Here is a 57,117-nt window from a genome sequence, read left to right on the forward strand (position 1 = left end):
CCCGGGCCGGCGCTGGGGGGGGCGCGCCGGTTCGGGGGCCGCGGAACGGGCTCGCCGCGCGGTCTCACAGCGGCCTCACCTCGCGGTCACGAAGGGCGCCGGCGGCCGCGCGGACGTCGCCGATGAGCCGTTCGGCAAGGGCGGCAGCCTGCGGCAGGACGTACATGTGCGCGCCGGGGAACAGGCACGGCTCGGCCGGGGTGACGACGAGGTCGTTCCACTCGGCGAGGTGCCGGGGCGCGGTGAGCGCGTCGTCGTGCGCACCGTAGGTCGCCACGGCGATCGGCAGGGGCGGATGGTCGGCATGGCGGTACTGCAGGGCGAGGACGACGGCCGCGAGGATCGGCGTGAAGATCGGCACGAGGCGCGCCGGCTCGTCGTCGAACAGCTCCGGCGGCAGTTCGAACAGCTCGCAGATCGCGCGCCTGCCCTCGCTGAGGGTCCTGACCATGAGATGGGCGTGGTCGGCGCGGTGCGGGGCGGGGAATGCGGAGACGCCCAGCAGGAAGGGAGCGGCGCCGGCCCGCTCCAGGTGGCGGGTGGTCAGGTAGGCCAGGAGGGCGCCGACGCTGTGGCCGAAGACCGCGAACGGGCGGGGGTCGTCCTGGGCGAGGACGGCCGCGGCCATCTCCGCGCCCAGCCGCTCGCCGTCCGTGCGGAACGGTGCGTCGGCGAGGGGCCCCTGGCCGGGTATCTCCACCGCGCACAGCTCGATGTCGTCGGGCATGTGCTCGATCCACGGGAGGTAGAAGGCCGCGGCCCCCATCCCGGCGGGCGGGACGCAGTACAGGCGGACGGGCGCGTGCGGCCGGGCGGCGAGCAGCCGGATCCGGGGCCGCCGCGTCGGCGTCTCTGCTGTGGAGAGGCGGGTCATGACGGTGATCGTTCTCCTAGAGGGAGGTGGCGGACGGGGCGGCGGCGCCGACGGCGTCCGGCCGGGACTCGAGGTCGTTGCCCCGCGCCTGGGGCGGTACGGCGTCCGCCGGGACGGTCTCGTGCCCCAGCCGGACCAGGATCCGCTGGGCCAGCGCGGTAAGGTTGGGGATGCCGAGCACCTCCACCACCGCGATCTGGCAGCCGAGCTGGCGGTTGAGCAGGCTGGAGAAGTCGGCGCCCATCAGCGAGTCCAGGCCGAGCTGGTCGATGCGGCGGGTGCGGTCGATGCGGTCGGGGGTGGTCTGCAGGACCTGGGCCAGCAGGTCCGCGAGGGTGTCCTCGACCAGCTTCACGGCGTCGGTACCCGAGGTGGCGAGAGCGGTCTGGAGCTGGTCGGACCCTTCCCGCCGGCGCCGTGCGGGCACCAGGTGCGCGGTACGCGGCGCCGTGAGGGTGTGCACGATCAGGTGCACCTCCGCGAAGTCGAAGTGCCCGGTGGTGACGACGGGGATCTCCGGGCAGGTCATCGCCCGGTCCAGCTCGGCCATGGCCTGCTTCACGGGCAGCAGTTCGACGCCGCGGGTGAGGAACTCCTTGGTCGTCTCCTGCATGGTGCGGTGGACGTACCCAACGTCGTCGATGCCGCCCCACGCCACCGCCAGCGCGGCCGCCCCGGCGCGGCGCCGGTCGCGCACCATCGCCTCCAGCGCGAGGTTGGCCGCCAGGTAGGGGGCCTGGTTCGGATTGTTGACCAGCGAGGAGACGGAGGTGTAGGCGATGAAGAAGTCCAGGTCGTGCTCGCGCGTGAGCTCGTCCAGGATGAGGCCGCCGGTCATCTTCGGCGCCAGCACGCGCTCGATCTGGTCGGTGGTGAGGCTGGTGAACGGGGCGTCGTGCAGCACCATCGCGCTGTGCACGACCCCGCCCAGCGGGTGCGGCGAGGCGTCGATCTCGGCGACGATCCGCGCCATGGTGGCGGCGTCGGTGACGTCGACGGCGTGGGCGATGGCCTGGACGCCCTGGCCGGCCAGGTCGGCGAGCAGGCCGGGCGCCTCGGGGGCGGCGAGCCCGCGGCGGCCGAGCAGGGCCAGGTGGCGGGCGCCGCGGGCGGCCAGGTGCCGTGCGGTGGCCGCGCCCAGGCCGCTGAGCCCGCCGGTGATCAGATAGGTGCGGTCCGCGCGCAGTTCCGGAACGGCCTCGGCGTCCGTCCGGTGCAGCGGGACGGGCTCGCCGAAGGTCACGACGATCTTGCCGGCGTGCCGCGGCTGCTGGAGCCGGGCGAACGCCTGCTGGACGCGTGCGGCCGGGAAGGTCTGGAACGGCAGCGGCCGGTGGACGCCGCTCTCCAGGGCGTCGGCGACGTCCCGCAGGCCGCCGGCGTCCGCGGCGGTGAGGCGTTCCTGGAGGACGTCGACGGCGAAGAAGGAGCGGCCGGCGCCGAACCGCTCCAGCGGCAGCGCACCGTCCGCCGCCCCGTCATGCCCGCCGATCTCGACGAAGCGGCCCCGGGGCTTGAGGACCTCCAGGCCGCGGCGCCGCGCCTCCCCGGCCAGGCGGTTGAGGACGACGTCGACGCCATGGCCGCCGGTGAGGTCCATGACCTGGTCGGCGAAGTCCAGCGACCGCGAGTCCAGCACGGCGTGGACGCCGAGGGCGCGCAGCAGGTCCCGCTTGGCGGGAGTGCCCGCGGTGGCGATGACCCTGGCGCCGACGTGGCGGGCGTACTGCAGCGCGGCCAATCCGACGCCGCCGGCCGCGCCGTGCACCAGCAGCGTCTCGCCGGCGCGCAGCCGGGCCCGCTCGCGCAGGCACTCCTGGACGGTCAGGGACACCAGGGGCAGGGTCGCCGCCTCGGCGCTGGTCATGCCGTCGGGGATGGCGCAGGTGTTCCGGGCGGGCACGGCGACGTGCGAGGCCAGGCAGCCGGGGGCGATCCCGGCGACCCGGTCGCCGGGGGCGAGCGCGGTGACGCCGCCGCCGGTCGCGATGACGGTGCCGGCGAAGTCGAGGCCGAGGCCGCCCGCGTCCCCGCGCTCCAGGCCGAACGTCGCCGTCGTCCCCAGGGCGGCCCGCAGGTCGCGCTGGTTGAGCCCCACGGCCTCGATCTCGACGACCACCTCGCCGGGCCGCGGGGCGGGGATCGGAGCGGATCTCCAGGCCAGCCGGTAGCGGTTGCCCTGGTCCTGGAGGTCCAGGGCGTAGCCGCCGGCGTCGGACGGCCGGGTCTGCGCCGGCAGGTGGCGGGCCCGGTGGACGAACCGCCCGGGGCCGGTGAGGACGACCTCGTCCTCGGGCGAGGCGGACCGCATCTCGGCCAGCGTCTGCTCGGCCAGCCGCCGCACCGGGGCGGTGGCGGGGTCGGCGGGGGCGACGGCGATGCGCCTGACCTGGATGTCAGGGTGCTCGCTGGCCATGGTGCGGGCGGCTCCCCACGCGGCGGCGCGGGCGCCGGGCATCGCCGGCGGGTACCGGTAGTCGTCCGCGGTGGTGGTGCACACCAGCCAGACCCGCACCGCGGGCTCGTCGAGCCCCGCCTCCGGGCTCCCGCCGGGCAGCGGGCGTTCGGCGCGGGCGATCGCCTGGAGGGCGGTCATGTGGCCGAGCGCCTGCCGGGTCTGCTCGGCGGGCGGGTCGGCGGGGCGGCCGGTGCTGAGCAGCACCACGTCGACCGGTTCGCCGGCGCCGGCCAGCGCCCGCTCCCAGGCCGCGGACCACTCCTCGGGGGACGCGGCGGGCGGGACGGTCTCCGGCCGCCGGCCGTGATGGCCGGCGCCGGCGAGCACGTCGGTCAGTTCCCGCACGTACCGCCGCGCCCAGTCCGCCTCGTCCGGCGCGCCGCCGGGCGCGGCACCGGCGGAGGTCAGGTCCGCGACGACGATCCGGCCGGGGGCGCGCCCGGCCGGCGGCGGGGGCGGCGGCGCGGTCTCGCGTCCGCGCGGGGCCCGTGCGGTGAGCATGACCGACAGGTCGCGGCTCCAGGGCAGGCTGGGGTCTCCCGTCTGGACGGTGCCGGTGAAGTCGCAGTCGTGCAGGACCTCGGCCCAGTCCCCGTGCGGCAGCAGGGGGTGGTCGGGGCGCAGGCCGGTGTCGGTGGTGCCCCAGAACGAGGTCAGCAGGCCGTAGAAGGGCGCCAGCAGGGCCGGCTCGTGCGACTCCAGGACCAGCAGCTGGCCCCCGTCGGCCAGCAGGTGGGCGATCCGCCGCAGGGTGGCCTTCAGGTCGTCGGTCGCGTGCAGCATGTTGGCGGCGATGACCAGGTCGTAGGAGCCGGCGACGAAGTCCTGGTCGAGCGGGTTCCGGTTGAGGTCGAGGGGCCGGTAGTGCAGGAAGTCGTGGTCGGCGAACCGCTGGCGGGCCCGGGCGAAGAACGCGCTGGAGATGTCGGTGTAGGTGTAGTGGGTGCGTTCGGGCGGCAGGGCGTCCAGCAGCACGGCGGTGGTGCCGCCGGTGCCCGCGCCGACCTCCAGCACGCGCAGCGGGCGGTCGGCGGGGAACCGCTCGGCGATCTCGGCCACCAGCTCGCGCATGAGCCGGTTGTGGTACTGCGTGACGGGCAGCCCGTCGTAGTGGCGCTCGATCAGGGCGTCGGCCTCGGAGAACAGCAGCTCCACCGGGTCGCGGTCGCCGCGGAGCACGTCGGCCAGGTTGCGGCCGCAGACGGCCAGCGCCTGCCAGCTGATGCCCTCCGACGGGTACTCGATGACCGCGTCCTGGAGGATCGGCTCGGGGGCCGGCTCGGTGGTGAGGGTCCAGCGGCCGCCGTCCGAGGTCACGAGGCCGTGCTCGGCCGCCTCCCGGAGCATGAGCCGCAGCAGCTTGGCGTAGACGGGCTGGACGCCGGCGGCGACGAGGTCGTCGATGCCGAAGGACGTGCCCGGGGACGTGCCCGCCGGGCCGGCGGCGGGCCCGGCCAGGATCCGCTGGACGGCGGCCAGGGCGTAGTGCGCCGCCACCCTGCGTATCACCCAGCGCCCCTCCGCGTAGGAGTCCCTGTCCTGCCAGGTGTCCAGGAGCCGCCGCATCGGCTCGGCGCGGGCGGCCATCACGGCGGCCGGCGACGGCAGCGGGCTGGGCTCGGCGGGGCCGGGGAGCGGTGCCGCGCGGAGCACCTCGTCGAGCCGCTGCGGTTCGGGGAGCCGGGCGCTGCTGAAGCGTTCCAGCACCAGCCCGCACAGCTCCAGCGCCACGGCACCGCCGGCGTCCAGCATGGTCACGTCCAGCACCGCCTGCTGGGCGTTCACCTCGCGGACCCGCACATGCACCAGCCCCTGCGCCGGCACGTCGCTCCAGCAGCGGACGGTGGCGACGGCCTTGGGCAGGTAGGCGAGCGACCTTTCGGCGGCGCGCATCACCGCCGGCAGGCACGCCTGGATCGCCCCGTCCAGGACGGTCGGATGCGCCACGTGGCCCGGCTGGGGATCGACCGCCATCGTGTACTCGGCCAGGACCTCCCGGTCGTCGTGGCGCATGCCGGTGAGCGGCTGGAAGGCCGGGCCGTAGAACAGGCTCGTCCGTGCGCAGATGGCGTAGTGCTCGTCGACGGGCACCGATTCGGTCAGCCGCGCCCGCAGCGCCGGGACGTCGACCGCCGGCGGCCGCGGCCGCAGCAGCCGGCGGACCCGCCCGCGGACGTGGTCGGACCAGCCTGAGCCCGCGCCGGTGCGGGCGGCGGTGGTGAACGAGCCCGCCCGGTCGACGGCGGTGTGCAGCCGGACGTTCATGTCCGGGTCGTCGAACGGCAGGGTCAGCGCGCGCAGGATCGTCAGCCGGTCGATCTCCACCGGGCCGTCGTGGACCTGCCGCCCGGCGGCCAGCGCCATGTCGATGAACGCGGCGGCCGGCATGACCACCGCCTCGCCGACCTTGTGGTCCTGGAGGTAGGCCAGCGGAGCGTGCTCGATCCGGTGCGTCCAGACCGGCTCGGGGCCGGTGTCCCGCCGGCCCAGCAGCGGGTGCGGCGCCGGGCCGGTCTCCGCGGCGTCCTCGTCGCGGGACTCCTCCAGCCACCAGCTCGTGTCGCCGTTCCAGTGCCGGTCCCGCTGCCACGGGTAGGCGGGCAGGTCGACGACCCGCCGGGGGGCCGGGAACAGGCGGTCCCAGTCCAGCTCGGCCCCCGCCGCGATCACGGTGGCGGTCGCGGTGTCCAGCGCCGCCGCTCCCCGGCCGGTGCGCGAGAGGGTGCCGGTCACCGCCGCGGCCGTTCCGTCGTGGTCCGCGGTGGCCGAGACGGCGGTGAGGACGCGCCGCAGGTACGTCGACAGGACCGGATGCGGCCCGACCTCCACCAGGACGTCGCAGCCCAGCCCCTGGGGCTCCCCGCCCTGCTGCTCGGGGCCGCCGCCGGTGGCGGGCACCGCGGTCAGGAGCGCGACGGCCTCGGCGAACCGGACGGGCTCGCGGATGTTCCGCCACCAGTAGAGCGCGTCGAGCCGCGGGCCGTCCGCCGGCCGGCCGGTGACCGTCGAGACCAGCGGGATGCGGCCGGGAGCGGCGTCCAGGCCGTCCAGGGCGTCGAGCAGGTCGTCGCGGGCCGGGTCCATGGCCGGGCTGTGGAAGGCGTAGTCCAGACCCAGGTCGCGGAAGAAGACGCCCTCCTCCTTGAGGGCGTTGCCCAGGCCGGCCAGTGCCTCGGCGCTGCCGGCCAGGGTGACGTCCTGCGGGCTGTTGACGCCCGCGACGGTGAGCAGGTCCGACAGGCCCTCGGCGGCCAGGCGCCGTTCGGCGTCGGCGGGGGCGAGCCCGACGGCGGCCATCCGGCCGGCGCCCGCGGTGGTGGCCTGGGCCGCGCTGCGTTCGGCGATCACCCGGCAGGCCGCCGCGCGGTCCAGGATCCCGGCGCAGTAGGCGGCGGCGACCTCGCCGACGCTGTGCCCGGTGACCGCGGCGGGACGCACGCCCCGCGCGGCCAGCGCGGCCACCACGCCGGCCTGGACGGCGAACAGCATCGGCTGCGCGACCTCGGTACGGTCCCACCGCATCGGATCGGGGCCGGTCATCTCGGCCAGCACCGACCAGCCCAGCCGCGGCGCCAGCTCGGCGTCGACGGCGGCCACCTCGGCGGCGAACGCCGGGTCGGCGTCCAGCAGGTCGCGGCCCATCCCGGCCCACTGCGAGCCGTTGCCGCTGAACACGAAGCCGACCTTGCCGCGGCCGGCACCGGCCGCCGCCGCGCCGCCGTCGACCTCCTCACCCTGCGCCAGGGCCGACAGCTTCCGCGCCGCTTCCTGGGCGTCGCCGGCCAGCACCGCCATGCGATGCGGGTGGCGGCCGCGGCGGAGCGTGGCGGTGTACGCGGTGTCGTGGAACTCCTGATCGGGGGTCTGGGTCAGCCAGTCGGCCCACTCGCGGGCCGCGGCGGCCAGTGCCCGCGGCGACCGCGCCGACACCAGCACCGGCAGCGTCGCGGGCCGTTCGCCGTGCTCCCGCACCGCCGGTTCCCCGGCCTGGGGGTCGGGGACGGCCAGGACCACATGCCCGTTGGCGCCGCCGAAGCCGAACGAGTTGACCCCGGCGATCCGGCGGGCGTCAGCGGGCAGCGTCCGCGGCGCGGTGACCGGCTCCAGGCCGAGGCCGTCGAAGTCGATGGCGGGGTTGAGCCGGTCGGCGTGCAGCGTGGCGGGGATCTGCCCGTTGCGCAGCACCAGCAGGGCCTTCAGCACCCCGGCCATGCCCGCGCCCGCCTCCATGTGCCCGATGTTGGACTTGATCGAGCCGATCGGGAGCGGCGCCCCGGTCCGGCGGCGGCCCAGCGTCTCGCCGATGGCCCGGCACTCGATCGGGTCGCCGACCGGGGTGCCGGTCCCGTGCGCCTCGACGTAGCAGACGTCGTCGGCCTCGATCCCCGCCTCCGCGTAGACGCGTTCCAGCAGGGACGCCTGCGTGCGCGCCCCCGGAACGGTCAGGCTGCTGGTCCGGCCGTCGGCGTTGACGCCGCTGGCCAGCACGAGCCCGTGCACGCGGTCGCCGTCGCGCAGCGCCGCCGCGTACGGCTTGAGCACCAGCACGCCCGCGCCCTCGGCCCGGACGAACCCGTCGGCGTTCGCCGAGAACGGCTGGCAGCGGCCCGACGGCGACCCCATCGACGCCGCGGAGAAGGCGATGAACCCGAGCGGGCACGCCATGAGGTTGACGGCACCGGCCAGCGCCAGCGGGCTGCGCCCCGTCCGCAGCGCCTCGCACGCCTGGTGGATCGCCGTCAGCGACGACGAGCAGGCCGTGTCGAGGGCGAACGAGGGGCCGCTCACGTCGAGGAAGTAGGAGACCCGGTTCGCCGCGTTGCAGGCGAAGTTCCCCGACATGGTGTAGGCGCTGATCGTCCGCGGCCGCTGGTTCTGCAGCGTCTCGTAATCGTGGCCCGACAGACCCATGATCACCGCCGCGTCGCCGCCGGCCAGGGAGTCCATGTCGATCGCGGCGTCGTCCAGCGCCTCGACGGCGCACTCCAGCAGCAGCCGGTGCTGCGGGTCGAGCCGGGACGCCTCCTTGGGCGAGATCCCGAAGAAGTCCGCGTCGAACAGCGAGATGTCCTGGTCCAGGAACCCGCCGTCGTCGGTGTAGGCCTTGCCGGGACGGCCCTTCACGGGGTCGAGGATCGCGCCGCTGTCGAACCGGTCGGCGGGCACCTTCCCGACCAGGTCCCGGCCCTCGCGCAGGGCCTCCCACAGCCCGTCCAGCGTGGCGATCCCGCCGGGCAGCCGGAGCCCGACGCCCACCACCGCGATCGCGTCCATCGGCCATTCGCCCGCGCCCGCACCGTTCACTGCCATTGCGCTCCCTCTGTGGTCGTGTCCGCCCGTCGGCCGTGGCCGGCCCGCAAGCCGCCCAGAGCCCTCACGTAAAGTAGTCATCCGATTTCGCTCCGCGATATACCGTGGTAGGTAGATCGGCATGCCGTGCGGCGGGGGTGGCTCTGGCGGCCGAGAACTCGCGGCGGAGCGGTGCCGCTGCTACCTCCCCGGCGCCGATCTGGCCGTACGGCCAGACAAGGGTCGCCGCGGGTACTGGACGGCGTTCCGCCGGCCCGGCCGCCGAGAGTCGTGACCTTACGGTCGCCTCATATCCACTTCGGCAAGCAGAAAGGGCTACTGGATGCGCATCGGGATGGCGCTCAGTTACGCGGGCGATTCCAAGGAGACCCTGAACGAGCTGGCTGACTACGAGAGGGCCGGCCTCGACATCGTCTTCGTCGCGGAGACCTACAGCTTCGACGCGGTGAGCCATCTGGGCTACATCGCGGCCAAGACCGAGCGGCTGGAGATCGCCTCCGGCATCCTGCCGATCTACACGCGCACCCCCGCCCTGACGGCGATGACCGCGGCCGGGCTGGACTCGCTCTCCGAAGGCCGCTTCACCCTGGGGCTGGGCGCCTCCGGCCCGCAGGTCATCGAGGGCCTCCACGGCGTGCCGTTCGACGCTCCGCTCGGCCGTACCCGCGAGGTCATCGAGATCTGCCGCAAGATCTGGCGGCACGAGCGCCTCCAGTACCGGGGCCGCTACTACAACGCGCCGCTGCCCAAGGACCAGGGCACCGGGCTGGGCAAGCCCCTGAACATCGTCCGTCCCCCCGTACGGGCCAGCATCCCCGTCCTGGTGGCGGCGATCGGCCCCAAGAACGTCGAGATGACCGCCGAGATCGCCAACGGCTGGCAGCCGATCTTCTACATCCCCGAGAGGGCCGCCGACGTCTGGGGCGACGCCCTCGCCGCCGGCAAGGCCAGGCGCGACCCGGGCCTCGGCCCGCTGGACGTGGTGGCCCTGGCCCCGCTGGCCATCGGCGACGACGTGAAGGGCTACCTGGAGTTCGGCCGCCCGATGGCCGCCCTGTTCATCGGCGGCATGGGCGCCAAGGGCAAGAACTTCTACAACGACCTCGCCCGCCGGTACGGCTTCGAGAAGGAGGCCGAGGAGATCCAGGACCTCTACCTGAGCGGGAACACCAAGGAGGCCGCCGCCCGGATCCCGGCCGAGCTGCTGGAGAAGACCTCGCTGATCGGCTCCGAGGGCCACGTCCGCGAGCGGCTGGCCGCCATGAAGGAGTCCGGCATCACCACCGTCAACGTCTCCCCGATCGCCGGTGACCACAAGAGCCGCCTCGAACTGATCGAGAAGATCAAGAAGATGGCCGCGGACCTCTGACGCAGCGCCGCCCGCCCGCGCCGACCGATGGAGCCGGCGCGGGCGGGCGGTCCGCCGTCAGGCCCCGGAGAGGGCGTGCGCGGTGAGGACTCCGGCCAGCACGAGCACGGGGTGGAGGCTGGTCACGTTGAACACCGCCTGAGCGGTCGCGGGGTCCGGCCGGCGCACCAGCCGCAGCCCGGCGGCGACGAGGAGGCAGCCCGCGAGGACGGCGGCGCCCAGGCCGATCGCGCCGGTGACCGGGAACGCGACGGCCATCAGCGCGGCGCCGGCGGCCGCGGCCACCGCCAGCGCGGCGCAGGACCAGGCGGCGCAGGCGCTCCGGCCGTGCACGACCGCGACGGTGGCGATGCCGAGCCGGGCGTCCTCCTCGGTGTCGGCCAGATCGTTGGGCAGGTTGCGGCCGCCGATCTCCCAGGCCGCCAGCCACACGGCGAGCAGAGCCAGCCGGGGCGGGTCGATGTCCGCGCCGACCGCGAACCATCCCGTGCAGCCCCACAGGCTGACCGCCGCCCCGAGCAGCAGCGTCTTGTACGGGGTGACGGTGGCCAGCCGGGAGTACGCCGCGCCCAGCAGCAGCGCCGCGGCGAACAGCGCCGTGCAGACCCATCCGAGGGCCACCGACAGGACCAGGGCGGCCAGCCCGAGGCCCGCCGTCCACAGCACGCCCGACGCCAGCGGCAGCAGGCCCTGCGCCACCGGGTGGCGGGCGCCGGCCGTGTCGAGGTCGAAGCCCTCGTGCGACCGCAGATGCCGGAAGCGCGGCCGGTCGAGCCGGAGGTCGAGCAGGTCGTGGAACCCGAACCCGGCCGGCAGCGCGGTCACGGCGAACGCCATCAGCAGCCCGAGCCGTTCCGCCGATGGCTCCGGAAGGGCGACGAGCGCCGCGACCAGGGGCTGGGCGGTGCTCATCAGCGCCTGGGTGCCGCGGGAGAACCCGTACAGCGATCGGGCGGTGGCCGCGACGGCCGCCATCATGCGCGCCCCGTCCGCGCGAGGCCGGCCGGACGCGGGCGGGGCAGCGGCCGGGCCGGCGCCAGGCCGGAGGGGAGCGGCAGCGGCGGGGCGGCGTCGGGGTGCCGGCCCGAGCCGCCGTACTGGTGGGCGAAGGCGACCGCGCCGGGCGTGGGGCGTGCCAGGTCCTGCACGCGCCGCAGCTTCAGATCCAGCAGGAAGCGCTCGTCCCGCCCGCCCTCGGGCAGGTGCAGCAGGTGCAGCAGCCGGTCGGAGAAGTCCTGGACGCTCCACGCCTCGGCGAGGCGACGGGCGCCATAGCCGTCCACGCCGGCCGGGTCGCCGTCGCGGTACCAGGAGATCAGCGAGGCGGCGGCGTCGGCGGCGTCGCTGACGGCGAGGTTCATGCCCTTGGCGCCGCTGGGGGTGAGCAGGTGCGCGGCGTCCCCGGCCAGCAGCGTACGTCCGTACCGCACCGTGCGCGCGACGCTGCCGCGCATGCGCAGCACGCCGGTCTCCCTGACCGTTCCGACGGCCGGGAGCCCGGGGGCGGCCTCCCCCATGCGGACGGCCAGCTGCTCGCGGATCCGCGCCCCGGTCCAGACCCGCGGCGGCTGCCCGGCGGGGATCTGCAGGTAGAGGCGGGCCTGGTGGCCGGCGCGGGGCATCATCCCGGCGAAGCCGCCGGGGTGGATGGCGTACACGACCGCCTCGACGGGGCGCGCGACCTCGGCCAGGACGGTGAGCCAGTCGTAGGGGTACCGGTAGGCGGCCTGCCGCGCGGCGCGGGCGCCCGGCGGCCGCGCCGCCACTCCGTACGGGCCGTCGCACGCCACGACGAAGTCGCAGGCGACCCGCAGACCCTCGCACTCGATGACCGGCCGCGGCCCGGCCGGATCGAGCACCGCCGTCGCGCGCCGCTGGAAGCGCGGGCCCGCGCCGAGTCGCTCCAGGGTCGCTATGAGATCGCGGACGAGGAACTGCTGCGGGTAGACCCAATGGCCGAACCCGCCCGACAGCGCGCCGTACTCCACGTTCACCCGCTCGCCCTGGCAGGCGAACTCGCACCGGCCGTGCCGGATCGCCTCCGCCAGCAGCCGGTCCGCCAGGCCGCAGGCGTGCAGGTACTCCACCACGCGATGCTCCAGCAGCCCGGCGCGCGGCCGCCGCTCGACGTGCTCGCGCCGCCGCTGCTCCACCACGCACACGTCGATGCCGGCCTGTGCCAGCACGGCCGCGGTCACCAGGCCGGCGGGCCCGGCGCCGATGACGCCGACCTGGGCCGACACGCTGGACGTCACCACGCGTCCTCCCGTCCCGGCGCCACGGTCCGCGCGTCGACCAGCCGGGGATTGAACGACTCGCAGACCACCGCCAGGGGACGCGACCGGTGCCGCAGGACGTAGCACCGGAACGCCGCCGGCCCGCCGGCCCAGAACGCCTCACCGGAACCGGCGTCGGCCAGCGTGCGGCGGCATCCCAGGCCGGCCGCCTGGAGCGCCTGCCCGAGCGGGACGTCGCCGCGCAGGCAGGCCAGGGCCTCCTCCGGAACGCCGGGCCCGGCGACGACGACGTTGGCGGACCAGACGCGCCCGCCCGGCCCCGCCAGGAGGGACCGGCGCAGCAGCAGCGGAACGTCGCCGGGGCCCTGCTCCAGCAGTTCCGCCGCCCCCGCCGGTGCCCGCGAGCGCGGCACCCGGCCGTGCTCCGCCTCCAGCACGCGCATCGGCCCGCCCGCCCACGCCTGCAGCGACGTGGTGGTCAGCCCGTCACCGGCCAGCAGCAGTCGCGTGGCCGGGGAGGCGAAGCGCGCGATCCGCGCGGCGATGTCCGCTCCGGCGCGCCGGCGGAACCGCACCCTCCCCGGCACGTCCTCCTTGAGAAGCGTCTCCAACGTCCCCTTGCCTCCTCTGAGGCTCGAAGCACCGGTGAGATGCCACTCCGCACCGATCCACGACCCTCACAGACGGTAAGAGATCGGCTACGTTAAGTCCCTGACCGTCCAGGTCTCAGCCTCCTGCCCCGGCGGCAAGGACTCACGAACTCCGGGGCGGGCGCGCGCTTCCTACAGGGAGCGGACGGCCGCCAGCAGGCGGTCCTGGAACGTCGTGACATCGCTGCCGACGGCGACCCTGACCGGGCGCCGGTGGTCCTCGGCGGGAAGGGAACGGGCGTCCCACACGGTCGTTCCGCGGGTCAGCTCCCCGCGCAGCTCCACCCGTACGGGACGTTCGACGTAGGTCCCGAGCTCCGGCCGCACGGCCAGCATGGCGGCCAGCGCGTCGTGGATGACGGCGCCGCGGCGCTTGAGCGTCGGGGTGTAGGCCGTGACGTAGAACTCCAGGATCCGGGTGGCGAAGCGGGCGGCGTCCGAGTCGTGGGCGGCGAGGCCGTCCAGCCACCGGTCGTCCACGGCGGTCGGGTGGGTGGCGTCCAGCGGGACGAGCACCACCGGCCAGTCGGCGGCGAACACCAGGTCGGCGGCCTCGGGGTCGTGCCAGATGTTGGCCTCGGCGTGGGTGGTGATGTTGCCGGGGTGATCGAACGCGCCGCCCATGACGACGACCTCGCGGACCAGCGCCGGCAGCTCGGGGTCCAGCAGGAGCGCCGCGCCGAGGTTGGTGAGCGGGCCGGTCGCCAGCAGCGTCACCTCGCCCGGACGCGACCGGGCCAGCCGGACGATCTGCGCGGCCGCGGACTCGGCGACCGGCCGCCCCGCCGGCTCCGGCAGCCCGATGTCGCCGAGGCCGTCGGCGCCGTGCCAGTCCGCCGCGTAGTGAACGTCCTGCGCCATGGGCCGGCTCGCGCCGACCGCGACCGGCACGCCTGCCTCGCCTGCCTCGCCCGCCTCGCCCGCCTCGGCACCCTTGATACCGACCAGTTCGAGGACGCGCAGGGTGTTGAGCGCGCCGGTACGCGCGTCCACGTTGCCGTGGACGGTGCCGACCCCGATCAGTTCCGCCTCGCCCGCCCGCACGAGGGAGGCCAGGTAGAGCAGGGTGATCGCATCGTCGATCCCGGTGTCGCAGTCGAACAGGATGGTGGACATGAGCCTCCTCGGGGAGCTGGGGGGCTGGGGACGCCTCCGGTCAGGGAGTATCCCCTGTCCGGATCGCCCACCGCCAAATGCGTGGCCCGCGGCGCGGTGGACGATCTAACGTGGGGCCATGGACGTGGTCTTCACCCGCACGGGCGAGCGCCGTTACGGCGTCACCGTCACCGGGCCCGGCCTGGACCCGCGCGGGATGGATCCGGCCCCGGGCTACGACGAGCACATCCCGCACGACCTCGTCCACTACGTCGTCGAGGCGGAGCTGAAGCTGTCGGGCGGCCTCTACGGGCGGGCGGCCGAGAACGGCGGCGGCTTCCTGCTGCTGGGCGACCTGCCGGGCCGCCGCGAGCGCGGCCGCCGGCAGCGCAGGGTCAAGAAGCGCGACGCCCACCTGCGCAGGCGGGACCACGCCGGCGCGGCGGACATGGAGCGCTCCGAACGCCTCGCCGCCCTGACCGACACCGAGTGGCGCAGGCGCCGTGCCGCGGCCCGGGGCGACCGACGTCCTCCGTGGGTCGTGCCCCCGGAGATCTCCGCCGAGGACGGCCGCGCGATCGACCGGATCATGCCTCGCCTGGACGAGGTCGCCGCCCGCTGGAACGCCCTGGAAGTGGGCGAGAGCCTCACCTTCACCTGGCCGCACGCGCGCCCCGCCACCTGAGCCCCCGCGGCGTCGGTCGGGCGCGTACGAGAAGTATCGCCTCGCCGGAGGGGCGGTCCGCCGTCCCGGTCCGCCATGGCGAGGAGCGGGCCCGGCGCTTGTGGCGCCGATCACCTCGAGTGCCGTCGCTCCTCGGCGGCGTACCGTTCGACTTCGCGCGTCATCCGTTCGATGTCGTCCTCGGGCAGGGCCGTGCCGCCGGTGACCACCACCGATCTCTTGCCGCCGGTGCCCAGGTCTTCCGCCGAGACGCAGAGGATGCCGTTGGCGTCGACATCGAAGGTGATCTCGATCTGCGGTACGCCGCGCGGCAGCGGGCGCAGTCCGGTGAGCCGGAACGTGGCAAGCCTGTCGTTGTACGCGGCGATCTCCCGCTCGCCCTCGTAGACGCGGATCTCGACCGACCGCTGGTCGTCTTCCGCCGTTCCCAAGATCTCCGACATGTGGAGGGGAAGAGTGGTGTTGCGCTCGACGAACTTCATGAAGAACCCAATCTCCGGGGCCGCCGCGTGCAGAGCCCCATCGCGGACCTCGATGCCCAGGCTCCGCGGGACGACGTCCAGCAGGAGAACATCCTTGACCTCGCCCGTGAGCACCCCCGCTTGCACGGCGGCGCCGGCAGCGACGACCCCATGGACATCGACCGCGCCGCCGGGGTCGATGCCGCCGATCGTCTCCCCGACCATGTCGGCCACCGCGGGCATCCGAGTGGCGCCGCCGACCAGGACCACATGGTCGATCTCGTCCGCACCGAACTCGTAGTCATCGAGCACCCGCTGGAGCAGAATCCTGCAGCGGTCCAGCAGGTCGGCGGTCATCGTCTGGAACGCGTCCCGGGTGAGCCTCTCGTGGAGGTGCAGCGGCCCCGGATCGGAGGCGGTGATGTAGGGCAGGTCGATGCGCATCTCATCGAGGGAGGACAGGGCGGTCTTGGCCTTCTCGGCCGCCTCGCGGAGGCGCTGGAGGGCCGTCCCGTCCCTGGACAGGTCCACGCCGTGGGCGCTTTTGAACCGCTCCACCAGCCACTCGACCACTTTGCCGTCCCAGTCGTCGCCGCCCAGGCGGCCGTCACCGCCGGTCGCCTTGACCTCCACCACCCCGTCACCCACCTCCACCACCGCGGCGCTGCAACCGCCGCCGCCCAGGTCGAATACCAGGATGGTGGCCTCGTCCGCCTTCTCGAGGTGGTGGGCGACCGCTACCAGAGTGGAATCGCTGACGATCCGCAGCACGTTCAGCCCGGCGATCCGTGCGGCCTCCCTGGTGGCCTGCCGCTGGCGGTCGGAGAACCAGACCGGGACGGCGATCACCGCGTCGGTCACCTCCTCGCCCAGGTGGGCCTCCGCGTCGCGCTTGAGCTTCCGCAGCACGAACGCGCTGATCTGCTGGGGAACGAAGGGCTCGCCGTCGATCCGGATCCGCCAGCCGGTGCCCATCTCCCGCTTCACCGACCGCACGGTGCGGCCGACGTTCACCACGGCCTGCCGTCTGGCGGCCTCGCCCACGAGGAGCTCGCCGTTGTCGGTGAAGGCCACGACCGACGGCGTGAGCCGCGCGCCTTCGGCATCGGCGACCACCACGGGGCGCCCGCCTTCCAGGACAGCGACGGCCGAGCTGGTCGTCCCCAGGTCGATACCGACCGCACGGCCCCTGCCCGCGCCGGTTGGAGGAGCGCCTTCTTCCTCTAGCGTGGCGGTTCTCTCGTGCTGCTCGCCGGCGGCGCGCGCTCTGGACAGGGCGCGCAGGCGTTCGGCCACCGCCGATGCGTTCCCCGGCCGCCGTCCGGGGTCCTTGGCCAGCAACTCCCGCAGGTACTCCTCGACCTGGGCGGGGATGGCGGGCCGCAGCGTACGGGCGGCGGGCGGTGGCGCGGCCAGGTGCTGGGCGATCACCGCGCGGGCGTCGTCCCCGACGAAGACGTGGCGGCCGGTCAGCAGGTGGAACAGGGTCGCGCCGAGCGCGTACAGGTCGGCGCGGTGGTCGACGTCCTGGCCCAGGAGTTGCTCGGGCGCCATGTACGCCGGCGTCCCGATCGTTGCGCCGCCGGTCAGGCCGCTGGTGGCGCCGTGCAGCCGGGCGATGCCGAAGTCGCAGATCCGCACCGTTCCGTCGGCGCCGAGCATGAGGTTGGCCGGTTTGATGTCGCGGTGCACGATCCCGGCGCCGTGCGCGGCCGCCAGCCCGTCGGCCGCTTGCGCGCACAGGTCCAGCGCGTCCTCGACCGGCAGGCCTCCGGGGGACGCGCGCAGCAGGGTCCTGAGATCGCGGCCGTGCAGGTATTCCAGGACAAGGTAGGGCCGGCCGTCGTGCTCGCCGACGTCATGGACGGCGGCGATGTTGCGGTGCGACAGCCGCGCCGCCGCCCTGCCCTCCCGCGAGAACCGTGCCAGCGCCTGTTCGCGGACCTGGTCGTGCAGGAGGTGCGGCAGCAGGATCTTGACCGCGACCGAACGTTCCAGCCGCACGTCCTCGCCGCGCCAGACCTGGCCCATGCCGCCCTCGCCGAGCAGTTCCAGCACGCGGTACCGGTTCGCCACCAACGCACCCGCGACCAGCAACCAGCACCTCCGTGACGACCGGGACCATTCTCCGGTCCGCAGTGCGCGCCGGTCTAGAGGGCGCTCGGGGCGGCGCCCGGCCCGCTTTCCGGGGTGTTAACTCAGGGGAGACATTTATCAACTTGGGCGTTATCTTAGCGTCGACATAGCAGGCAATCCTGTTATGTACTCAGTCCTGGATGAGGACGGCCGACGGAAGGAACGCGTAGGTGGGCGGAAACGTAGATCTCGGGCCTGCTCTGAGCGATCCGGGCAGGCGACGCTTCCTGGGGTACTCCGGGATCGGGGCGATGGCACTCGCGTTCGGGCCGCTGCGGGCGGAGCCGTCGACCCTGACCCGCGAGGCGCCCCGGTTCAAGGACGATCCGTTCAGCCTCGGCATCGCGTCCGGCGACCCGCTGCCCGACTCGGTCGTCCTGTGGACGCGGCTCGCGCCGGAACCGCTCGCCTCGCTCGGCGGCATGGAACCGCACCGCGTCCCCGTCCGCTGGCAGGTCGCCGAGGACGCGAGGTTCCGCCGGATCGTCCGGCAGGGGACGGCGACCGCCCGGCCGGAGTACGCGCACTCGGTGCACGTCGACGTGCGCGGCCTGCGCCCCGCGCGGGAGTACTTCTACCGGTTCAGGGCGGGCGACCAGATCTCCCCCACCGGACGGACCAAGACCGCCCCCGCGCCCTGGGCGGCGGCGAGCGCGTTCACCTTCGGGATGGTGTCGTGCCAGGCGTGGTTCGACGGCTACTACACCGCGTACGGCCACCTGGCCAAGGAGGACCTCGACCTGGTCGTCCATCTGGGCGACTACCTGTACGAGTACGGCGTGCAGACCAACGGCGGCCGGCCGGACACGCCGGTGCCGGGCAGGTTCCACACCCCCACCGTCCACCTGTCGGACTACCGCGACCGGTACGCGCTCTACAAGCTCGACCCCGAACTCCAGGCCGCGCACGCCATGGCGCCGTGGATCGTCACCTGGGACGACCACGAGGTCGTCGACAACTACGCCGACCTCGCCCACCCGTCGGCGCCGCCGGAGGACTTCCTCGTCCGCCGCGCCAACGCGTACCGGGCGTACTGGGAGCACATGCCGCTGCGGGCGCCGGAGCCGGCCGGCCAGAACATGGCGCTGTACCGGCGGTTCACGTTCGGCCGGCTGCTGGAGTTCAGCGTCCTGGACACCCGCCAGTACCGCAGCGACCAGGCGTGCGGCGACGGCCTGAAGACCGATTGCGAGCAGCGGCTGGACCCGTCCCGGACGCTGCTCGGCGACGCCCAGGAGGCGTGGCTGCTGGACGGCCTCGGACGCTCGCAGGCGAAGTGGAACGTGGTGGCGCAGCAGATGATGCTGTCGCAGGTCGACTTCAACACCGAGCCCGGGCAGGCGTTCGGCATGGACCTGTGGGACGGCTACAAGCCCTCCCGGGACCGGCTGCTGAACGGCGTCGTCGAGCGCAAGGTGCGCAACCCGATCGTGCTGTCGGGCGACTTCCACCGCAGCATGGCCGCGGACGTCAAGCGGGACTTCGACGACCCCGCGTCCCCCACCATCGCCACGGAGTTCCTCGGCTCGTCCATCTCGTCCGGCATGGACGGGGCGGACATGGACGAGTTCGGCTCGCAGTTCCTCGCGGCCAACGACCACATCCGCTTCTACAACGGGCAGCGCGGCTACATGACGTTCGACGTCACGCCCGGCACCTGGAACGCGAACTACCGCGTCGTGCCGTACGTCCGCGAACGCGGCGCCCCCGTGTTCACCCGCGCCAGCTTCGCCGTCGAGGACGGCAGGCCCGGCCTCCAGGCCGACTCCAAGAGCGCGGCCCGCGGCAGGAGCTACCTGTCCGCCTCCGAGGTCGAGCCGCCCGAGCCGCTGAAGGGGTACCGCAAGTGAGCCTCCGCAAGATCATCGCACTGCTGGCCGCGGCGCTCACGGCGGCCGCCGGCGTCGCCGCGTACGCCGGGACGGCCTCGGCCGCCAGGCAGGGACGCGGGTCGGTCACGATGACGCTCCAGTCCGGGACGCTGGACGTCCTCGCCGCCCCCTGCGGAAGCAGGCCGCTGGTGGTCGACCTCGCCAACTCCGACTCCAAGGGCGCGTACGTCGACGTGTTCATCACGCCGGAGCGCCCGCTCGTCACCTCGCACGACGTCATCTCGACCTACGTGCCGCCGAACGACAACGTCGTCCTCCGGGCGCAGGTCACCGCGCCGCACGGCTCCGCCGGGGGCACGCACGGCGTGTCGCTGCGGCTGGGCCCGCGCGGCCCGCAGCAGAAGGCGGCGGTGACGGTCACGCCGAAGCCGTCCGGGCCGGGCGCCAACCTCGCCCTCGGCGGTCCCGTGAGCGCCTCGTCCACGCACGGCAACTTCAACGTCTGCGGCGGCGTGGACGGCAACGCCAATTCCGAGGACTGGTCCGCGCGGACCGGGTGGAACGACGGCACGCGCGCGGTCTTCCCGGACACCTACACGGTCGAGTTCGGCGGCCCGCAGCCGATCGACCGGATCGTCCTGTACTCGCTGGACTCCGCGCGCTACCCCGCCGCCCGCAACGCCCTGCGGGACTTCGACGTGCAGGTGCTCGGCGGCGACGGCGAGTGGACGACGGTGTCGAACGTCCGCGGCAACGCCCTCGGCCGGCTGGAGTTCCCGCTCGATCCGGTGGTCACGGCCAAGTCCGTGCGGGTCGTCGCGCTGGCGTCCAACAGCGGCGACTACTCCCGCATCGTCGAACTGGAGGTCTACCAGGACTCGTAGCCGCCCGCGCCGCGCCGTGCCCCTGGCCCGCGGCCGCGAAGGCGGCTACGCTCCGCTCCCTAGCCGGGAGGCGAGATGCGAGCGGTCGTCCAGGACGGGTACGGCGCGGCGGACGTGCTGCGGGTGGCGGACGTGCCGAGACCGTCGCCGGCTCCGGGGCAGGTCCTGGTGCGCGTGGCGGCGGTGTCGGTCAACCTGTCGGACTGGGAGACCCTGCGCGGCGACCCGCTGTACTCGCGGATCGGCGGCCTGCGCCGGCCGGCGCGCAGGACGCTCGGCTCGGACATCGCCGGACGGGTGGAGTCCGTCGGCTCAGGGGTGTCCCGCTTCCGCGCGGGAGACGAGGTGTACGGCGACAACCTCGCCCTGAAGGGGGGCTTCGCCGAGTTCGCGGTCGCGCCCGAGTCGGCTCTGGCCCTCAAGCCGGAAGGGCTGACCTTCGCCGAGGCGTCGACGATCCCGCAGGCGGGCGCGATCGCGCTCCAGGGAACGGCCACCGCCGCCGCGGGCCGCCGGGTGCTGATCAACGGTGCCGGCGGCGGCACGGGATCGTTCGCGATCCAGCTGGCCAAGCGCGCCGGCGCCCACGTGACCGGCGTCGACAACGCCGGCAAGCTCGACTTCATGCGGTCGCTGGGCGCCGACGAGGTGATCGACCACCGGAGCCGGGACTTCACCCGGACCGGCGAGCGGTACGACCTCGTGCTGGACCTCGTCGCCACCCGCTCGGCGCTCGCCTGCCGGCGGGCGCTGGCGCGCGGCGGCCGGTACCGGTGCGTGGGCGGCTCCGTACCGGTCCTGCTCGGCATCGCGGCGCTCGGATCGATCGCCGGCCCGCTCACCGGCCGCAGGCTGGGAGTGCTCGTGGTGCGTACCGGGCCCGCGCGGTTCGAGCCGCTCGCCGACCTGTGCGTCGCGGGCGACGTCGGCATCCGCATCGACCGGACCTTCGCGCTCGACGACGTACCCGCGGCACTGCGCCACGTCGGGGAGGGCCGCGCCCTCGGCAAGGTGGTCGTGACCCTGCCGGACGGCGCCTAGGCCGCGTCGCGTCCGGTGCGGGCGGCCGGGCGCCGGTCCGCTGCCGTTGCCGTTCCGTGGCTCGCCGCGAGGGGGCTCAGCGGTCGGGGTAGCCCAGCGCGCGCCGGCACAGCCGCGACAGCAGGGCGTGCATCTCCGCCTCCTCCTGGAGGGTGTGCTCGCGGGAGAAGAGCATGTACCAGTTGCGCTCGCACATGTAGGTGAGCGCGATGCACATGGCGCGGGCGTCGCCGAGGTCGGGCACCAGGCCCGCGGCCCGGTCGCGTTCGAGCGCGGCGGCCTGGACGTCGGCGGCGCGTTCGAAGAAGCGGCGCCAGGTCTCGCGAAGCGCGGCGTCGCGTCCGGTCTGGTCGATGATCGCGCACAGCAGGCCGCTGTTGTGCCGCCACCATTCGGCGAAGCCGGAGATCACCTCGTCGAGGATCCGCTCCAGGCCCTGGTCGCCGTGCACGGTGAGGATGCCCATCGCCGACTCGATCGTCCGGTCGAGCGCGGCCCGCACCACCGCGTCCTTGTTGTCGAAGTAGAAGTACACCGCGGCCCGCGAGAGCCCGGCGCCCGCGGCGATCTGCGCGAGGTCGATCTCGGCCAGGGGCTTGGCCGCCATCAGCCGCTCGGCGCTGTCGAGCAGGGCGATCTCCTGCCGGTCGCCGCGGCTCATCCGCGGCCGCCGGCGCCCCGCCCCGGCCGCGGGCTCCCGGGCTGCTCTGGATGCCAAATCACACCTGCCGGCTGGACGAACGGCCCCTCGCGGGGCGTTTCGGACGGACGTTCCGCCCGCGAAACCGAACACATCGTTTGCTAATCTCCACACGTTGTCAAACACCGTCGACCGGACGTGTCGGCGTACGAGGGTGACGGGAGCCGGCGGCGTGGACTCTCTGGGGCCTGACGATCCGCCGGAGGTGGGCGGGTACCGGCTGCTGGCACGGCTCGGCGCCGGCGGGATGGGACGGGTCTACCTGGGCCGCGACGAGCGCGGCCGCACGGTCGCGGTCAAGGTCGTCCACCCCGAGCTCGCCCGGGACCCCGAGTTCCGGTCCCGCTTCCGGCACGAGGTGGCGGCGGCCCGGCGGGTGGGCGGCGCCTGGACGGCGCCGGTCCTGGACGCCGACACCGAGTCGGCGGCGCCATGGCTGGCCACCGGCTACGTGCCCGGACCCACGCTCCGGGAGGTGGTCGCCCGGCACGGCCCGCTGCCAGAGGACTCGGCGCTCGCGCTGGCCGGCGGCCTGGCCCGCGCGTTGCAGGCCGTCCACGCCTGCGGCCTGGTCCACCGCGACCTCAAGCCGTCCAACGTCCTGGTGACGCTGGACGGGCCGCGGGTCATCGACTTCGGCATCGCGCGCTCGCTGGACGCCGCCGTCGCCACCCGCACGGGAGCGGTCCTCGGATCGCCGGGGTTCATGTCGCCCGAGCAGGTGATGGGGCAGCGGATGACGCCGGCCGGCGACGTGTTCTGCCTGGGGGCGGTGCTGGCGTACGCGGCCGGCGGGCGCGAGCCGTTCAGCCGTGACGGCGGGAGCATGCACGCCGTGATGTTCCGCATCGCCCACGAGGAACCCGACCTCGACGGCCTGCCCGAGCGGGTGCGGCAGGTGGCGGAGGCGTGCCTGGCCAAGAGCCCGGACGCGCGTCCCGCACCGGACGGGATCCTCGCCCTCCTGCCCGGCGAGCCCGCCGACCCCTGGCTGCCGGCCGCCGTCACCGCCGACATCGGCCGGAGCGCCGCCCGCCTGCTGGAACTCCAGGCGCCCGCGTACGCGCCCCGCCCGCCCGCGCCCCCGCCGGGACCGCCGCCGTTCCCGCCCGGCGTCCAAGGGCGCCCGGGGAGGCCCGGCGGGCGGCGGCTCCCGACGCCTGCCTACCTCGCTGGCGGGGCCCTCGTGACCGTCCTCGTCCTCGTCCTGGCGCTGCTGATCCGCATGGAGCGCGAACGGGAGCCGAACGTCCCCGCGGCGGACGGCGCGGCGACGGCCCCGGCCGGCCGGACGCGGCCACAGGAGCGGGCGCGGTCCGCCGGAGGCGTCCCGGAGGCCATGGTGGGCAGCTGGGAGGGGCGGTCCACCGCCTCCGGGACCCGCGAGCGGTGGCTGCGGCGCGTCACCCTGCTGCCCGGCCCGGTCGGCGGCGCGGCCGGCACGCTCTGGTCGGTCACCGACGACACGTTGTGCGAGTCCCGGCTGACGCTGGTCTCGGCCGGCGCCGACTCCGTCGAGCTGCGATCCCGCACCGTGCGCAGCGTTCCCGCGGGAGCCTGCGGCGGCGGCTCGCGGTGGACCATGACGGCGGCCGGCGACGGGACGCTGAACGGGTCGGCGGGGTCGCTGGCGATGCCCTTCACCAAGGCCGCCGGCGACCGGGTCCCCGAGCGCTACCAGGGCCGCTGGTGGGCCTCGGTGGGACGGCCGGTCGCCGGGGGCACCGCCCCGCCCGCGCGGAAGGTCTTCGAGATCTCCGCCGGAACGGTCGGCACCGAGGCCGTCAAGATCACCGTGACGGGGAACGGCGACCGGTGCCAGGGCGCGGCCGTCCTGGTGTCCGTCGAACCGGCCATCGTCTTCTTCTCCACCCGCGTCCTCGAAGGCGACTGCGCGCTCGGCGGCATGCAGCGCATCACCCCCGACGCCCAGAACGGCGGCCTGAACTGGGAGGCCCTCCGGTCGGGGCAGAACGGCGGCCTCCAGCGCGGCTGACCGGCCCTCAGCGCCCGTCGAGCGGGTTGGACGCGGTCCGTTCCGGCCAGTCCCCCGCCACCAGCCGCGATGCCGCGCATCCCGGCTTGCGCTCCGCCTGGTCCCGGAACAGGCGGACGAACGACCCGGCGAAACCGAGGCGGGGATACGCCTCGACGAGAGCTTCCCGGAAAGCCGGTTCGAAGGCGTCCAGCCCCGAACCGGACACGTCCGCGCTGGTGCCAACCTGCAGCAGCCGGCTCTCCACGTCCACTTCCGGTGCGACGTCGTCGCGCATATGGAGCACGATCACCTCGGCCGCCCGGTCGCGGCGCTGGACCGGCCAGCCGAGACCGGCCGTGAAGACCCGGGCCAGGTGGCCGCCGGCCTCCTCGAACGCGTACGTGTGGCTGTCGAAGGGCGGCACCAGGGCCAGGTCGTGCAGCAGCGCCGAGACGAAGAACAGCTCCCGGTCGAAGTCCAGGCCGCGCGCCCGCGCCCAGGCCGCGCCGAAGTAGTACGACCGCACCGAGTGGTGGTAGAGCGCGGCGTCGGCGTACTCCTCGCAGACCAGCCGCGCGGCCTGCGCCGCCTGTCCATCCGGTGCCCGCACTCCCGCGACCTCGGTCAGCATCCGTCCGGCCTCCTCGAATCCGTTGTCGTCAGGCACGCTGCTCCTTGCGCGCCTCGTTCACGGCCTGGACGAGGCCGTCGATGTCCGCCTGTGTGGTGCGGTGGCTGATGACGCAGGCGCGCAGTGCGTCCTGCCCGTTCAGCCGTACGGTACTGATCCACGCGCGCCCGCTCCGCACGACGGATCGCGCGAGCGCGCCGTGGTGCTCGCCGGGCGCGCGGGCGCCCGCCTCCGGGTCGGCGAAGCACACCACCGGGAGCGGGGTGTCGTTGACGATCAGCCAGCCGGAGTCCGCCAGCCGGCGGCGGAGCAGGCCGGCCAGCTCGGCATCGCGCTCCAGCTGCTCGGCGTAGCCGGAACGGCCCGCGACAGCGAGGCTGAGGAACAGTTTCAGGCCCGCGAACCGGCGCGACCACTGCTGGCTGGAGGTGTACGGATCGACGGTGTCGGGGATCCCGGCCGGCATGTACGAGGTGGAGACCCGGAACGTCTCCGCCAGCCCCTCGCGGTCGGTGCACAGCAGGGCACCGGCCCCCATCGGCACGCTCAGCCACTTGTGCGCGTCGACCGTGATCGAGTGGGCCCGCTCGATCCCGGCCAGGTCCTCCCGCAGCCGATCCGACAGGGCGGCCATACCGCCGTACGCGGCGTCGACATGGAACCGCACGCCGAACTCCCCGCACAGCGCGGCGAGTTCGGGCAGGGGGTCGATGGCACCGGCTCCCGTGGTGCCGGCCGTGCCGACCACCATGAACGGCGCGCCGCCGGCGGCGCGGTCCGCCTCCAGCAGGGCCCTCAGCCGCCGGACGTCCATGCGCAGATCGGCACCGGCCGGGACGAGCCGTACCGCGTCCCGCCCGAGACCGGTGGCGTGCGCGATCTTCAGCCAGGCCAGATGGCTCTCCGCGGACGCGTACAGGAGGGGCCGGCCGGGCAGCGCCCGCAGCCCGGCGGTGCCGTACTCGGGCCACGTCCTGGTCAGCGCCAGCAGCACGGCGGTCATGTTCGCCTCCGCGCCGCCGCTGGTGAACGACCCGGCCACCGCACCGGCCGGATACCCCATCCGCGCGCCGAGGAAGCGCACGAGATGGGCCTCGATCTCCACCGCCGCGGGCGCGTGCGACCACGCCGCCAGCTGCGGGTTGAACGCCGCGGCGAGGGTCTCGCCGACGACGCCCAGCAGCGTCGGCGCCGGGTTGAACAGGCCGAAGTACCGGGGATGGGTCGTGTGGACGGTCCCCTCGCGCAGCAGCGCCACGGTCTCGTCGATCACGACGCCGGGCGCGACCGGCTCCTCGAAGCCGTACGCGCCCACCGCGGCTCGCAACCGGCCGAGGTCCACCTCCGCGCTCACCGGCCGCGCGGAGATCCGCTCCCGTTCGGCGCGCAGGACCTCCAGGACGCGCCGCCACAGCCATTCCGCCGGCCCGGCGTCCGGGTCGAACGAGGCGCGCCCCAAGGGGAAGGCCGCTTCGCTGATCGTGGCCGGTTCGTCGTCTCCCATGGACGCCATCTTCAGCGGCGGCGCGCCCGGGCCCAAGCGGCAAGACCGACAATGATCGCTTAAATAGTGACATGACCTCCCGTACCGTCGCGGTCGCCGTCACCGACGGCGCGCCGATCTTCGAGCTCGCCATCCCGTGCGAGGTGTTCGGCTACCGGCGCCCGGACCTGACCGACTCCTGGTACGACTTCCGGCTGTGCGCTCCGGCCGGTGAGCGCCCCCGTACCGCCGCCGGCTTCGCGCCCGAGACCGTGCACGCCCTCGACGCCCTCGCCGGCGCCGGCACCGTCGTGATCCCCGCATGCCGCGACGTCCACGACGACCAGCCGGCCGAACTCGTCGCCGCGGTCCGCGCCGCCCACGCCAACGGGGCCCGGATCGTCTCGCTGTGCTCCGGCGCGTTCGTGCTGGCGGCCGCCGGCATCCTCGACGGGCGGCCGGCGACCACCCACTGGATGCACGCCAGCCTGCTCGCCCGCCGCTACCCCGCGGTCCGCGTCGACGCGTCCGTGCTCTACATCGACGACGGCGACGTCCTCACCAGCGCGGGGACCGCCGCCGGACTCGACCTCTGCCTGCACATCGTCCGCGCCGACCACGGCGCCGCCGTCGCGACCGCCCTCGCCAAACGCCTGGTCATGCCCGCGCACCGGCCCGGCGGCCAGGCCCAGTACATCGACGCGGGCGACGCCATCGGCGACATGGACGACCTGGCCCCCGTGCTCGACTGGGCCCGCCGGCGGCTCGACCGGCCCCTCACGATCTCGGCCCTGGCCCAGCAGGCGAACGTCACACCCCGCACCCTCATCCGCCGCTTCCACACCGTGACGGGCACGACCCCGATGAACTGGCTGCGCGACAGGCGGGTCGACCGCGCCCGCGAACTCCTGGAGACCACCACGCTCCCCATCGACCGCGTCGCCGAACGCTCCGGGCTCGGCAGCCCGGCCAACCTCCGCCGCCACTTCACCCGTACCGTCGGCGTCCCGCCGAGCACCTACCGCAAGACCTTCTCCGCGGGCTGACCCGGCCCGCGGGGCGAGCGCGCGGAAACGTCCGACCCGAGCGCTAGGGTTCGTCTCCATGCACGCACTCCGCGGCAGCCCTACGAGAGGACCCAGGCGTGAGCCGCTACCGGGGACCAGCCAGCCTGATCAGCAGTGACGGAGACGAGATCGAGGTCTACGTCGACCTGCGCGCCAAACAGCGGGAGTGGTCCGGGACCGCGACCATCGACGACTTCGACGCCGCCGGTCCGCCCGACCGGACGCTGAGGCTTCCGGACGGCCGCGAGGGACAGGTCACGCTCGGCGGCTCCGAGACGTGGTCCGACGTCATCACGCTGGTCGGCGAGGGCCCACCCCCGTTCGCCTGAGTGCGGGGCCGGGCGAGGCGGCCGGACCTCAGCGGAGGCGGTAGCGGGACGCCTTCCCGCCGGTGCTCCAGTACTCAAAGCCCGCCTTCTCCAGCACGCGCACCGATGGCGGGCCGGACGGCTCCACCTCGGCGAAGACGGTGCGCACGTCCGCGGCCGCCAGGGCGGACTCGGGCGCGTAGCCGAGGCCGCGGCGGGACGATGCCGTACCCGATCTCGACCAGGCCGCCGGACGCGGGCCGGAAGAGGCCGATCGAGCCGACCGGTGGAGCGTTCGACGACCTGATACCGGCCGGGGTCGCCGGCGGGGAAGTCCTCGGCCCATCCGCCCAGCCGGGCGTCCTCGCGGACGGCGGCGGGCCATGGCCTCAGGATGAGGCGGTCGGCGGAAAGCACGTGATTCTCCCGGGCCGAGCCCGCACGCCCGGTCACGTGACGGATTCCCGCCCGGTCCGGTCCTCCGTAGCGTCCACGCCATGAACACCGCAGCGAACGCCCTTCCCGACATCCGCCGTCCCGGCGTCGGCACCGTCATGTCCAGCGAATGGACCCTGCGCACGCCGGAGCGCCAGCGCCGGACCGCCGAGACGCTCGTCGACGTCTGGTCCGCGGGCGGCTGGCCGGACGGCCTCCAGACCTACAGCTTCCACCTCGGAACGGACGGCTCCACGATCCTGCACTACTCCCAGTGGCGCGACGACCGGGCCTACCAGGAGTTCTTCCGGAACGGGCGCGGGCCGCGCGTCGACCGGATCGACGCGGCCGTGCCGGGGATCGAGCGCCACGACCTCGCGTTCTACCGCCTGCGCCGGACCTTCGCCGGCGACGCCGGGCGGCCGGAGATCATCGTCACCGAGTTCATCGAGGCCGCCGGCGAGGACGACGCCCGCCGCCGGATCGACGCCCTCTCCGCGACCCGCGAGCGCACCCGCCCCGCCGGGCTGATCACCGCGGGCCTGCACCTCAGCTCCGACGGCCGCCGGATCCTGGACTACTCGGAATGGTCCGGGGAGGAGGCGTTCGACGCCCATCTCGGCATCCCGGACGGGACACGCCGGATCAAGCGCTTCCGCCCGTACCGCAGCCTCGCCCGTTAGGAGCCTCCGATGATCCTCGTGACCGCCGCGACCGGCAACGTCGGCCGCCAGGTCGTGAACGGGCTGGTGGCCGAGGGCCGGGACGTCCGGGCCCTGACCCGCTCCCCCGAGACCGCCGGGCTGCCGGACGGCGCCGACGTCGTCCGCGGCGGCCATCTCGACCTCGCCGTCCTGGAGAGGAGCCTGGACGGCGTGGAGGCCGTCTTCCTCGCCTGGCCGTTCGCCTCCGCCGAGGCGGCCCCCGCGGTCGTCGAAACGATCGCGAAGCACGCCCGGCGCGTCGTGCTGCTGTCATCGATCGCCGTCCGCGACGACGTCCCGGAGCAGGCCGACCCCATCGGCGCGTTCCACGCCGCGCTGGAGGAACCGGTCGAGCGTTCCGGCCTGGAGTGGTGCTTCCTCCGTCCCGGCGGGTTCGCGGCCAACACGCTCGCCTGGGCACCCGGGATCCGGGCCGGCGGCACCGTACGGGACGCCTTCGGCGGCGCCGCCCAGCCGCTGATCCACGAGCGCGACATCGCCGACGTCGCGGTACGCGCCCTCACCGAGGACGGGCACGCGGGCAGGAAGTACGTACTCACCGGCGCGGAGGTCCTGACTCAGGCCGAGTACGCCCGGACGATCGGCGACGCGATCGGCCGCCCGGTGCGCTGGACGGAGATCTCTCGTGAGGAGGCCCGGGAGCGAAGGGCCGCGCAGGGGATACCCCCGTCGTTCATCGACTTCATGCTCGACGGCTACGCGGCCATGGTGACCGAACCGGGCCCGGTCACCACAACTTTCCAGGACATCATGGGCGTCCCCCCGCGAACGTTCCACACCTGGGCGGCCGACCACGCCAACGACTTCCTCAAAACCTGACGAACACAGGCGACCGACCACGCCTTCATGGAGAACCCGCGGTGAGCAGGCGGGCCAGGGCGGTCGCGAATCGTTCCGGGTCGATGTCGGCCGGTGGGCGGCCGAAGAACTCGCGGGACAGGTGGTAGCCGGTCAGGGCGGAGATCATGACCGCGAGCAGCGCGTGCGGGTCGTCGTCGGCCGGGAGGCCCGGCAGGTCCCGCCGCAGGTGGTCGGTCTCCTCGGCGATGCCCTGGTCCAGGAGGGCTTCGCGGATCTTGCCGGTGAGTTCGGGGAACCGGCCGTGCTCGCGGGCCAGCAGGGTGATCAGCGGCCTGATCGCGGCCAGGTACTCCAGCTGCTCCAGGAGGCGGCGGGCGAGCGCGTCCCGCGAGTCGCCGGTGACGGAGCCGCGCTCGAAGGTCCGGCGGTGCCGCTGGGCGCGGTCGAGCTCGCGCTCGAAGAGCTCGGCGAACACGTGCTCCTTGGACCGGAAGTGCCGGTAGAAGCTGCCGCTGCCGGGTGAGAGCCCGGCCCGCTCCTCGATGCCGGTGACGGTGGTGCCGCCGAAGCCGCGCTGCTGGATCAGCTCCAGGGCGGCGTCGAGAACGCGCTCGCGTGTGGTGGAGGGCACCGATGAAAGATAACTCTTGCAAGCGCAAGAGGATTCTTGCACAGTGGGGAGGCCCCCCACCGAAAGGCCGGTCATGGCAGCGATACGCGGGTCCCGTCACGTCCGGGCGGCGGCCGCCGCCGTCCTCACGATGGCCGGCGCGTCGGCCGTCGCCGCGCCCCCGGCGGAGGCGGCGGACGACCAGGGGGCCGTCGTCGTCGGTCCCAAACAGCAGCACTGGGTGTTCCGGGACGCCGACGGCCGCGAGGTGACCCTGCGCGGCTTCAACGTGTCGGGAAGCACCAAGCTCTACGAGAACGGCCTGCTGCCGTTCCGCACCACCGCGGACGCCGCCAGGTCCGCGCAGGCGATGCGCGACCTGACCGGCGCCAACGCGGTCCGCTTCCTGATCAGCTGGGAGGGGGTCCAGCCCGCCCCCGACCGGATCGACCACGCCTACCTGGACCGGGCCGTCGCGCAGATCAGGGCGTTCACCGACCGCGGGTTCCGCGTCCTGCTGGACTACCACCAGGACCTCTACTCCGCCCACCTGTTCAACGCCGGCAGCTGGTACACCGGGGACGGCGCGCCCAAATGGGTGATCGAAGCGGGCGGCTATCCACGGGAGTCCTGCGGCATCTGCCTGCTGTGGGGGCAGAACATGATGAACAACGCCGCCGTACGGCAGGCCGCCTACGACTTCTGGCGCAACCGCGAGCTGACCACGCCCGCCGGGAAGGTCCGCGTCCAGGACGCCTACCTGGCCCAGGCCAAGGCGACGATGGCGCACCTGAAGCAGCGGCTGCCCCAGCCGGCCTTCGACAGCGTCCTCGGCTTCGACCCGTTCAACGAGCCGTTCGACGGCGGCCTGGACGGCGGCACCGGGCTCGACTGGGAGAAGAACCGCCTGATGCCCTTCTACCAGCGCTTCCGCACCGCGATGGACGAGGCGGGCTGGAACGCCAAGCCCGCATTCGTCGAGCCGCTGGTCTTCTGGAACACCGGCTTCTTCGAGCAGGGCGGAATGACGTCGGTGGGCCGGCTGGGCACCCGGTGGGTGTTCAACAGCCACTACTACGACGGCGCCCGGATGACCCTGGACCCCACGCCCGCCTCGGACGGGACGTACGCCGCCCCCATGAACGAGATCCGGCAGCGGGCCGCCGCCCTCGGCACCGCGCCGCTGGTCTCGGAGTTCGGCAACAAGCTCTCCGGAACGGGCAGCGACCGCACCCCGTGGATGATCCGTTCCATGTACCAGGGCATGGACTCCGGCGTCCGCGGCCGCGACTGGTGGAACGGGCCCGCCGCGGGCGGCTCGGTCCTGTCGTCGATGCAGTGGCACTGGGACGTCTACAGCGGCCGCCACCGCGAGCTCATGAACGGCAACCCGGACAAGGTGCGGACGGAGGGCGACGCCTGGAACGACGAGGACCACTCGGTGGTGACCGCCGACGACGCGGGCAACGTGTCGTCGCGGCTGGACGCGCGCGTCCTGGACCGGCTCTACCCGTCGGCGGTGAACGGCGACACCCTGGCCTTCGCCTACGAGGACCTGGCCCGTTCCGGGTACGGGGGCGCCGGGCGGCAGCAGGCGTGGCTCACCGTCCCGTCCTCGATGCCCGGCCTCGCCGCGCTCGTCAAGGACCGCCAGTACGGCGTCCTGGTGTGGCGGGGGTCGGCCGCCGCCGCGCCCACGGACCTGCACCTGCCCCGCTCGTTCGCGCCGGCGGGCACCACCGTCGTCAGCGACCTCGGCACGGTCAGCGGAGTACCGGCGGCCGGCCCGGTCAGGGCCGTCCACGAGTCCGGCTCCTCGTCGGCGTACCGGCTGCAGCTCACCGCGCCGGCCGGGTCCGCGGTGCACGTCGCGCTGGTCGTGAACACGACGGCCGGCGCGCCGCCGACCGCCGCCCAGCTCGCCGCGGCCCGTACCGAGCTGGCCGCCTGGACGGACCGCCTGTTCCCCGCCGGCTGACGGCCGTTCTCCGCTCGGCGCGGGGCCGCCTGGTCCATGATCGAGTGAGATGGTCCCGACGGCCCCGGCACTGGAGGAGCGCGGATGGCGGCAGGCGAGGTCTCCCACGACGGTTCCCGTCCGGCGGGCGCGCGCGGGGCGCGGAGGGGCGGGGCACGCCGGCGCCGTCCCGCGGGGCTCCTGAGCGTCGGGATCCTGGCAGCGCTCGCCGCGTTGGGCGGAGCGGGGTGCGACTCGGGGCCGGACCGGCGGAAGCCCGCCGGAACGCCGGCGGCGTCGCGGGCGGTGGCGCCGGTCGTGCGCGACGACCTCCGCGACGTCTTCCGCCGCGCCGGGGTGTCGGGCGGCTTCGCGCTCCTGGACGCGGACCGGGGCCGGCGCACGGTGGTCGACGGGAAGCGGGCCGGGGAGCGGCGGATGCCCGCGTCCACGTTCAAGATCCCGCACAGCCTGATCGCGCTGGAGACGGGCGCGGTCAGGGACGCGGACGAGGTGATCCCGTACGGCGGCCGGCCGCAGCGGCTCGACCGGTGGGAACGGGACATGAGCATGCGCGACGCCATCAGGATCTCCAACGTCGCCGTCTACGAGACGCTGGCCCGCCGGATCGGGCTGGACCGCGAGAAGCGGTGGCTCGACCGGCTCGCCTACGGCGACCGCGAGGTGGGCACCGAGACGCGCCCCTTCTGGCTGCACGGTCCGCTGGAGATCTCGGCGACCGAGCAGGCCGCCTTCCTCGCCCGGCTGGCCCGCGGAACGCTGCCCGCCTCCGCCGGCCATCAGCGCACCGTGCGGGAGCTGGTGAGAATGGAGGAGGGGAACGGCTACGCGCTCTTCGGCAAGACCGGCTGGGCGGACGGGCCCACGCCGGACGTCGGCTGGTGGGCGGGCTGGGTCGAGCGCGGCGGCCGCGTGTACTCCTTCGCGCTCACCATCGACATCGTCGAGGACGCCGACGCCCGGAAGCGCGTCCCGATCGCCCGCGAGCTGCTCGCCCGCCTGGGCGTCCTCCCGCACAGCGGCCCGCTCGGATCCGGCCGGGCCGGGTAGCCCGCGGGCGCCGTCACAGCGGGATGGGGCCGAGGTCGGCGGCGGTCTGGGCCAGCGCGCGGATGACGGGGCCGTCGGCGGTGGAGCGCCAGGTCAGGGCCCATCGCATGGCGGGTGCGTCGGTGATGGGCAGGAACACGATGCCCGGCGGGCTGTTGTAGCGGGCGGCGATCTCGCCCAGCGGGTGGACGCACCGCCCGGTGGCCACCAGGGACAGGATCTCGTGGAAGGTGCGCCCGATGGGCCCGCGCGGGATGCGGCGGCCGCCCGGCGTACGGGCGGGGATCATGGACTCGACCCAGTAGCCGGGGGCGTCGGGGCCGAGGTCGACGACGCTGGCGTCGGCGAGGTCCTCCAGGGACGCGGTGCCGCGCGCGGCCAGCGGATGGTCCGCCGCCACGGCCAGCACGCGGCCCCCGGTGAGCACGGTGGGGCCGACGGTGAGGTCCGGTTCGGCGACGGGCAGCCACAGCACGTTCACGTCGTTCTCGCCGGTGCGCAGGGCGGTGAACGGGGCGCTGCCGTTGATCTCGGCGAGCTGGACGTCGACACCGGGGTGGCGGGCGCGGAACGCGTCGAGGAGCGGCCGCAGCTCGTGCCCGGCGTGGCCGAACACGCCCAGGCGCAGGGTCCGCCCCGCGCCGAGCCCGGCCGCTTCGGCGCGGGCCAGTCCCGCCTGGAGGAGGTCGACGGCCTGCTGCAGGTCCTCGCGGAGGCGGCGGCCGACCGGGGTCAGGGTCACGCGCCGGCTGGTGCGGTCGAACAGCACCACGCCGAGGCGCCGCTCCTGCTTGCGGACGGCCTGGCTGACGCGCGCCTGGGACACGTGCAGCCGCTCGGCCGTACGGCCGAAGTGCAGCTCCTCGGCGAGCGTCAGGAAGATCTCGATGTCGCGTAGCTCCACGCATAACCCCGGAGTTATCGATCGCCCTGCGAATCCTACCTTGTTCCGCCGCTGACCTGCCTCGATGCTGATCCCGTGGCCGCCCGGCTGGGCGGCACGTCGATGCGGCACGGGCCGAACGATGATGGGAGAACCCTGATGGACCTCGCGCTGTGGATCGCCGCCGGGCTGCTGGCCGCGGTCGCCCTCGTCGGCGGCGTCACCAAGACGTTCGTCTCCAAGGAGAAGCTGGCGGCGCAGCATGGTGGCGAATGGACGCGGAACGCCGGCGCCGGATTCGTCAAGACCCTGGGGGTCCTCGAACTCCTGGCCGCGGCCGGCCTGATCCTGCCGGCCGCGCTGGACATCGCGCCGGTCATGGTGCCGGTGACCGCCCTCTGCTGGATCCTGCTGATGGTCGGCGCGATGGTCACCCACGGCCGCCTCGGCCAGTTCAAGCTCGTGCTGGTGAACAGCGTCTACCTCGCCCTCGCGGTCTTCATCGCGGGAGGCCACCTCGCCACCTGACCCCGGCGCGACCGGCGGCGGATCGGTGCCAGGATTGGATCATGGACGCGGGGGGCCTGTACGGGAGAAAGGCCGAAGAGGACGCCATCGCCGAGCTGCTGGAGGGCGCCCGGTCGGGCGCCAGCGGGTCGCTGGTGCTGCGCGGCGAGCCGGGCATCGGCAAGACGGCGCTGCTCGACCACGCCGCCGCGGCGGCCGGGGACATGCGGCTGCTGCGCGGCACGGGGGTCGAGTACGAGGCGGAGCTGCCGTTCTCGGGGCTGCAGCTGCTGCTGCGCCCGGCGCTGGGGTCCCTCGGCACGCTGCCCGGCCCGCAGCGCGAGGCCCTGGCGGGGGCGTTCGGGCTGGGGCCCGCGGCCGGCGCGGAGCCGATGCTGGTGGGGCTGGCGGTGCTGTCGCTGCTGACCGAGTACGCGGCCGAGGCGGGCCTGCTGTGCCTGGTCGACGACGCGCAGTGGCTCGACGCGGCGTCGCGCGACGCGCTGCTGTTCGCCGCCCGGCGGCTGCACGCCGAGGGCGTCGCCATGCTCTTCGCCTCGCGGGACGGTGACTCGGGGGACGGCGCGGAGCCGTTCCCCGCACCCGGCGTCCCGGAACTGCGGCTGTCCGGGCTCGCCCCGGAGGCGGCCGCGGCGCTCCTCGACCGGCACCGGCTCGCGCCCGCCGTGCGCTACCGGCTGCTCGCCGAGGCCGGCGGGAACCCGCTGGCCCTGCTGGAGCTGCCGGTCGCCCTGGCCGCGGAGGGCGGCAGCGCGTTCGCGCCCGGGGCGCTCCCCCTCACCGGCCGGCTGCGGCTGGCCTTCCACGGGCAGGTGAGCCGCCTGCCGGAGAACTGCCAGCGGCTGCTGCTGGTGGCGGCGGCGGACGAGACCGGCGATCTGGCCGTGATCCTGGCCGCCGCCACCGCGCTGGGCGCCGGTGTCGACGACCTCGCCCCCGCCGAGCGGGCCGGGCTGGTGGTCCACGGCGACGGCGCCACGATCCGCTTCCGCCATCCGCTGATCCGCGCCGCCGTGTACCAGCGGGCGCCGCTCGGGGAGCGGCTGGCCGTCCACCGCGCGCTCGCGGCGGCCCTCGTCGCCCCCGAGCACGCCGACCGCCGGGCCTGGCACCTGGCGGCCGCCGCCACCGGTCCCGACGAGGAGGCCGCCGCCGCGCTGGAACGCACCGCCGCCCGCGCCCGCGAGCGCAGCGGTCACGAGGCGGCCGCGGCGGCGTACGAACGGTCCGCCCGGCTGAGCGCCGCCCCGGCCGCCAGGGCGCACCGCGAGGCGCTGGCGGCGGAGGCGGCCCTTGAGGCGGGTGATCTGGAACGCGCCCTGGACCTGGGCGACCGCGCCGCCCGGCACCCGGACCACGACCCCGCGATGAACGCGCGGATCGCCCAGGTGCGGGCGCTCGCGGCCTTCTGGCAGGGCTCCTTCCCCGCCGCCCACCGGTCGCTGCTCGACGCCGCCGGACTCGTCCGCGACACCGATCCGGGCCAGGCCGCGGTGCTGCTCGTCCAGGCCGTGCACACCGCCTGGTACCTGGGGGAACGGCAGCTCGCGGCGACCCTCGACCGGCTGGCGGCGCTGCCGCTGGACGGCGCGGACCCGCTCGCGCCGGTGGGGCCCTACCTCGCCCGACTCGCCCGGGACCGTTCCGGCCGGCCGGCGGTGCTGGGCGACACCCTCGCGGAGGTGCGGCGCCGGGGCCGGGTGCCCGACCAGGTGTTGATGATCCTCTGCGGGGCGGGGCTGGCGCTGGGCCAGGACGGCGACGCCTACGAGCTGGCGGCCGCGCTCGCCGCCGAGCACCGCGCCCGCGGCGGCGCCGGGCGGCTGCCCACGGTGCTGTTCTTCATGGCCGAGGGCGAGGTGTTCACCGGCCGGCATCTGGACGCGCTCGCCACGGCGGCCGAGGCCCTGGGGCTCGCCCGCGACACCGGCCAGCGGCACTGGGTCAGCCAGTTCAGCAGCGTGCTCGCCTACCTCGACGCGGCCAAGGGGGACGAGGCCGGCTGCCGGCGCCACGCGGAGGAAGCGCTGGCGGGCGCCACCGCCGGGACCGCGTCCCCCGGCGCGCCCTGGGCGCACTGGTCGCTCGGGCTGCTGGAGCTCGGGCTCGGCCGCGCCGAGGCGGCCCTCGCCCGGTTCGAGCGCCTGACCCGCGAGCCGATGCGCCACCACATCTGTGCCACCCGCTCCACTCCCGACCTGGTCGAGTCGGCCGTACGGGTCGGGGCGCCGGAACGCGCCGCCGAGGCGCTGGCGCGCTTCGAACGGTGGGCCGGGGAGGTCCGGCTGCCCTGGGCCGACGCGCTGGTCCTGCGCTGCCGCGGCCTGCTCGCCGCCGAGGACGAGGCCGAGGCGTTCTACACCGCGGCCCTCGACCTGCACGACCGGGACGGCCGGGCGCTGGAGTACGCCAGGACCGCGCTGCTGTACGGCGAGTGGCTGCGCAGGGCGCGGCGGAAGGCGGAGGCGCGCGGGCGGCTGAACGACGCCTTGGAGGTCTTCGACCGCCTCGGCATGCGGCCGTGGGCCGAGCGCGCCCGCGGCGAGCTCACCGCGACCGGCGCCCCGGCCCGCGATCCCAGACCCGCCGGGGGCGCGGCCGCCGCCCTCACCCCGCAGGAACTCCAGATCGCCCGGCTCGCCGCGCGGGGCCTGTCGAACCGCGACATCGCCGCGCGGCTCTTCCTCAGCCACCGGACGGTCGGCTACCACCTCTACAAGGCTTATCCGAAGCTGGGCATAGCCTCCCGGGGCGAGCTCAAGGAGCTCGCCGACCGGCTCGGCCTGTGACCGGATCGGGGGCCGGGCCCGGCCCCCGATCCGGAGGGTCACCCCTCGTCCAGCGCGGCCCGCATGGCCTTCGCGGTGGAGGCCGGGTCGTAGCCCTCCGGGACGCCTTCCACCAGGATGATGTCGCCCTCGATGTGCCGCGAGCGCAGCGGCGCGATCTCCTGGTACTCGGGCGAGTCCCACCAGGCCCGCGCCTCGGCGATCCCGGGGAAGCCGATCATCACGACGCTGCCGGGCCAGTGGCCCTCCTTCACCTCGTGCGGCGTGACGTGCACGAGGAAGCGGCCGCCGTACGGCTCGAAGGTGCCGGGAAGGCGCTCGATGTACTCGGCGATCTCGGGGTGCGGGGCGGCGTCCCGCAGGCTGGCGATGGCGTAGGCGGTCATGGTCACTCCTCGGTTCCGGGGGCGTTCAGGGGCGTTGAGGGACGTGCGGGGACGTTCAGGCTCCGGCCGGGACCTTGTCGAGGAAGCCGAGCACCTGGCGGATCCGCCCGTCGTCGCCGACCACCGCCACATCGAAGCCGACCACGACCGGCTCGCCGCCCTCGGGCCCCAGGTGCCAGGTGAAGCGCGCGATGTCGTGGTGGGCGTCCACGGGCCCGCCGAGACTGAACACCAGCCCGCCGAACTGCGCCTGGACGGCCGCGATCGTGGCGTCCAGGCCGTCCCTGCCCTGCACCGAGACCAGCGGGTCGGTGTACACCGCGTCCTCGGCGAAGACCTCCGCCAGGACCGCCTGCCGCGCGGCGGCGCCGGTCTCGTTCCACGCGGCGAGGTAGCGCTCGACCAGGTCGTTCATGTCACTCATCTGCATTCTCCTTGCGGTTCGTGCGGGCCGTTATGGGCCGTGCTCGTCGTGACACCCAAACTAGGGAGACGGGAGCGGCGAGGAATCTGACGCGCTTAGGTACTTTCGCCCGCGCCTTAGGTACGCGATGAGTCCGGCCGCCGCCGGCGGTCCGTATCACCGACAGGCGATCGACCCGCACGCGAGGAGAGCATCATGACCGTCACCTACACGTTCGACGTCTTCTCCAGCCTCGACGGCTACGGCGCCGCGGACGGCGACTGGACCGGCTACTGGGGCAAGCAGGGGCCCGAGCTCCTCGACCGCCGGCTGGCCCTCTACGAGGAGGAGCAGCGGATGGTGTTCGGGGCCACCACGTACCGGGCGTTCGCGCAGATGCTGGCCGCGAGCACCGAGGACTCCGACGTGCGCGACCCGTGGGTCACCCGGATGAGGAGCCTGCCGGCGACGGTGGTGTCGAACACCCTGGAAGGCCCCCTGGACGCGCCGGACGCGACCGTCGAGCGCGGCGACGCCGTCGACGTCGTCGCCCGGCTGAAGGAGGAGTCCGAGGTGCCGCTGCGCTCGCACGGCAGCCTGTCGATGAACCGGGCGCTGCTGGACGCCGGCCTGGTCGACCGCGTGCAGGTGACGCTGTTCCCCGTGATCACCGGCCGGTCCGGGCTGGACCCGGTCTTCCGGGGCGCGGCCGACTTCGACCTCGAACTGCTGGAGCAGCGGACGCTCGACGGCCACGTCCAGGAGCTGATCTACCGGCCCACGCTGCACGTCCAGGCCGGCCAAGGAGGCTGACGGAAGCCGGTCAGTCCTGGTCCGCGGGGAGAGAGGGAGCCGGCTCCGGCTCGTCCTTGCCTTCCTTGCCCCTGTCCTCCTTGTCGTCTCCGTCCTCGCCGGCGGGCTCCCCGAGCGGTACGCCGCGCACGTTGAGCAGCATCAGCGCGGCGCAGCTCAGCGTGAGCGCGATGTCGGCGACGTTGCCGACGAACGGCCCGTAGTCGATGAAGTCGACGACGTGCCCCCGGCCGAACCCGGGGTCGCGGAAGAACCGGTCGATCAGATGGGACGCCGCGCCGCCCAGCAGCCCGCCGAGCACGACGGACCAGGCGGCCGACCGCGACCGCCTGCCCACGTACAGCGTGCCGGCGACCACGACGGCGGTCGCCAGCGCGAACACCCAGGTCGCGCCCGTTCCGATGGAGAACGCGGCCCCGGGGTTGTACAGCAGCCGGAGCTGGATCAGGTCCGGGATCAGCGCGACCGGCTCGCGGCCGGTGAGCGCCGAGATCGCCCACTCCTTCGACGCCTGGTCGATGAGCAGGATCACCGCGGCCAGCATGATCATCAGCCGGTAGAGCCGTGGCCTCCGGTCCGCTGCCCGCGGTTCTCGTCCGTTCGACACGCTCGCCACCTTATCCGCAGCCGGATCGGGCCCGGCCGCCGGAAGGAACCGGCCGAAAGTACGACCGCGGCGGCGCGGACCGTGCTTTCGCCCGGTGCCGCGGGACCGCGCCGGTCCCGACGATGGACGCATGTCGAACGAGCATTCCCTCCCGGTGCTGCGCGCCGAGGGGCTGACGAAGAGGTACGGCCGCCGGGAAGCGCTGTCCGGGGTCGATCTCGATATCCCGGCCGGCCGCGTGGTGGGCCTGGTCGGCCCGAACGGCGCCGGCAAGTCGACGCTGCTGAACCTCGCCTGCGGGCTCCTGGAGCCGACGTCGGGCTCCCTGCGCGTCCTGGGGTCCCGGCCGGCGGCGAGCGCCGCGCATCTGGCGCGGGTCGGGTTCGTGGCGCAGAACACCCCCGTGTACCCGTCGTTCAGCGTGGCCGACCACCTGCGCATGGGCGCGCGCCTCAACCCGTCGTGGGACGGGGAGCTGGCGCGGCGGCGCGTCGCGCAGGTCGGTCTCGGCCCGGACCAGAAGGCGGGCCGGCTGTCGGGCGGCCAGCGCGCGCAGCTGGCGCTGACGATCGCCGCCGCCAAGCGGCCCGAACTGCTGATCTTCGATGAGCCGGCCGCCGCGCTGGACCCGCTGGCGCGCCAGGGGTTCCTGGCCAACCTGATGGAGTTCGTCGCGGAGCTCGGTGCCAGTGCCGTGCTGTCGTCGCACCTGCTCGGCGACATCGAGCAGGTGTGCGACTACCTCGTCGTGCTGTGCGCCGCGCGGGTCCAGGTCGCCGGCGACGTCCGCGACCTGCTGGACGCGCACCGCCGGGTGGTCGCGCCGGACGGCGAGTTCGGCCGGCTACCGGCCGGGATGGAGATCATCTGGATCGACCGGCGGGCCCGTACAGCAGCGCGGTCGTACGCACCGGCGTGCCGTCCCCGCCCGTCCCGTTCCAGGTCGAGCCCGTCACGCTGGAGGAGCTCGTGCTCGGTCACATGTCCCGGGCGAACGCGCCCGCCGCCCACGCCGAGGCCGTGACCGCGGGAGGCGCGCGATGATCTGGTTGAGCTGGCGGCGGTTCCGGCTGCAGGCCCTCGTCGGCGCCGTCGCGCTCGCCGTGATCGCCGGGTACCTGCTGTACGTGGGCCTGGAGATCCGGGACGCGTACGACGCCTACCGGTCCCGGTGCGCCGACCCCGGTGAATGCGCGCGGGCCTGCTGGCGGTGCTGGGACGGCGGCGGCCGGTACCGGCGGCCGTGGCGGCGCTCTGCGTCGCGGCGCTGACGGTCCTGGCCACCGGCCTGGCCGGCGTCGACCTGCCCGCCGAGCCGAGCCCGGCCCTGGTCCTCGGCCTGGTGGTGCCGGCCGGCGCCGCCGTCCGGCGCCTGCCCCCGGTACGGGCCGGCGCCGTCGCGGCCGCCGGGCTCGCGGTGATCACCGCCGGCCGGCTCACCGCCGGGCCGGCGCCCCGGGTGATCGGCCCGGTGATGGTGCTGGGCGGCCTGGCCTGGCTGGCCGGCACCGGCGCCGGGCTGACGCTGCGGGCCCTGGACGCCCGGTCGCGCGCCGCCGCCGAGCGGGTGCGCCGGGCCGAGCGGCTCGATCTCGCCCGGGAACTGCACGACGTCGTGGCCCACCACATCACCGGCATCGTCCTCCAGGCGCAGGGCGCGCAGCTGGTCGCGCGGCGCGACTCCGGCGAGGTGGCCGGCTACCTCGGCGAGATCGAGACCGCCGGCACCGAGGCCCTGGCCGCGATGCGCCGCGTCGTCGGGCTGCTGCGCGACACTGGCGACACGGCGCCCGCGTCCACCGGGCCCGAGGAGCTCGGCGCGCTGGTCGAGCGCTTCCGCCGGCAGGGCCCCGCCGTACACCTGAGCCTGCCGGAGGACGGCGCGGCCTGGCCGCCGGAAGTGACCAGCACCGTCTACCGCATCGTCCAGGAGGCGCTGACCAACGTGCTGCGGCACGCGCCGGAGGCCCGTTCCGTCACCGTCGCCGTCGGCCGCGACCCGCGGGGCGTCACCGTCGAGGTCACCGACGACGCCCCGGCCGCCGCCGCGCGGCCCCGCCATCGCGGCGGGTACGGCGTGATCGGCATGCGGGAACGCGTCGAGACGCTCGGCGGCACGCTCCGCGCCGGACCGCGGCCCACGGCCGGCTGGACGGTGCTGGCGACGCTGCCCGTCCCCACCAGGGAGCCACGTTGACCGTCTCGGTACTGCTCGCCGACGACCAGGCGATGATCCGCCGCGGGCTGCGGCTGATCCTGGAGGACCAGCCCGACATCACCGTCGTCGGGGAGGCGTCCGACGGGGCCGAGGCGGTCGCCATGGCCCGGCGGCTGCGTCCCGACGTGTGCCTGGTCGACATCAGGATGCCCCGCCTCGACGGCATCGAGGTGACCCGCGCGCTGGCCGGGCCGGGCGTGCCCGACCCGATGCGGGTCGTCGTCGTCACGACGTTCGACCTCGACGAGTACGTGTACGGCGCCCTGCGCGGCGGCGCGGTCGGCTTCGTCCTCAAGGACGCCGGGCCGGCCCTGCTCGTCGAGGCGGTCCGCGCCGCCGGCAACGGCGAGGCGCTGGTCTCGCCGTCGGTCACCGTCCGGCTCCTGCGGCACCTGACGGCCACCGCGGCGCCCGCCCGCGCCGAGCGGCCGCTGCCGCTGTCCGGCCGGGAGCTGGAGGTCGTCCGCGCCCTCGCCCGGGGCCGTTCCAACCAGGAGATCGCCGCGGAGCTGTTCATCTCCGTCAGCACGGTCAAGAGCCACCTGTCGGCCATCCAGACCAAGCTGGGGGTGCGCAACCGGGTCGGCATCGCCGCCTGGGCGTGGGAGAACCGCCTCGTCGACACCGCCTGACCCGCCCCCGCCGGCGGACCGGCCGGCGGGGGTGCGGGTCAGGTACGGCGGACGGTCTCGCGGTACTGCCGGGCGGTGAGCCCGATCTGCCAGGCGGCGGCCTGGACCGGGTCCCGGATCCAGCCGGGCACCAGCTCGCCGAACTCCCGGCGGGTGCCGTCCCGCTCCTCCGTCCCGTTGGTCATCAGCAGCAGGTGCAGGTGGTCGTCGTACAGCCGGTCGACGCACCAGAGGCTGAGGACCTGCCCGGGGTTGCCCGGGTCGGGCACCTCCCTGCCGACCCGCGGCCAGCCCGCCTGGCCGGCCAGCCGGCCCCAGCCGGCCCGCCCGGCCAGGATCTCCACGGCGCAGCGCCGCTGCTCGGAGTTGCGCAGCGACACCGCGCGGCGGATCGGGACGTCGTCCTCGATGATCTCGCGCGGCATGGTGACGCCGTGCCAGGCCCACAGGCACCAGCCGTCGGGGTACCGCACCGCCGGACCGGTCGCGTGGTGGAGGCGGCCTTCCGCGTCATGGTGCAGCTCCGTGGGGCGCTCGGTGAGGATCACGCTGTTCCGCATCGGCCACCACTCCCCCGCCGACCGCGCCACCCGGAGCAGGCCGCCGCCGTGGCGGTCCGGTTCGGCGACGCCGCACCGGGCGAGGAAGTCGAGCTGGGCGAGCCGTCCCAGCAGCCGCGGCGGGAACGCGCCCAGCCGCGGCAGCGCCCCCACTTCGGGCAGCCGCCGCGCGTCCTGCCAGGTCGGGGCGGTGTGGTCGACGGCCGCTCCGGCGGCCCGGCGAAGCCCGGTCTCGACCGCGGCGGTCACCTCGCGGTCGAGCCGGCCCAGCGGCCCGCCCCACCGGCGGTCCCGTTCCAGGCCGCCGAGGTCGGCCGGCAGCGGGTCCAGCATGATCAGGTCGGTTTCGACCGGTTCCCGCGGGACCCGGTCGACGATGGCCTCGCCGGCCGCTTCCGGAAGCGCCAGCCAGGCCCGCCGGGTGATCAGCGGGAGCCGGCCGGCGCGGATGTCGGCGGCGATGGCGCCCGCCATCGGCGAGCCGAGCCAGATCACGTGCTCCGGCGGTCGGCGGCCGGCGCCGAGGTAGGCGTCCTGGACGCCCGCCTCGGCCGCCGGCCGGTCCGCCGGTCCCACGGCCAGGCCGTGGCCCGTCCACTCGTCCCGCACCCGCGGCAGCAGCGCCTGCTGCTCCGCGGTCGGCGCCGGTGGCGGCCGGCCGTGGCCGGGTGCGGGCCGCGGGTCCGCCATCGTCAGTCCGCGACGAAGCGCACGGGCGCGCTCCACGCCTGCTCGCGCGCCGCCTCCTCGCGCGCGGCCCGCTCCCGCGCCTCCTGCTTGCGGGCCAGCTTGCGCGCCTGCTCGCGCTTGCGCCGCGCTCCCGGGTCGAGGACCCGCGGCGCCAGCTCGCGCTTGCGGCGCAGCACGTACCGGCCGGGGGCGATGCCGGTGTTGCCGTGCTCGGGGTGGTCCAGCCACGCGGTCGCGCCGTCGCCGACCACCAGCGATCCGAGGGTGATGTCGTCCGCCGCGCCGTCCCGGGCGTCGTACCGGACGTCGCCCGAGGCGAGCAGCAGGTGCGTGTGCCCGCCCGCCTCGCCGCGGACCACCGCGACGCCGGCCGCCGGGACCGGGGTCGCCGGGGTCCGGTGGTCGGCCTCCGCCATCGCGGCGGGGAGCACCGACACGTCGCCCTGGTGCTGCAGTCCGGCGACCGTCGGGATGTCGAGTTCGGCGGCCAGGAGAGCCAGGTCGGCACCCTCCGACCGCACGGTGCTGAGGAGTTCCATATGAGCCTCCCGCGAAGGGTTTCCATAAAAGCTAGCGGCGCCCGCCATTACGGGAAACGCATTTAATTCGCGGCGGGACGGCAGGACTGGTCGGTTTCGGGAAGGGCGCCGGTGGCCAGGTAGGCGTTCACCTTGGCGTCCACGCAGGCGCTTCCGTATTCGCCGTAGATGCCGTGGGCGGTGGTGTCGCGCAGGGTGAGGAGGCGGGAGCCGGTCAGCGCCCGGTGCATGGCCCTGCTGCCCTCGTACGTGGTGGCGGTGTCCCCGGTGGCGGCGACGATCAGCGCGGGAGTGGAGTTGCCGACGCGCGTGAGGGGCTCGCGCGGCGCGGTCGGCCAGAACGCGCAGGGCCACAGGTTGTTCTTGAGCGGACCGAAGAGGGGGTGGCGGGCGCGGCTGCGCTCGACGTCGTTCCAGTAGGTGTCCGGGTCGCGGGGCGCGGCGCGGTCAGCACAGGTGATCGCGACGGACGGGCTGACGAGCGGTGAGCCCGCACTGGTCAGGACGAACGCGAGGAACCCCTCGAATTCGGGGTCAGGGGCGGCCGGGCGGCGGTGCGCGGCCTCGTTCAGGGTCCGGACCATGGAGGCGAAGCCCGCGCGCTTCTCGGGGCGGTCGTCGCCGGAGCCGGCCAGGATGTACGGGACCACCTGCTCGTCCACCTCGAACGAACCGACGCGCAGCGGGCGCTCCTCGGCGGCGGCGACGATCGCGTCCACGGTGGCGAGCACGCGGGCGGTCGTGGCGCCGAGGCCGTAGGTGCCGTGGCGCTCGGCGGCCCAGGCGGCCCAGCCGCGCAGCGCGCGCTCCGCCTCCTCCTCGGTGCCCTGCGTCGCCCTGGGGCCCCACTTCCGCGGGTCGCCCGCGCTGTCCAGGACGACGCGGTCGGTGCGGCCGGGGAACATCTGGGTGTAGACGGCGCCCAGGTAGGCGCCGTAGGAGTAGCCGAGGAAGGAGATCCGGCGCTCCCCGAGGGCGCGGCGCACGGCGTCGACGTCGCGGGCCGTGTCGCGGGTGCCGGCGTACGGGAGGACGTCGCCGTGGCGGCGGGCGCAGCGCTCGGCCAGGTCCCGCTGCACCGCGGCCTGGTGGTCGAACCGGGCGCGGGTCTGGCCCGCCGAGCGCAGCCACATGCCGATGGGCCAGCCGCAGTCGATCGGTGTGCTGCGCCCGACGAAGCGCGGGTCCAGGCCGATGATGTCGTAGCGGGCGGCGACGTCCTTCATGGCGGCGCGGGTCTTCAGGGGCATGCCCAGCGTCGGCTCGCCGGGGCCGCCGCTGTTGAGGACCAGGGTGCCGATCCGGTCGGCGCGGTCGGTGGCGGGGAGCCGGGACAGCCCGAGCTCGATGGTGCGGCCGCCGGGCTTGGAGTGGTCGAGCGGCACGGTCAGTTCCGCGCACTGCGCGCCCGCCTTGTCCAGCTCGCCGCCGAGGGCGTCGTCGGCGCCCTGGGCGCAGGGCTTCCAGTCGAGCTGGGGGGACCGGTTCGCGTCGGCGGACGCCGGGTGCGCGACGGCGGCGGACAGGGCGGTCATGGCGAGGGCCGGGACGAGGAGGGCGCGGGTCAGAGCGAAGGTCGATGTCATGGCCGGGACGCTATTCCGGGCCGCCGGCCGGCACGATACAGCCGGCCGCAGGCGCCCTGCTACAGCCCGCTGTAGTGCCCGGCGGGCGCCGGCCGCGGATAATGATCCCCGTACCGGCGTCGCGAGGAGGTGCGCGTGCGGAACCGTGCGATCTCCGGTTCGGCCTATCTGCTGGGCACCCTGGCCACCGCCGCCGCCACGGTGCTCGCGCTGCCGGTGCTGCTCGCGCCGCCGGCGGCGCGGGGCTGGGCCGGCTGGCACCGCCGCCGGGCCGGCCGGCTGCTCGGCGTCCCGGTGGAGGGCCGGCCGGCCGGGCGGGCCTTCGTCTGGGCGCTCGCGCACGTCGCCGCCGGGCTCCCGCTCGGGCTGGCCGCGCTGATGTGCCTGGGCAACATCGTCGTCGCCGCGGTGGCGATGCCGTTCTGGTGGGCGTTCTCCCCCGGCACGCGGCCCACGCTGTTCTCGTTCCTCGACGTCCATGTGGGCGGCTGGGCGACCGCGCTGATCGGCGGCTCCGTCCAGATCGCCGTCCTCTGCGCGGCGGCCTGGTGGGCGCTCCCCTGGGCGGCGCGGCTGCACGCGCGGCTGTGCCTGGCGGTGCTCGCGCCGTCGGCCCGGGAACGGCTCACCGAGCGGGTCGACGTGCTGACCAGGAGCCGGGTCGGTGTCGTCGACGCCCATGGCGCGGAGCTCCGGCGGATCGAGCGCGACCTGCACGACGGGACGCAGGCGCGGCTGGTGTCCATCGCCATGCAGGTGGGCCTCGCCCGGGACTCGCTCGCCGAGGACCCGGACACGGTGGCGGCGCTGCTCCAGCAGGCGCACGAGACGGCGGAGGAGGCGATGGCCGAGCTCCGCGCGGTGCTCCAGACGATCTATCCGCCGATCCTCGCCGACCGCGGGCTCGACGGGGCGCTGGCGGCGCTGGCCGCCCGGTCGGGGGTGCCGGTCCGCATCGAGCTCGGCGACCTGGGCGCGCTCCCGGCGGCCGCGGAGGCGGTGGCCTACTACGTGATCGCCGAGGCGCTGACGAACGTGTCCAAGCACGCCGCCGCCACGCGGGCGGCCGTCCGCGCCGGCCGCGCCGGGGACCTGCTGTCCATCGAGGTCACCGACGACGGGACGGGCGGCGCCGACGAGGCGCGCGGCACCGGGATCACCGGGATACGCCGCCGGGTCGCCGCCCTGGACGGCACCGTCCGCCTCGACAGCCCGCCGGGCGGGCCCACCACGCTCGCCGTGGAGTTGCCGTGCGCGTAGAGATCGTTCAGGAGGTTCCGTGCGGGTCGTGATCGCCGAGGACAACGTCCTGCTGGCCGGGGGCCTGGAGCTGCTGCTGGCGGCCAAGGGCTGCGAGGTCGCCGCGGTCGTCGGCGACGGCGAGGCGTTCCTGGACGCCGTGACCGAGCACCGGCCCGACATCGCCATCGTGGACGTGCGGCTGCCGCCGTCCTTCCGCGATGAGGGGATCCACGCCGCGCTGCGGGCCCGCCGCGAGCACGGCGCGCTGCCGGTCCTGGTGCTGTCGCAGTACGTCGAGCGCGAGTACGCCGGCGAGCTGCTCTCCGACGGCCGCGGCGGCATCGGCTACCTCCTCAAGGACCGCATCGGCCGGGTGGCCGAGTTCGTCGACGCCCTGCGCCGCGTCGCCGCCGGCGGCACGGCCATGGACGCCGAGGTGGTCGCGCAGCTCCTCGCGCGCCGTACCGACGACCCCCTGGAATCCCTCACGTCCCGCGAGCGGGAGGCGCTCGCGCTGATGGCCGAGGGCCACGACAACGCCACCATCGCCGAGCGGATGCGCATCTCCGACAACGCCGTCCACAAGCACATCGGCAACATCTTCGCCAAGCTCGGCCTGGCGCCGGACGACTCCGGCCACCGCCGCGTGCGGGCGGTGCTCGCCTACCTGGACGGCACGCCCGGCCGGGACGGGCAGCGCTGGTAGAATCGGGCCCATGCTGATCGAGGTCGACAGACTCTAGCCACCGATCCGCCGGTGGCTTTCACCTCGGGGAGCGCCGCTCCCCCAGTCTGTGGTGACCGCTTTCCTCTCGCATTCCTCTCGCATTCGACCCACCGCCGTCCCGCCATGGGTCCATGCCCGCGAGCGCACGCGTGAGAGCACCGCGCCGGTCGACGCCGAACCGATCTCGATCACAGCCGTCCCGCGCGGGCGGGCAGAAAGCAGAGAAGCACGCACCATGTCCAGCACATCCAGCAAGTCCGCCATCACCCTTCGCGACCTGACGTTCGAGTGGCCCGACGGCGCCGTCGCGCTCTCCGGCGTCAACGGCTCGTTCACGGCCGGCCGGACCGGCCTGGTCGGCCGCAACGGCGCCGGCAAGTCGACCCTGCTGCGGCTGATCGCCGGCATCCTGACCCCGACGGCGGGCCACATCGACACGGCCGGCGAGGTCGGCTACCTGCCGCAGCGCCTGGACGGGCTCGACGAGGACGCGAGCGCGATGGAGAACGTGCGTCCGGTCGCCCCGGAGACGCCGCCCGGCACGATCCGCAACCAGCTCGCCAGGCTGCTCCTCCGCGGGGACGCCGCCGACCGGCCGGTCCGCACCCTCTCCGGCGGCGAGCGCTTCCGCGTCTCCCTGGCGCGACTCCTGCTGGCCCAGCCGCCGGCCCGGCTGCTGATCCTGGACGAGCCCACCAACAACCTAGATATCACCAGCGTCGAGCAGCTCGCGGAGGCGCTCGACGCCTACCGCGGGGCGCTCCTCGTCGTCAGCCACGACTTCGCGTTCCTGGACCGGATCGGGATCGACACCGTCCTCGAACTCGACCACGACGGCCGCCTCCACCAGCGCCCCGGCCTGGACCCCTGACCGCGGGCGCCGGCCGGGCGCTCGCGTCCCGGCGGGTCTAGCGGGGCTCGGGGTTGTCGTAGGCGTGGCGGGCGCGTTCGACCTGGTCGAGGTGGGTGCCGGCCCAGTCGGCGAGGTGGGCGAACAGCGGGGCGAGGCTGCGGCCCAGGTCGCTGATCTCGTACTCGACGCGGGGCGGGACCTCGGGGTGGTACGTGCGCACGATCAGGCCGTCGCGTTCGAGCTGCCGCAGCCGCTGCGTCAGCACCTTCGGAGTGATCGTGGTGATCCGCCGCTGGAGCTCGACGAAACGCTGCCGGCCGTGCTCGTTGAGCGTCCACAGGATCGGCGTGGTCCACCGGCTGAACACGATGTCGACCACGGGCGCGATCGGGCAGGCCAGCTCCGCGGCGGCGGGCCCGGTCGCGGCCTTCCAGGTCGTGTCGGCCATGCGAAAGGCTCCTCTGAGGTAGTCACTTTCCTCTAGGTACCTACTATATCCAGGATGTTAGCGTCGCCTGCGTCGCGGAGGAGACCGCTCCTCCGGACGGACTTTATGGCAGGAGACGACCATGATCGTTGTGACCGGAGCGACCGGGAACGCCGGGCGCGAGCTGGTGCGGGAGCTGGCGGCGGCCGGGGAGGCGGTGACGGCCACGTCCCGGAACATCGCGGCGGCCGACATGCCGGAGGGGGTGCGGGTCCGGCCGGCGGACCTGGCCGACGCGGAGAGCCTGCGGCCGGTGTTCGACGGCGCCAGGGCCCTGTTCCTGCAGAACGGCGGCGCCAGTGCTCACGAGCTGAGGATGGGCGACATCCTCGACGCGGCCAAGGCCGGCGGTGTCGAGCGGGTGGTGCTGCTGTCCTCGCTGGGCGTGGCGACCCGGCCGGAGTCGGCGTCGCACGGGGTGCTGGGGCTGTCCATCGAGGAGGCCGTGCGCGGGTCGGGCCTGGACTGGACGATCCTGCGGCCGGGCAACTTCGCGTCCAACACCTTCGCCTGGGCCCCGTCGGTGCGGGCGGACCGGACCGTCGCGGCGCCGTTCGGGGACGTCGGGCTGCCGGCCGTGGACCCGGCCGACATCGCCGGGGTGGCGGCCGCGGCGCTGCGGGAGGACGGCCACGCCGGGCGGTTCTACGAGCTGACCGGCCCCGTCCCGGTGACGCCGCGGGAGCAGGCCGAGGCGATCGGCGCCGCGCTGGGCGAGCCGGTCCGGTTCGTGGAGCGGACCGCGGAGGAGGCGCGGGAGGCGATGCTGCGGTTCATGCCGCCGGACGTGGTGGAGACGACCCTGTCCATCCTGGGCGACCCCACGCCGGCCGAGCGGCGCGTCAGCCCGGACGTCGCGGAGGTGCTGGGCCGGGCGCCGCGCGCGTACGCCGAGTGGGCCCGGGCGAACGCCGCCGCGTTCAAATGACCGCTACCCGGACCTGACGGCTTCGAGGACGGGGACGGCGGCGGCGCGCCGCGCGGGGAGCGCCGTCGTCGCCAGCGTCGCCACCGCCGCGCCGGCGGCGACCAGCGGGAACAGCCACCAGGGCGGGCCGGGGCGCAGGAACGAGCTGCCGGTCATCACGTGCAGCAGCGCCAGCGTGCCCATCGCGATCGTGAGCCCGAGGACGGTGCCGAGCGCGACCACGGTGGCGGCCTCCCAGCGGACGATCGAGCGGATCTGGCCCGCGGTCGCGCCCACGGCGCCGAGCAGCCCGAACTCGCGGGTGCGCTCGGCGACGCTCATCGACATCGTGGTCGCCATCCCGAACAGCGCCAGCAGCAGGGCCATGCCCGCGAACGTGTGCGTCGCCCGCAGCGCGCGGGTGAGGGAGGCCGACGCCGCGGCCACGTAGGCGTCGCGGTCGAGGACCCGGACGCCGGGCACGCCGGCCACGGCGCGTTCCAGGGCCGCCGCCGAGCCGCCCCGCACGAGGACGGCCCGGGTCGCGGCGGCGGTGTCGAGCCGTTCCATCGTGGCGGGCGCCACGAGCGCCTGGTCGGCGAACAGGTGGGAGGGGTCGTGGTACGCGTCCGCGACCGTGAGCGCGGTCCGGCCGTGGGCGCCGCGCACGACGATCCGCCCGCCCTGCCGGAGCCCGCGCTCCTTCATGACGGTCGACGAGAGCGCGATCTCCCCTGGCCGCAGCGCGGGCGGCCGGCCGCCCAGCCGCAGGAGGTCGCGGAGTCCGGTCTGCTCGGCGCCGCTGACGAGGAAGGAGAACGGCTCCGGCTCCTCGCCCGGTCCGGCCCGGTCCGGTGACACGAGCCTCACCTCGGTCTGGGTGAGGACGGCCGTCCGCGACACTCCCGGCACGCCCGCCACCCGGGCCGCGGTGTCGCGGGCGAGCGGCGCGGGCGCTCCCTCGGCGGTGCGGGCGGTCGAGGCGATCGCGTGCTCGGCGGCCATGACCTGCCGGCCCGCCTCGCGGAAGCGGTCGTTCACCGAGAGGGTGACGAGGGCGACGGAGGACACCAGCGCGACGCCCAGCATCAGCGACGAGGCGGCCGAGGAGACGCGGCGCGGGCTGCGGGTGACGGTGGCGTGCGCGAGGCGTCCGGTCCCGCCGCTCACCAGCGTTCCGGCACGGCCCACGGCGCCGCCCAGCGGCCGGACGAGGAACGGGGTGAGGACGGCGACGCCGGCCACGGCGAGCAGCGCCCCGAAGAGGGTCATCAGCGAGACCGCGAACGTGCGGTCCGGGCCGGGCGGGTCGCCGGCGCGGACGGCGGCGCCCACCACGAGCCAGAAGCCCGCGCCGAGGAAGACGGCGGTCGCGGCCAGCAGCCGGGGCAGGCGGCGTTCCCGGGTCTCGGCGGCGGTGCTGCGCAGCGCCTGGACGGGCGGGACGCCCGCGGCCCGCCGCGCCGCCCGCCACGCGGCCGCCTGGGTGACCAGGATCCCGGCCGCGGCCGGCAGCGCCAGCGCGGCCCAGCCGAACTGCGGGCCGGCGGCGGAGACGTCGAAGCCGTCCCGCGCGAACAGCCGGACGATCAGCGCCGACAGCGGGAAGCCCGCGGCGACCCCGGCCGCCGACGCGACCGCGCCGAGCGCCAGCGCCTCCAGCCGGATCAGCCGCTTGATCTGGCGGGGCGTGGCGCCGATCGCGCCGAGCAGCGCGAGCCGCCGGGTGCGCTGCCGGACGAGGGTGCCGAACGTGTTGGCCACCACGAACAGCCCGACGAAGATCGCGACGGCGGCCAGCATGCCGACGACGCCGGCGACCGACGCGCCCTCGCTCGCGGCCGCGGCCGCCTGGGCGCGCCGGACGGACTCCGCGGTCCGCACCGTGGCGGCGCCGCCCAGGTTCCGGGCCAGTTCGCCGCGCAGCCGCTCGGCGGGCACGCCCGGGGCCGCCTTCACCCAGACGGCCTGCCAGGTGCCCGCGGGCAGCGAGGCGGCGCGCCGTACGGTCTCGGGCGGGGCCAGCACCAGGTCACCGGCGGCCACCGCGCCGCGGCCCTGGACAGCGACGATCCCGGCGATCCGCACGCGGCGCGTCTCGCGGGGCAGGGTCAGCGTCATCGCGTCACCGACGCGCAGGTTCCCCGTGCGCGCGATGTGCCGGACGACGGCGACCTCGCCGTCCGCGGCGGGCGCGCGGCCGTCCTCCAGCCGGTACGGGTTCAGCCGCGGGTCGGGCGTCCAGGGGCGCAGCAGCGTGCGGCCCTCGGCCGCGGCCATGATCGCCTCCCCGCCGGGGCGGGCGGCCGTCACCGGCACCGCGGCGTCCCCGGCGGCCGCCGCGACCCCGGGCACGGCCGCGACCCGGTCCGGCCGGACGCGGCCGTCCGGCGGGGCGTACGGGTCGTCCGGGTCGACCGTCCCGCCCTGGACGAGCACGTCCGTCCGGGCGTACTCGCTGGCGTCGCTGCCCGCCACCGCCTCCTGCGCGCGCAGCGCGAACTGCAGCGAGCCCGCGATGAGCGCGATCGAGCCCACCGCCGCCAGCAGCGTGGCGGCCGACCGTGCCCGGCTCTCGGCGAACGAGCGGCGCGCGATCAGCCACAAGGCGTTGCCCACGTCCCCAGCCCCCTGATCCATCGCCCGAGATAATCTCAGATGAGACTATATCAGCCGGGACTAGCATGGGCGGATGCTCGACGATCTGCTCGAACGCCTGCTGTCCGGGGAGGGCGGCCCGGCCGCCGGCCAGGTGGGCCTCGGCATGCTCCTGGCGGAGGCCCACAACCGGAGCCGGGACCGGATGAACGAGGCGCTCGGCCCGCTCGGGATCAACGTCCGCGGCTTCGCCGTGCTGCTCGCCCTGCCGCTGTACGGCCCGGTCAGCCAGCGCGACCTCATCGCCCGCATCGGCATCGACAAGTCCACCATGTTCCGGCTCATCGACGAGCTGGAGGAGGGCGGTCTCGTCTCCCGCGAGCGGGCGCCGCGGGACCGGCGCGCGTACTCGATCGTGCTCACGCCCCGCGGTGAGGAGACGCTGGCCGGGGCGCGGCGGGCGGCCGAGGAGGTGGACGAGCACCTCTTCGGCCGCCTCACCGGCCCCGAGCGCCGGCGGCTCACCGGCCTCCTGCGCCGCCTGGCCGAACCGGACTCCCCCGCGAGCTGACCGCAGCCTCCTAGGCCGCGGCCTGCGCGGCGACGCGCTCGATGGCCTGGACGGCGAGCGCGGGCTGCTCGGCGTAGATGTAGTGGCCGCTCTTCTCGGCGGTGGTCAGCCGGCCGCGGCTGGAGATCGCGACCCACTGGCGCTGCCCGGCGGACCAGGCGCGCTCCAGCTGCCGCCCGTACTCGGGGCTGGCCGCCGCGAGGTACCGCTTCCCGTGCTGGAGCACCTCCACCGGGGCGTCCCCGACGGAACGGGCCTTCCCGTCGGCGATGACCAGCCTCTCCGGGTTCTGACCCTGGAAGACCGCGAGGTTCTGGGCGCGGAGCTGGGCCGCCGGGCCGGTGGCGGACGCGGGGATCGCCCCGGTGATGTCGGCGGTCATCGTCGGCGAGGTGGCGTCCATCAGGACCAGGCCCTTGACCCTCTTCTGGTGGTCGGGGGCGTACCGGGCGGCGATCCGCCCGCCCAGCGAGTGCCCGGCCAGGACCACCGGGCCGTCGCCGGCGACATGGTCGAGGACCCCGGTCAGGACCTTGCCGCTCGCGGCGAAGTCCTGCGGGCCGTCGGGCTTGTCGCTGGCGCCCGCGCCGAGCCGGTCGTAGGAGCAGACCCGGTTCTTTCCGCTGAGCGTCTTCTGCAGGGCCGCCATCTTGTCCAGGCCGTCTCCACCGCCGTGCATCAGGACGATGACCGGCTTTCCGTCCGCCCGTGCGCCCGCGCAGGAAACGTTCACCGACTTTCCGCCGACCTCGATCTTCTTGGTGCCGGTGAACGGGTCCGCCTCCTTCTTCCCGGAGGCGAGCGGGTCCCAGTTCTCCAGGGATTCGCCCTGGCAGCCGGTGAGGCCCAGGCCGGCCACGGCGGCGCAGGCGGCGACCACGGCGGGCGTCCTGAATTTGCGGAACATCGTTTCCTCCAGTGAAAAGCGGGCGTTCTCGGGAGCCGGGTGACCGGGAATCTGTCGGCCATCCCCCGTCACATTGAGAACGCTATTGATTCCGCCGCGGCCGATTCATCACCGCGCGGTGGACGATCGCGGGTAGCTCGGACGGGGGACATGCGCGGCGCCCCGCTCCGTCCGGGAGAACCGTTCGCGGGGACTTCGCGTCCGATGAGGACGGCCGCCCGCGGGGGCGGCCATCGAGGAGAGGAGCCCATGCTCGACGCGCAGGAGATCCTGCGGCGCATCGACGCCGCCTACGACCTGGATCCGAAAAGGCCGGGCGGCGGTGGCGGCGCGTACTTCGCGGCGATGGCCGACTGCCTCGCCCAGGCGGAGGCGCTGGGCGACGCCGAGGTGCTGATGTACGCCCGGCTCGGCTACGGCCACGCGCTGCGCGACAAGCCCGGCCTGACCAGGCGCGGGTTCACCGGCGCGTGGCTGGGCGTCCTGCGCACGTGCCTGCTGGCCTGGCGGGCCGAACCCGGCCGGTACGACGCGACCTGCGTGCGGGCGCTGTGGCGCCAGCTCCTCGACCTGTTCGAGATCTACGTCGAGCGCGTCCCCGAGCCCGCCGGCCGGCTGCTGCGGCTCGCGGCCGAGCTGGACCGGAGCCCGCCGCCCGGCCTGCCGTGGGTGCCGTACGAGCTGGACCGTTTCCGGATGCAGCTGGCGGCGCGGCGCGGGGACGCCGCCGAGACCGAGCGGATCTGGCGGTCGCTGCGGGCGCGGGAGCTCCCCGCGGACCGCTTCCTGCACGACCGGATCCTCGCCGCCGACGCCGAGATGTGGAGCTGGCTCGGCCGGGACGACCTGGCCGTCGAGTCGCTCGCACCGGTCCTCGCCGGGCAGGTCCCGCTGACGGACGGCGTCCCGGTCGAGCAGCAGCTGCTCGTCCCGTACGTGCGGCTCGGCCGGATCGACGAGGCCGTGGCGATCCACGAGCGCACCTGGGACCTGCCCGGGCAGCTGCTGGACCCCATCCTGGCCCAGCTGCGGTTCTGCCTGCTCACCGGCAACGACGAGCGCGGCCTCCAGGTGCTGCACCGCAACCTCCGGCAGATCGGCCGGCGGCGCGCCGAGTCGCTGCACGGGATGGCGGTCGCGGCCGCCGGGGCGGCGCTGTGCCGCCGGGTCCTGGCGCGGGGACTGGACCGCGAGTTCCTGTGGGACTGCGACTGCGCCGACCCCGGCTGCGCCGACGACCCGCTCTACACCTACGCCGCGCTGGAAGGGGAGCTGTACTGGAGCGCCGTCGACCACGCCGAGGATGTGGACGAGATGGACGGCGGCCCGGCCCAGTCCGAGCGGATCCGCGCGCTGCTGGCGCTGGAACCGGTCGCGCGCGTCGAGCTGCCGTCCCGGCCGGCCGTGCCGCCCGCCTTCCCGCACCCGGTGACGCACCTGCCCGCCACCGGCGCCGCGGAGCTCTCCGCCGCGCTCGACGGCGCGATCGCCGAGCCGTCCGGCCGCCGCCGGGTCGCGCTGCTCCAGCGGATCACGCACAACGCGCTGCTCGCGGACCTGCCGCCGACGGCGGGCGCAGCCCGGGCCGCGATGCTGGACGACCTCGTCCGCGAGGACTGGGACGAGTGGCGGTTCGTGCTGGCCCGGAACCTGCTGGAGCTGTTCCGGCTGCACGACGCGAACCCGTCCCTGCTCGGCGCCGAGCGGCTCGGCGCGATGTGGCGGGCCGTCCCCACGACGTTCGACCGCGTCCTGGACCGGCCCGGCATGCGACCGGCCCAGGCGCACGAGCTGCTTGACCTGCTGGACCGCCACCGCCGTCCCGGCACCGCCGACGAGCACCACCTCCGCTGGTACCGCGCCGCCTTCCGGACCCGCTGCGGCGACCGGGACGGGGCGGCGAAGGCATGGGCGGCCTTCGACGCGCTGCCGCCCCACGACCGCTACCGCGCGGACGGCCACGTCCGCCGCCGCGTCCGCCTGCACCTCGACCTCGGCGACGACACCGCCGCGCTCGCCGCGGCCCCGGGCGACGACGACCTGCTGCTCGTCCCGTACCTGCGGGCGGGCCGCACCGGCCAGGCCCGCGCCGTCCACGAGCGCACCCGCGAGACGGCCTCGTCCCCCGCCGCCGTCACCGAGCACCTCCGCTACTGCGCCGCGACCGGCGCGATCGACGACGCGCTCGACATCGTCCACCGCAACCTGGGCCTCTACCACCTGCTGTACGACGATGACGACGCGACGTTCGACCACATGCGCGCGCACGCCGCGGCCACGCTCATCTGCGAGACGGTGATGGCCGCCGGCCGCGACACCGCCTGGACGTGGCCATCGGACGACTGCGACCCGCCCTGCCCGCCCGAGGACGACTGGACCTACGCGCGCTTCGCCGGCAACGCCCGCCCGGCCCTGCTGGCGCGCGCCCGCCGCTGGGAGTCGCTGCTCGGCACCGCCGTGCACACCCGCGCGGTGTTCGCCCTCGCCGACGGCGACCGGGCAGAACCGTCCGGGGACCCGTTGCGTCCGACGGTGTGATGAGCGATCAGGAGAGAGTTGCGGACGAGCACGGTTTCCGGGTCGACCTCGGCGGGATCGTCGACCTGCTGAGCCGTCACCTGTACAGCAGCCCCCGCGTCTACGTGCGGGAACTGCTGCAGAACGCGGTCGACGCGATCACCGCGCGGGCCGCGCTGGACGGCCCGCCGGACGCCGCCGTGATCCGCATCGAGACCGGGGACGCGCTGCGGGTCCACGACCCGGGCATCGGGCTGACCGAGGAGCAGGTGCACGAGCTGCTGGCGACGATCGGCCGCTCGTCCAAGCGGGACGAGCTGGGCTTCTCCCGGAGCGACTTCCTCGGCCAGTTCGGGATCGGGCTGCTGTCGTGCTTCCTGGTCGCCGACGAGATCGAGGTGCTGACGCGCAGCGCCGCCGGCGGGCCCGCCGTCCGGTGGCGCGGCCACGCCGGCGGACGCTACACCGTCGAGACGGCGGAACGGGACGAGCCGGGCACGACCGTCACCCTGCGGCCGCGGCGCGACTTCGGGCACTGGCTGGAGGAGGAGACCGTACGGGAGCTGGTCCGGCACTACGGGTGCTACCTGCCGTACGAGGTCCGGCTGAACGGCGTCCGGGCCGACGACGGCGACCCGCCGTGGGAGGCCCGGCACGGCGGCGGCCCGGACGCGCGCCGGGCGGCGCTGCTGCGGCACGGGACGGCCATGCTCGGCGCCGAGCCGTTCGAGGTGATCGACCTGGACGTCCCGGAGGCGGGGCTGCGCGGCGTCGCGTACGTGCTGCCGCGCGAGACGAACCCGAGCGACCCGCCCAAGCACCGGGTGTACCTGCGCCGGATGCTGGTCGGCGACCGGGTCGAGAAGGTGCTGCCGG

46 protein-coding genes and 2 pseudogenes (1 of these 48 running past the window's edge) are annotated in these 57,117 nt (G+C 74.9%); 26 read left to right on the forward strand and 22 right to left on the reverse strand.

The window, feature by feature from the left end; genetic code table 11:
- Positions 1–64: 64 nt before the first annotated feature.
- On the reverse strand, positions 65–874 hold the full coding sequence (locus ACA361_RS13910; RefSeq protein WP_375012337.1) for a thioesterase II family protein: 810 nt from the start codon (positions 872–874) through the stop codon (positions 65–67).
- 16 nt (positions 875–890) lie between these two features.
- A complete protein-coding gene (locus tag ACA361_RS13915; protein WP_375012338.1) occupies positions 891–8,642 on the reverse strand; it encodes an L-histidine N(alpha)-methyltransferase in 7,752 nt (2,583 codons plus the stop codon).
- 322 nt (positions 8,643–8,964) lie between these two features.
- Here ACA361_RS13915 and ACA361_RS13920 point away from each other — a divergent pair, with 322 nt between their 5' ends.
- Complete coding sequence (locus tag ACA361_RS13920) at positions 8,965–10,011, forward strand: LLM class F420-dependent oxidoreductase (protein WP_375012339.1); 1,047 nt, start codon at positions 8,965–8,967, stop codon at positions 10,009–10,011.
- 57 nt (positions 10,012–10,068) lie between these two features.
- On the opposite strand, the gene ACA361_RS13925 is transcribed toward ACA361_RS13920, so the two are convergent.
- From ACA361_RS13925 to ACA361_RS13940, 4 genes are all read right to left on the reverse strand, one after another.
- Positions 10,069–10,989 (reverse strand): UbiA family prenyltransferase, encoded by a 921-nt coding sequence (locus ACA361_RS13925; protein ID WP_375012340.1) that lies wholly within the window; start codon positions 10,987–10,989, stop codon positions 10,069–10,071.
- Positions 10,986–12,269 carry an FAD-dependent monooxygenase gene (locus ACA361_RS13930; protein ID WP_375012341.1) on the reverse strand — a complete coding sequence of 428 codons (1,284 nt, stop codon included), beginning with the start codon at positions 12,267–12,269 and terminating at the stop codon, positions 10,986–10,988. The genes ACA361_RS13925 and ACA361_RS13930 overlap by 4 nt, the downstream gene beginning before the upstream one ends.
- Positions 12,263–12,859, reverse strand: coding sequence for a hypothetical protein (locus tag ACA361_RS13935; RefSeq protein WP_375012342.1), 597 nt, complete (start codon positions 12,857–12,859; stop codon positions 12,263–12,265). Before ACA361_RS13935 ends, ACA361_RS13930 begins: the two co-directional genes overlap by 7 nt.
- A gap of 171 nt (positions 12,860–13,030) precedes the next feature.
- A complete protein-coding gene (locus ACA361_RS13940; protein ID WP_375012343.1) occupies positions 13,031–14,014 on the reverse strand; it encodes a nucleoside hydrolase in 984 nt (327 codons plus the stop codon).
- Positions 14,015–14,132: 118 nt separating this feature from the next.
- On the opposite strand from ACA361_RS13940, the gene ACA361_RS13945 reads away from it, so the two are divergent.
- Positions 14,133–14,678 (forward strand): hypothetical protein, encoded by a 546-nt coding sequence (locus ACA361_RS13945; protein WP_375012344.1) that lies wholly within the window; start codon positions 14,133–14,135, stop codon positions 14,676–14,678.
- 122 nt (positions 14,679–14,800) lie between these two features.
- Here ACA361_RS13945 and ACA361_RS13950 read toward each other — a convergent pair.
- A pseudogene (locus ACA361_RS13950) lies at positions 14,801–16,312 on the reverse strand (Hsp70 family protein); the annotation flags it as partial.
- A gap of 129 nt (positions 16,313–16,441) precedes the next feature.
- A pseudogene (locus tag ACA361_RS13955) lies at positions 16,442–17,215 on the reverse strand (serine/threonine-protein kinase); the annotation flags it as partial.
- A 311-nt stretch (positions 17,216–17,526) separates the two neighbouring features.
- Here ACA361_RS13955 and ACA361_RS13960 point away from each other — a divergent pair.
- The 3 genes from ACA361_RS13960 to ACA361_RS13970 all read left to right on the forward strand — a co-directional run bounded on the left by ACA361_RS13960 (position 17,527) and on the right by ACA361_RS13970 (position 21,032).
- The gene (locus tag ACA361_RS13960) at positions 17,527–19,125 is read left to right on the forward strand and encodes an alkaline phosphatase D family protein (protein WP_375012345.1); all 1,599 of its coding nucleotides are present in this window, start codon (positions 17,527–17,529) and stop codon (positions 19,123–19,125) included.
- Positions 19,122–19,991, forward strand: coding sequence for a discoidin domain-containing protein (locus tag ACA361_RS13965; protein ID WP_375012346.1), 870 nt, complete (start codon positions 19,122–19,124; stop codon positions 19,989–19,991). The genes ACA361_RS13960 and ACA361_RS13965 overlap by 4 nt, the downstream gene beginning before the upstream one ends.
- A 75-nt stretch (positions 19,992–20,066) precedes the next feature.
- Complete coding sequence (locus ACA361_RS13970; protein ID WP_375012347.1) at positions 20,067–21,032, forward strand: NAD(P)-dependent alcohol dehydrogenase; 966 nt, start codon at positions 20,067–20,069, stop codon at positions 21,030–21,032.
- Between the two features lie 76 nt (positions 21,033–21,108).
- Here ACA361_RS13970 and ACA361_RS13975 read toward each other — a convergent pair whose 3' ends face one another.
- A complete protein-coding gene (locus ACA361_RS13975) occupies positions 21,109–21,750 on the reverse strand; it encodes a TetR/AcrR family transcriptional regulator (protein ID WP_375012348.1) in 642 nt (213 codons plus the stop codon).
- 154 nt (positions 21,751–21,904) lie between these two features.
- On the opposite strand from ACA361_RS13975, the gene ACA361_RS13980 reads away from it, so the two are divergent.
- Positions 21,905–23,728 (forward strand): serine/threonine-protein kinase, encoded by a 1,824-nt coding sequence (locus tag ACA361_RS13980; protein ID WP_375012349.1) that lies wholly within the window; start codon positions 21,905–21,907, stop codon positions 23,726–23,728.
- Between the two features lie 7 nt (positions 23,729–23,735).
- Here the strand turns inward: ACA361_RS13980 and ACA361_RS13985 are convergent, their stop codons facing one another.
- Positions 23,736–24,377 (reverse strand): HD domain-containing protein, encoded by a 642-nt coding sequence (locus tag ACA361_RS13985; protein WP_375012350.1) that lies wholly within the window; start codon positions 24,375–24,377, stop codon positions 23,736–23,738.
- On the reverse strand, positions 24,370–25,845 hold the full coding sequence (locus tag ACA361_RS13990) for a pyridoxal phosphate-dependent decarboxylase family protein (protein WP_375012351.1): 1,476 nt from the start codon (positions 25,843–25,845) through the stop codon (positions 24,370–24,372). Before ACA361_RS13990 ends, ACA361_RS13985 begins: the two co-directional genes overlap by 8 nt.
- A 71-nt stretch (positions 25,846–25,916) precedes the next feature.
- On the opposite strand from ACA361_RS13990, the gene ACA361_RS13995 reads away from it, so the two are divergent.
- The 4 genes from ACA361_RS13995 (at position 25,917) to ACA361_RS14010 (ending at position 29,178) form a co-directional block, all read left to right on the forward strand.
- On the forward strand, positions 25,917–26,870 hold the full coding sequence (locus ACA361_RS13995; protein WP_375012352.1) for a GlxA family transcriptional regulator: 954 nt from the start codon (positions 25,917–25,919) through the stop codon (positions 26,868–26,870).
- Positions 26,871–26,968: 98 nt separating this feature from the next.
- Complete coding sequence (locus ACA361_RS14000; protein WP_375012353.1) at positions 26,969–27,220, forward strand: hypothetical protein; 252 nt, start codon at positions 26,969–26,971, stop codon at positions 27,218–27,220.
- A 476-nt stretch (positions 27,221–27,696) separates the two neighbouring features.
- Complete coding sequence (locus tag ACA361_RS14005; protein WP_375012354.1) at positions 27,697–28,317, forward strand: hypothetical protein; 621 nt, start codon at positions 27,697–27,699, stop codon at positions 28,315–28,317.
- 9 nt (positions 28,318–28,326) lie between these two features.
- A complete protein-coding gene (locus tag ACA361_RS14010) occupies positions 28,327–29,178 on the forward strand; it encodes an NAD(P)H-binding protein (protein ID WP_375012355.1) in 852 nt (283 codons plus the stop codon).
- A 25-nt stretch (positions 29,179–29,203) separates the two neighbouring features.
- On the opposite strand, the gene ACA361_RS14015 is transcribed toward ACA361_RS14010, so the two are convergent.
- A complete protein-coding gene (locus ACA361_RS14015) occupies positions 29,204–29,791 on the reverse strand; it encodes a TetR/AcrR family transcriptional regulator (protein ID WP_375012356.1) in 588 nt (195 codons plus the stop codon).
- Between the two features lie 73 nt (positions 29,792–29,864).
- Between ACA361_RS14015 and ACA361_RS14020 the strand changes: the two genes are divergently transcribed.
- Complete coding sequence (locus ACA361_RS14020; protein WP_375012357.1) at positions 29,865–31,748, forward strand: cellulase family glycosylhydrolase; 1,884 nt, start codon at positions 29,865–29,867, stop codon at positions 31,746–31,748.
- A 297-nt stretch (positions 31,749–32,045) separates the two neighbouring features.
- Entirely contained in the window at positions 32,046–32,798 is a 753-nt protein-coding gene (locus tag ACA361_RS14025; protein ID WP_375012358.1) for a penicillin-binding transpeptidase domain-containing protein, read from the forward strand.
- Positions 32,799–32,811: 13 nt separating this feature from the next.
- On the opposite strand, the gene ACA361_RS14030 is transcribed toward ACA361_RS14025, so the two are convergent.
- Positions 32,812–33,702, reverse strand: a complete 891-nt coding sequence (locus ACA361_RS14030) for a LysR family transcriptional regulator (RefSeq protein WP_375012359.1) — start codon at positions 33,700–33,702, stop codon at positions 32,812–32,814.
- A 138-nt stretch (positions 33,703–33,840) separates the two neighbouring features.
- Between ACA361_RS14030 and ACA361_RS14035 the strand changes: the two genes are divergently transcribed.
- Both ACA361_RS14035 and ACA361_RS14040 read left to right on the forward strand, forming a co-directional pair.
- Positions 33,841–34,209: a DoxX family protein gene (locus ACA361_RS14035; protein ID WP_375012360.1), complete on the forward strand. Its 369-nt coding sequence runs from the start codon at positions 33,841–33,843 to the stop codon at positions 34,207–34,209.
- Between the two features lie 41 nt (positions 34,210–34,250).
- Positions 34,251–36,998 carry an AAA family ATPase gene (locus tag ACA361_RS14040; RefSeq protein ID WP_375012361.1) on the forward strand — a complete coding sequence of 916 codons (2,748 nt, stop codon included), beginning with the start codon at positions 34,251–34,253 and terminating at the stop codon, positions 36,996–36,998.
- A 38-nt stretch (positions 36,999–37,036) separates the two neighbouring features.
- Here the strand turns inward: ACA361_RS14040 and ACA361_RS14045 are convergent, their stop codons facing one another.
- Positions 37,037–37,384: a DUF1330 domain-containing protein gene (locus ACA361_RS14045; RefSeq protein WP_375012362.1), complete on the reverse strand. Its 348-nt coding sequence runs from the start codon at positions 37,382–37,384 to the stop codon at positions 37,037–37,039.
- Positions 37,385–37,439: 55 nt separating this feature from the next.
- Entirely contained in the window at positions 37,440–37,808 is a 369-nt protein-coding gene (locus ACA361_RS14050) for a nuclear transport factor 2 family protein (protein ID WP_375012363.1), read from the reverse strand.
- Positions 37,809–38,003: 195 nt separating this feature from the next.
- On the opposite strand from ACA361_RS14050, the gene ACA361_RS14055 reads away from it, so the two are divergent.
- Positions 38,004–38,600 (forward strand): dihydrofolate reductase family protein, encoded by a 597-nt coding sequence (locus tag ACA361_RS14055; protein ID WP_375012364.1) that lies wholly within the window; start codon positions 38,004–38,006, stop codon positions 38,598–38,600.
- A 10-nt stretch (positions 38,601–38,610) separates the two neighbouring features.
- On the opposite strand, the gene ACA361_RS14060 is transcribed toward ACA361_RS14055, so the two are convergent.
- Positions 38,611–39,207 carry a signal peptidase II gene (locus ACA361_RS14060; protein ID WP_375012365.1) on the reverse strand — a complete coding sequence of 199 codons (597 nt, stop codon included), beginning with the start codon at positions 39,205–39,207 and terminating at the stop codon, positions 38,611–38,613.
- A gap of 130 nt (positions 39,208–39,337) precedes the next feature.
- Here ACA361_RS14060 and ACA361_RS14065 point away from each other — a divergent pair, with 130 nt between their 5' ends.
- The 4 genes from ACA361_RS14065 to ACA361_RS14080 are packed head-to-tail and all read left to right on the forward strand — an operon-like array spanning position 39,338 to position 42,057.
- Positions 39,338–40,231 (forward strand): ABC transporter ATP-binding protein, encoded by an 894-nt coding sequence (locus ACA361_RS14065; RefSeq protein WP_375012366.1) that lies wholly within the window; start codon positions 39,338–39,340, stop codon positions 40,229–40,231.
- Positions 40,232–40,247: 16 nt separating this feature from the next.
- Positions 40,248–40,478 carry a hypothetical protein gene (locus tag ACA361_RS14070; RefSeq protein ID WP_375012367.1) on the forward strand — a complete coding sequence of 77 codons (231 nt, stop codon included), beginning with the start codon at positions 40,248–40,250 and terminating at the stop codon, positions 40,476–40,478.
- On the forward strand, positions 40,397–41,404 hold the full coding sequence (locus ACA361_RS14075; protein WP_375012368.1) for a sensor histidine kinase: 1,008 nt from the start codon (positions 40,397–40,399) through the stop codon (positions 41,402–41,404). The genes ACA361_RS14070 and ACA361_RS14075 overlap by 82 nt, the downstream gene beginning before the upstream one ends.
- Entirely contained in the window at positions 41,401–42,057 is a 657-nt protein-coding gene (locus tag ACA361_RS14080; protein ID WP_375012369.1) for a response regulator, read from the forward strand. The genes ACA361_RS14075 and ACA361_RS14080 overlap by 4 nt, the downstream gene beginning before the upstream one ends.
- 38 nt (positions 42,058–42,095) lie before the next feature.
- On the opposite strand, the gene ACA361_RS14085 is transcribed toward ACA361_RS14080, so the two are convergent.
- The 3 genes from ACA361_RS14085 to ACA361_RS14095 form a co-directional block, all read right to left on the reverse strand.
- A complete protein-coding gene (locus ACA361_RS14085) occupies positions 42,096–43,307 on the reverse strand; it encodes a DUF6745 domain-containing protein (protein ID WP_375012370.1) in 1,212 nt (403 codons plus the stop codon).
- A gap of 2 nt (positions 43,308–43,309) precedes the next feature.
- Entirely contained in the window at positions 43,310–43,846 is a 537-nt protein-coding gene (locus tag ACA361_RS14090; RefSeq protein ID WP_375012371.1) for a hypothetical protein, read from the reverse strand.
- A 62-nt stretch (positions 43,847–43,908) separates the two neighbouring features.
- A complete protein-coding gene (locus tag ACA361_RS14095; RefSeq protein WP_375012372.1) occupies positions 43,909–45,432 on the reverse strand; it encodes an alpha/beta hydrolase in 1,524 nt (507 codons plus the stop codon).
- Positions 45,433–45,567: 135 nt separating this feature from the next.
- Between ACA361_RS14095 and ACA361_RS14100 the strand changes: the two genes are divergently transcribed.
- From ACA361_RS14100 to ACA361_RS14110, 3 genes are all read left to right on the forward strand, one after another.
- A complete protein-coding gene (locus tag ACA361_RS14100; protein WP_375012373.1) occupies positions 45,568–46,692 on the forward strand; it encodes a histidine kinase in 1,125 nt (374 codons plus the stop codon).
- 19 nt (positions 46,693–46,711) lie between these two features.
- On the forward strand, positions 46,712–47,380 hold the full coding sequence (locus ACA361_RS14105) for a LuxR C-terminal-related transcriptional regulator (RefSeq protein ID WP_375012374.1): 669 nt from the start codon (positions 46,712–46,714) through the stop codon (positions 47,378–47,380).
- A 256-nt stretch (positions 47,381–47,636) separates the two neighbouring features.
- Positions 47,637–48,272 (forward strand): ATP-binding cassette domain-containing protein, encoded by a 636-nt coding sequence (locus ACA361_RS14110; RefSeq protein WP_375012375.1) that lies wholly within the window; start codon positions 47,637–47,639, stop codon positions 48,270–48,272.
- Between the two features lie 37 nt (positions 48,273–48,309).
- On the opposite strand, the gene ACA361_RS14115 is transcribed toward ACA361_RS14110, so the two are convergent.
- On the reverse strand, positions 48,310–48,702 hold the full coding sequence (locus ACA361_RS14115) for a winged helix-turn-helix transcriptional regulator (protein WP_375012376.1): 393 nt from the start codon (positions 48,700–48,702) through the stop codon (positions 48,310–48,312).
- A gap of 121 nt (positions 48,703–48,823) precedes the next feature.
- Between ACA361_RS14115 and ACA361_RS14120 the strand changes: the two genes are divergently transcribed.
- Entirely contained in the window at positions 48,824–49,669 is an 846-nt protein-coding gene (locus ACA361_RS14120) for an NAD(P)H-binding protein (RefSeq protein ID WP_375012377.1), read from the forward strand.
- A 3-nt stretch (positions 49,670–49,672) separates the two neighbouring features.
- On the opposite strand, the gene ACA361_RS14125 is transcribed toward ACA361_RS14120, so the two are convergent.
- Complete coding sequence (locus ACA361_RS14125; protein ID WP_375012378.1) at positions 49,673–52,288, reverse strand: FtsX-like permease family protein; 2,616 nt, start codon at positions 52,286–52,288, stop codon at positions 49,673–49,675.
- 52 nt (positions 52,289–52,340) lie between these two features.
- On the opposite strand from ACA361_RS14125, the gene ACA361_RS14130 reads away from it, so the two are divergent.
- Positions 52,341–52,817, forward strand: a complete 477-nt coding sequence (locus ACA361_RS14130; protein ID WP_375012379.1) for a MarR family winged helix-turn-helix transcriptional regulator — start codon at positions 52,341–52,343, stop codon at positions 52,815–52,817.
- Between the two features lie 10 nt (positions 52,818–52,827).
- On the opposite strand, the gene ACA361_RS14135 is transcribed toward ACA361_RS14130, so the two are convergent.
- Positions 52,828–53,724 (reverse strand): alpha/beta fold hydrolase, encoded by an 897-nt coding sequence (locus ACA361_RS14135; RefSeq protein WP_375012380.1) that lies wholly within the window; start codon positions 53,722–53,724, stop codon positions 52,828–52,830.
- Between the two features lie 249 nt (positions 53,725–53,973).
- Here ACA361_RS14135 and ACA361_RS14140 point away from each other — a divergent pair, with 249 nt between their 5' ends.
- Both ACA361_RS14140 and ACA361_RS14145 read left to right on the forward strand, forming a co-directional pair.
- Positions 53,974–56,262, forward strand: coding sequence for a hypothetical protein (locus ACA361_RS14140; protein WP_375012381.1), 2,289 nt, complete (start codon positions 53,974–53,976; stop codon positions 56,260–56,262).
- Positions 56,262–57,117 carry the beginning of an HSP90 family protein gene (locus ACA361_RS14145; RefSeq protein ID WP_375012382.1) on the forward strand. The gene runs 935 nt beyond the window's last position, so 856 of the gene's 1,791 nt are visible here — the first part of the coding sequence; the start codon lies at positions 56,262–56,264; the stop codon falls past the right edge of the window. Before ACA361_RS14140 ends, ACA361_RS14145 begins: the two co-directional genes overlap by 1 nt.

The organism is Actinomadura sp. 21ATH (assembly GCF_041951345.1).
GTDB lineage: Bacteria > Actinomycetota > Actinomycetes > Streptosporangiales > Streptosporangiaceae > Spirillospora.

Excerpts from the sequence above, each read along its gene's own strand:
- ACA361_RS13910 (WP_375012337.1), bottom strand. The coding sequence starts at position 874 with ATGACCCGCCTCTCCACAGCAGAGACGCCGACGCGGCGGCCCCGGATC.
- ACA361_RS13915 (WP_375012338.1), bottom strand. The coding sequence starts at position 8,642 with ATGGCAGTGAACGGTGCGGGCGCGGGCGAATGGCCGATGGACGCGATC.
- ACA361_RS13920 (WP_375012339.1), top strand. The coding sequence starts at position 8,965 with ATGCGCATCGGGATGGCGCTCAGTTACGCGGGCGATTCCAAGGAGACC.
- ACA361_RS13925 (WP_375012340.1), bottom strand. The coding sequence starts at position 10,989 with ATGATGGCGGCCGTCGCGGCCACCGCCCGATCGCTGTACGGGTTCTCC.
- ACA361_RS13940 (WP_375012343.1), bottom strand. The coding sequence starts at position 14,014 with ATGTCCACCATCCTGTTCGACTGCGACACCGGGATCGACGATGCGATC.
- ACA361_RS13945 (WP_375012344.1), top strand. The coding sequence starts at position 14,133 with ATGGACGTGGTCTTCACCCGCACGGGCGAGCGCCGTTACGGCGTCACC.
- ACA361_RS13960 (WP_375012345.1), top strand. The coding sequence starts at position 17,527 with ATGGCACTCGCGTTCGGGCCGCTGCGGGCGGAGCCGTCGACCCTGACC.
- ACA361_RS13970 (WP_375012347.1), top strand. The coding sequence starts at position 20,067 with ATGCGAGCGGTCGTCCAGGACGGGTACGGCGCGGCGGACGTGCTGCGG.
- ACA361_RS13990 (WP_375012351.1), bottom strand. The coding sequence starts at position 25,845 with ATGGGAGACGACGAACCGGCCACGATCAGCGAAGCGGCCTTCCCCTTG.
- ACA361_RS13995 (WP_375012352.1), top strand. The coding sequence starts at position 25,917 with ATGACCTCCCGTACCGTCGCGGTCGCCGTCACCGACGGCGCGCCGATC.
- ACA361_RS14005 (WP_375012354.1), top strand. The coding sequence starts at position 27,697 with ATGAACACCGCAGCGAACGCCCTTCCCGACATCCGCCGTCCCGGCGTC.
- ACA361_RS14010 (WP_375012355.1), top strand. The coding sequence starts at position 28,327 with ATGATCCTCGTGACCGCCGCGACCGGCAACGTCGGCCGCCAGGTCGTG.
- ACA361_RS14020 (WP_375012357.1), top strand. The coding sequence starts at position 29,865 with ATGGCAGCGATACGCGGGTCCCGTCACGTCCGGGCGGCGGCCGCCGCC.
- ACA361_RS14035 (WP_375012360.1), top strand. The coding sequence starts at position 33,841 with ATGGACCTCGCGCTGTGGATCGCCGCCGGGCTGCTGGCCGCGGTCGCC.
- ACA361_RS14040 (WP_375012361.1), top strand. The coding sequence starts at position 34,251 with ATGGACGCGGGGGGCCTGTACGGGAGAAAGGCCGAAGAGGACGCCATC.
- ACA361_RS14045 (WP_375012362.1), bottom strand. The coding sequence starts at position 37,384 with ATGACCGCCTACGCCATCGCCAGCCTGCGGGACGCCGCCCCGCACCCC.
- ACA361_RS14050 (WP_375012363.1), bottom strand. The coding sequence starts at position 37,808 with ATGAGTGACATGAACGACCTGGTCGAGCGCTACCTCGCCGCGTGGAAC.
- ACA361_RS14055 (WP_375012364.1), top strand. The coding sequence starts at position 38,004 with ATGACCGTCACCTACACGTTCGACGTCTTCTCCAGCCTCGACGGCTAC.
- ACA361_RS14065 (WP_375012366.1), top strand. The coding sequence starts at position 39,338 with ATGTCGAACGAGCATTCCCTCCCGGTGCTGCGCGCCGAGGGGCTGACG.
- ACA361_RS14070 (WP_375012367.1), top strand. The coding sequence starts at position 40,248 with ATGATCTGGTTGAGCTGGCGGCGGTTCCGGCTGCAGGCCCTCGTCGGC.
- ACA361_RS14075 (WP_375012368.1), top strand. The coding sequence starts at position 40,397 with ATGCGCGCGGGCCTGCTGGCGGTGCTGGGACGGCGGCGGCCGGTACCG.
- ACA361_RS14085 (WP_375012370.1), bottom strand. The coding sequence starts at position 43,307 with ATGGCGGACCCGCGGCCCGCACCCGGCCACGGCCGGCCGCCACCGGCG.
- ACA361_RS14090 (WP_375012371.1), bottom strand. The coding sequence starts at position 43,846 with ATGGAACTCCTCAGCACCGTGCGGTCGGAGGGTGCCGACCTGGCTCTC.
- ACA361_RS14095 (WP_375012372.1), bottom strand. The coding sequence starts at position 45,432 with ATGACATCGACCTTCGCTCTGACCCGCGCCCTCCTCGTCCCGGCCCTC.
- ACA361_RS14110 (WP_375012375.1), top strand. The coding sequence starts at position 47,637 with ATGTCCAGCACATCCAGCAAGTCCGCCATCACCCTTCGCGACCTGACG.
- ACA361_RS14115 (WP_375012376.1), bottom strand. The coding sequence starts at position 48,702 with ATGGCCGACACGACCTGGAAGGCCGCGACCGGGCCCGCCGCCGCGGAG.
- ACA361_RS14120 (WP_375012377.1), top strand. The coding sequence starts at position 48,824 with ATGATCGTTGTGACCGGAGCGACCGGGAACGCCGGGCGCGAGCTGGTG.
- ACA361_RS14125 (WP_375012378.1), bottom strand. The coding sequence starts at position 52,288 with ATGGATCAGGGGGCTGGGGACGTGGGCAACGCCTTGTGGCTGATCGCG.
- ACA361_RS14130 (WP_375012379.1), top strand. The coding sequence starts at position 52,341 with ATGCTCGACGATCTGCTCGAACGCCTGCTGTCCGGGGAGGGCGGCCCG.
- ACA361_RS14135 (WP_375012380.1), bottom strand. The coding sequence starts at position 53,724 with ATGTTCCGCAAATTCAGGACGCCCGCCGTGGTCGCCGCCTGCGCCGCC.
- ACA361_RS14140 (WP_375012381.1), top strand. The coding sequence starts at position 53,974 with ATGCTCGACGCGCAGGAGATCCTGCGGCGCATCGACGCCGCCTACGAC.